Source organism: Pedobacter folensis (genome assembly GCF_056490665.1).
Genome location: NZ_JBWJIF010000002.1, coordinates 115,343 through 173,013, shown reverse-complemented (window position 1 = coordinate 173,013; position 57,671 = coordinate 115,343). Strand labels below are relative to the sequence as shown.

Here is a 57,671-nt window from a genome sequence, read left to right as displayed (position 1 = left end):
TTGTCATGCAAATGTTTATCTTGGGAAACCAAATATTCTTAATTTCTTATGAGCGACACTTTACCCAGGAACAATATCTTTAAAGTAATCGGTGCATCATCCCTAGGCACGCTGATTGAATGGTATGATTTTTACATTTTTGGTAGCCTTGCCGTTATCATTGGTCATCAGTTGTTTCCGGAAGATGCAGGTGCATCGGCCTTAATTAACACCCTGGCTATTTTCGCAGCAGGTTTTATTGTGCGTCCGTTTGGTGCATTGGTTTTTGGCAGGCTTGGCGATTTAATCGGCCGAAAATATACTTTCCTGCTCACTTTGGTGTTGATGGGTGGATCGACATTTTTTATTGGTTTAATCCCCTCGTATAAAAGTATTGGTTATGCCGCACCAATTTTGGTATTAATATTAAGGTTAATCCAGGGGCTGGCATTGGGTGGAGAATATGGTGGTGCGGCAACTTATGTAGCAGAACATGCACCAAAAAACAAACGCGGTTTTTTTACCAGCTGGATTCAAACTACTGCAACATTGGGTTTATTCCTTTCGCTGGGCATTATCGTCATCACGAAGAATATTTTAGGTGCTGAAACTTTTGGCGATTGGGGCTGGAGAATCCCTTTCTTGTTATCGATAGTACTGGTTGTTGTTTCGATCTATATCCGCATGAAAATGCATGAGTCGCCTATGTTTTCTAAACTGAAGGCAGAGGGAAATGTCTCAAAAAACCCACTCAAGGAGAGCTTTAACAATAAAGCGAATTTTAAAATGGTGCTTCTGGCCCTATTTGGGGCAACGATGGGGCAAGGGGTAATCTGGTATACAGGTCAGTTTTATGCACAATCGTTTTTAGAGAATACCTGTAAGCTGGATTTTAATGACTCGAGATATATTCTGCTTTGGGGGATTGCCTTTGCCACTCCGTTTTTTGTGGTGTTTGGTGCCTGGAGCGATAAGGTTGGCCGGAAATGGATTATGTTGAGCGGCATGCTTTTGGGGATTCTTTTTTATCGCCCTATCTATCAAATATTTTTGGATGATACCGATTATACAAAAATTGAACAGACGGATATTTTATCTGCCACACCCGCTCCGGTAACTTCTGTTTTGATTGCAAACTCAACTGACAGTTTACGCACCGTTTCTACTAAAGTAATGTTAAAAAATGGTGCATCTTTTAACAAGGTGCAAACCGATACGGTTTCTGCAACCAAAGGGATTCTCCTGGGTAAAGAAGTAGTAAAAGATAAAATTTTGCCTACGCCGATATTCTGGAAATTTGTTGGCTTAATTTTCTTCCAGATTTTATTGGTAACCATGGTTTATGGGCCAATTGCAGCTTTCCTGGTTGAATTATTCCCCACTAAAATCAGGTACACCTCTATGTCGCTGCCTTATCATATCGGTAACGGTGTTTTTGGTGGACTTGTACCCTTTATTGCAACCTTGATTGCAAGTTTTTCAGGCTCTACGCCGCTATCGGGCCTTTGGTATCCGATAGGTATAGCAGCATTGAGCCTGGTTATTGGTGCCATTTATTTATCTAATAAAAGAGACGAAAATATTAACGACTAGATACGAAGAAGATGAATACGTTAAAGAAATTTTTAGGTTTAGTCTGGATGGTTTTGGGACCATTAACCATGACTTTTTTGTTTATGCAGGCGATAGATAAAGTAGGCCTGACCCATACGGATATCGAGCGAACCAATACCATGCTGCAATGGGCAATTATCCTGTTTATTTTCCTTCCAATTAGTTTGGGATTGATGATATTTGGCTTTTATGCCTGGAAGGGCGAGTATGATCGCTTGCCCGAAAGTTCAAAAGAGTTATGATTTAAGTCTTATTGTTAATTCGTTTTGTGGCTGATGTTTTTTAATTCATTATAAACCAGCTGTGCAACTGCTTTGGCTCCTTCTGGCTGGAAGTGGGTATTATCTTTTTGTCCTTTTGGATACGCCTCATATTTTGCCGAGTCTAAATTCATAAAGTAATGTTTACTTACAAATTCATTTCCCTTTGTGGTAAAAAATGCTGCTGAAAGTGAGGTTAGATCGATAATGGATACGTTTAATTCCTGAGCGACATCTTTCACTGCTTGTGGATATTCGCCATGTGCACTGCCCAGTTTGCCATCTTTCCAGGGGTAATTACGGGTAACTGGCGTAATCAGAACCGGTAAAGCACCTTTTGCCCTGGTTTCTTTCACATACATCCTTAAAAAATCTTTATAACCCGGAATATCAACATAACGTTCGGGTTTATCTTTCGCTGCATCGTTGTGCCCAAACTGGATCAATACCAGATCATTCTTTTCTAAGGTTGATAAAACTTCTTTCCACCTTCCCTCTTCAAAAAAAGTTCTGGTGCTTCTTCCCCCTTTTGCTTTATCAATAACCAAAGCGCTGTCGCTTTTAATCAACCTGTTTAATTTTTTTAAACTGTCTTTTTTTAGGAATTGCTGAAACACCTGCCCCCAGCCTGTAATCGGATATTTTTTCTGCAGATAACCTTCATCCAAGCTATAATCTGCCACGGTAGAATCGCCGATTAAATAAATCTTAACGAGTTTGGGTTTAATAAGGAAAGACATTAGTAAAACGAGGCTTACGGCTGCGATAAGGATTTTATATTTTTTCATTGCTCTATTTTAATGCTTGTATACGGAACCAATCAAATTCGGCAATTCCTGAATCATTCGTTTGGCTATCCCGAATGGCAAAGATGCCCATTTTTGCGCCGATCCATTGCCCCGCTGTAGCCTGAAACTCATCGCCAACATCCGTAAAACGAATTTCGTCTTCACTGTAACTAAACTGGCATTTTGCACCAGGGCTAACTTTAACCCTAAAATACACTGACCCCGATTTCAACCTGGTAATTTCTTTTTCGTTTTCCGTTTTGCCTTTGTCGGCACTCTGGCAAACACCATACATCAGATATATGCCATCTTTTTTGCTCTTCATACTAATCTGCGCATAACTTCTGCCCATTATCACCAAACCGGTTTTTTCGTTCTCCAGTTTTGGATTAGGTTTAAATAAGAGTTTGCTTGTGACCATAAATTCATCAGCAGGAAATTTCTGCATCAACAGATTCGGGACATCCCAAAGGTTTTTAGCATCATCAGGAATTTTAGCCGTGTACAACTTTAACAAACCCTTGTCTGCATCGGTAAATAACCAGGTAGGTTGCGGATTGGCCTGCCATTGCCATTGCAAACCTAATTTCGAAGTATCAAATTCATCACTTTCCACTGGGGTTTCAATCGGATAAACCTTACCTACGTTTGGTTTTTTATAGGTGGTTACGGGCTCGCCTTTACCGTCGCCATCTGCATCAAGGCCGATAATGGGCCAGTTGTTGATCCATTTCATCGGCTGCAGATGAACCACGCGACCATAAGCGTCTTTATCCTGAAAATGCAGGAACCAATCTTCACCCGTTTGCGTATTTACCCAGGCACCCTGATGCGGACCATTTACCAAAGATTTCCCTTGATCCATCGCGACTTTTCTTTCATATGGGCCGTAGATATTTTTACTTCTTAAAATTAATTGCCAGCCTGTAGAAACACCCCCAGCTGGTGCAAATAAATAGTAATAGCCGTTACGTTTATAAAATTTTGGTCCTTCAATGGTTGGGTCGAGTTCATGGCCATCGTACACAATTCTGCCCGTTTCTGTTGCTTGCGCTCCGTCGTTTGTCAATGGCATAATCGCCAACACACTTTTTATGCCCGCGCGGCTTCCTGCATAGGCATAGGCCAGATAAGCTTTGCCATCTTCATCCCAAAACGGGCAGGGATCAATCAATCCTTTACCAGCGGCAACCAATTTTGGCGCAGACCACATTCCTGTTATGGTTTTAGCTTTTGTTAAATAAATCCCAAAGTCAGGGTCTGGATAATAGATATAAAATTCGCCATTGCGGTAACGGATAGAAGGCGCCCAAACACCATTACCATGTTGAGTTTTTTCAAAATGGTCGAAGGGAGGCTGGCGTTTTAAAGCATGACCGATTATTTTCCAGTTAACGAGATCTTTCGAATGCAGAATCGGCAACCCCGGGATGGCATCGAAACTGGAGGCGATCATATAAAAATCATCTCCCACCCGGATGGCATCAGGATCAGAATAATCGGCATTGATCACCGGGTTTTTATAAGTTCCGTTCCCTAAGTCAGCAACCCAAACTTTAGAGATATACTCGCTTTTTGGCCTGAGTTGGGCAAAGGTTTTGATGCCAAGACTTAATACAAGGATTGAACTAAATAGATATTTCATTTTACAATGATATTTTTAATAATATTTGGTCAGTAATTTACGAACAAGATGCTGAAACAAGTTCAGCATGACGCCGCGGGGGTATAAACAAGGTTAAGTCTTTTTTTATTTTTAGGCAAGTTGTTATTGTGCAATCGTTCCCGACATCGTTTGCAATGTTTAATCCCTGAAAAACTTCTTTCTGATGGATATTAATGTTTAAAATTGTTCATCATATATTTTAAAAACACGGCTGCGTTACAAAGTTTATACTTTTACGTGGCCGATTTTAATTTATACCTAACCAAATTGATATGAAAGCAATCATCCTGTTTTTTCTTGTGGCGATTTCATTGACCGCAAATGCCCTTGAAACCAAAGCAGACTTTGTCGTAGCCGCCGATGGAAGCGGAAACTTTAAAACGGTGCAGGAAGCCATCAATGCCGTACCCGATTTCAGGAACAAAATCACTGTCATCTTGATCAAAAAAGGCATTTATAAGGAAAAACTGATATTGGCCGCTTCTAAAAAGAATGTGCGGTTTATCGGCGAAAGTGTAAACGAAACCATTTTAACTTATGATGACTATGCACAGAAGAAGAATGTTTTTGGCGAAGAGAAAGGCACTTCGGGTTCTTCCAGCTTTTATATCTACGGCGAAGGCTTTTCTGCGGAGAACATCACTTTCGAAAATTCATCAGGTCCGGTAGGGCAAGCCGTTGCGGTTTGGGCAGGAGGTGATAAATTAATTTTCACCAACTGCAGGTTTCTAGGCTTTCAGGATACACTTTACACCTATGGAGGCAACAACCGCCAATACTATAAAAACTGTTACATCGAAGGAACAGTCGATTTTATTTTCGGGGCTTCAACGGCCTGGTTCGAAAGCTGCACCATTTTCTGCAAAAAGGCGGGTTATATCACAGCGGCATCAACTGCCGATACTACAAAATTTGGTTATGTATTAAACAAATGCAAAATCAAAGGAGATGCACCAGCCAATAGTTTCTACCTGGGCAGGCCATGGAGACCTTATGCAAAAGTTGCCTACCTCAACTGCGAACTGCCAGATTTAATCCGTCCTGAAGGCTGGAACAACTGGGGTAAAGAAAGCAATGAGAAAACGGCCTATTATGCTGAATATAAAAGCACTGGAAAAGGAGCCGATCGGGAAAAAAGGGCAAATTGGTCGCACCAATTAACCGATAATGAATATAAGACCTACATTTTGGAAAACGTTTTCCGTGGATGGAATCCAGAGGTGAAATAAGTGTGTTAAATAATTGATATACAGTCGTTAAGTATCTGTTTTCTGGCGCCTTTTTGCCTTGTTTTCCGGTAACGATTGCATAGATTTCTCTTCTATTTTAAGCGCAAACAACGTACACTTGTTATTACAATAACCAAGTATAATTTAACAGCGCAAATAATGAAACATATTTCAGGTCGTTTATGCCGTATTAAGGTAGCTCTGGCATGCTTAATTCTATCTTCTACAAGTGCTGCTATCGCGCAACAAAAGCAAACCTTACCCGTTATTCAGCAGGTTAAATTTAAAAAAGATACCACGAGCATTGTTCGCTTTGGGGCAAAAGGCGATGGGATCACCTTAAATACACAAAGCATTAATAAAACCATAGCCAGCGTGAGTCAGAAAGGTGGTGGTGTGGTTTTAATTCCCTCTGGTTTATGGTTAACCGGTCCTATCGAGTTAAAAAGTAATGTCAACCTACACTTAAAACGCGACGCTATTCTTCAGTTTACCGACGATTTTAATGAATACAAACTGGTACAGGGCAATTGGGAAGGTCAGCCAGCCTGGAGAAACCAGAGTCCGATTTCAGGTGTTAACCTCGAAAATATAGCCATTACCGGAACCGGGATTATCGACGGGAACGGAGGTGCCTGGCGCATGGTTAAAAAAGATAAACTCACCGAAACACAGTGGAAAACTTTGGTGGCCTCGGGTGGCATCGTTAAGGCTGATGGAAAAATGTGGTACCCATCTGAGAAAACCCTTAAAGGTTCGAATACCAAAAATGCAGGTGTAATTGAGGCTGGTAAAACAGCCGCAGATTATGAAGATATCAAAGATTTCCTTCGTCCGAATTTGCTGGTGTTAACGGGCTGCAAAAAAATTCTTTTAGAAGGCGTTACTTTTCAAAATTCACCAGCATGGAATTTACACCCTTTACTTTGTGAGGATTTGACCTTAAGAAACTTACAGGTAAAAAATCCTTGGTTTGCACAAAATGGAGATGGCGTTGATGTAGAATCGTGCAAAAACGTATTAATTGAAGGCAGCACTTTTGATGTGGGTGATGACGGGATTTGCATTAAATCGGGAAGGGACGAAGCGGGCCGCAAACGTGGTGTGCCTACAGAAAATGTAATTATTCGCAATAATGTGGTTTACCATGCCCATGGTGGTTTTGTAATCGGCAGCGAAATGAGTGGTGGTGCGAAAAACATCTGGGTGTACGATTGCTCTTTTATTGGTACTGATATCGGCCTGCGTTTTAAAACTACCCGTGGCCGTGGTGGTGTGGTCGAAAATATTTACATCAACAACATCAACATGATCGATATTCCTGGTGAAGCCATTCTGTTCGACATGTATTACGCTGCGGTTGATCCGGTTCCTTTGGCAGGCGAAAAACGTGAAGCCATTAAAACGGTAATGGTTCCGGTAACCGAAGCTACGCCTCAGTTCAGAAACTTTTATATCAAAGATGTGGTAGCCAATGGTGCTGAAAAGGCCATATTTTTTAGGGGCTTACCAGAAATGAACATCAAAGATATCCACCTGGAAAATGTAACCATAAAAGCAAAAAAAGGCATTGAAATTATTGAGGCTGCTGGGATTTTCCTTAAAAACATAAACGTAATTACCGAAAATACCAGTCCGGTTGTCATGATCCAGAACGGATCGAACATCAATATCAGCATCTTAAAATACCCTGATAACAGCAAGGTTTTGTTTGATGTAAGCGGCGAAAAAACAAAAGGTGTAAAAATTAGTGGAACAGATGTTTCTAAAGCGAAAATGGCTACACTTTTAGGTACTGAAGTAGATAAAAAAGCACTGGAAATTTCAAAATAACCAACATGAAGAGATCAATTCTATATACAGCAGCTGCCCTCATCGGTTTTTCTATTTTATCACAAAGTGGATTTGCCCAAAAGAAATTATCAGAACAGTTAACCTTAACTGCGATGGAAAAACTTTGGCAGGATACTACGGTTTTAAAAGGACCAAAAGGACCGAGATGGTCTTACGATATGGGCGTGGTACTGGAAGGTGCTGCAGCGGTTTGGCGCAATACAGGCGATGGGAAATATTTCAAATACATTCAAAGTTCGATGGATGCCTATTTGGATAAAGAAGGAAATATCACCACCTACAAATCAGACGATTTTAATATCGATAACATTAAAAATGGCCGTTCGTTATTATTGTTGTACAAAGTTACCGGGCAGCAGAAATACCTGCTAGCGGCAACTAAATTGTACGATCAGCTACAAAAGCAGCCACGCACCCAGGAAGGCGGCTTTTGGCACAAGAAAATTTATCCAAACCAGATGTGGCTGGATGGTTTGTATATGGGCGAGCCGTTTTATGCGGAGTATGCCAGGCTGATGAAAAAAGATGCCGCTTTCGATGATATTGCTAAACAGTTTATCCTGATGGAGAAAAATTCCCGCGATGTTAAAACGGGATTACTTTATCACGGTTACGATGAAAGCAGGACAGAGCAATGGGCGGATAAAAAAACAGGCCGCTCACCAAATTTTTGGGCCAGGGCAATGGGTTGGTACATCATGGCTTTGGTAGATGTGCTGGATAATTTTCCGGCTAATCATCCTCAGCGGAAAGAATTAATCGCCATTTTAAACCGTACGGCAACCGCTGCTGTGAAATATCAGGATCAAAAATCAGGTGTCTGGTTTGATATTTTAGATATGCCAACCAGAAAAGGAAACTACCTGGAAAGTTCGGCTTCGAGCATGTTTGTATATGGCCTGGCCAAAGGTGTGCGTAAGGGTTGGCTGGCGCCATCGTTTATGGCAGCTGCAAATAAAGGTTATGCCGGTTTAAAGAAAGAATTTGTTGAACAAGCGGGAGCAGAAAGAATAAACCTGACCAAAACAGTATCCGTATCGGGATTGGGCGGAAAACCTAAATATCGCGATGGAAGTTTCGACTATTACATCAGCGAAAAGGTAATCACCAACGATCCGAAGGGTGTAGGCTCATTTATCTGTGCAGCTTCAGAAATGGAAATCGATCAGTCACCAAAACCAGGCAAAGGGTTAACCGTTACTGTTGATAATTTCTTCAATAACGAGTACATGACTGGTCCTACCGGAGATAAAATCCCTTATCATTATGTATGGGAAGAAGATGATAACAATGGCTTTTCCTTATTCGGTAAAGTATTTAATGATGCCGGGGTTAAAACCGCTACGCTTAAAACGGCACCAACAACAGCAAATTTAAAAGGCAGCAACATTTATATTATTGTAGATCCCGATACCGAAAAAGAAACGGCAAATCCAAATTTCATGAATGCTGCACATGCCAAACAGGTTAGCGAATGGGTTAGGGCCGGAGGGGTATTGGTGCTCTTGTTAAACGATGTTGGCAATTGTGAAATTTCTAAATTCAATGTACTGCCAGAAACTTTCGGAATCCATTTTAATGAGGATAGCCGCAACAAGGTTCAAGGTTCGAACTTTGAGCAAGGTGCTGTAAAAATCCCGGCCGGAAATTCAATTTTTAAAACCGCCAAAAAAGTTTACATCAAAGAAATCTCGACTATCGCAGCCAAAAGCCCTGCGGTTTCGGCCTTAACAGATAATGGAGATGTGCTTATTGCAACAGCTAAATATGGTAAGGGAACTGTTTTCGCTGTGGGTGATCCATGGTTCTATAATGAGTATATCGATGGCAGGAAATTGCCCGCAGATTTTGAAAACTTTAAGGCAACGGACGATCTGGTAAACTGGTTGATTAAACAGGTTCCAGGTAAAAAGTAACCATAGGTGAATAAATATTAGCCACGGAAATACAGACAAACGGAAAAATTAATTAATGGTCTGTGGGGACACAGACCATGGCTTTGGTGCTAATCTGTGCCTCCGTGGCAAACAACTAAGAAATAAAAGTGATGAAAATAAAAATATGGTTAACCCTGGTCTGTAGTAGCTTAATGCTATCGTGTTATGCGCAGCAGCCTACCGATTCTACAGCAGATAAAATGCTTGTATATCAATTAGGCAATGGTGGCTGGCCGAAGCAGCTGGAAGATAAAAGTGTGGTTAATTACGGAGCAACCATAACACCTGAGCTTTTGGCCAGGATAAAAGCAACGAAAGATTTACATGCTACGTTCGATAACAAAGCCACCAGCAGAGAAGTGCTATACCTCGTTCAAGCGTATAAAAAAACACAGAATAAGGCTTATTTAACGGCAGCTGAAAAAGGATTGGATTATATTTTAGTCGCGCAATACGCGAATGGCGGCTGGCCACAGTATTATCCTGATAAAGCTTTGTACCGCTCAGAAATTACCTACAATGACGATGCAATGATTAATGTGCTTAATATCTTACAGGATATTGTCACACAGAAAAATGATTTTGAGGTTGTAAATCCAGCTTACATCAAAAAAGCAGAAACGGCCATTGCAAAAGGCATCGACTGCATCATCAAAACACAGGTAAAACAGCATGGAACTTTAACTATCTGGGCTGCGCAATACGATAAAGACTCGATGTTGCCTGCAAAAGCAAGAGCATTTGAGCCGGCTTCATTAAGCACGAGTGAATCGGCAGGTATTGTCCGTTTTCTGATGAGGCTTAAAAATCCATCGCCGGAAGTCAAAAATGCAATTGCTGCTGCAGTGAAATGGTTCGATACCTATAAAATAGCGGGTTATCGTTTCGATCGGAATAAAAATACTTCAGCTTTGGTTGCCGATAACACGAGTATGACCTGGGCGCGATTTTACGATATAGAGAAAAACACCCCGATTTTCGGCGACCGTGATAATACCATTAAAACAAAATTAGAAGAGTTAAGTCCGGAGCGGCGAAACGGCTATGCCTGGTATGGCAACTGGGGCCAAAAATTAATCGAAAAGGAATACCCGAAGTGGTTAAGCTCAAGTGGAAAATAAATAATTATAACCCGTCATTACCGGTAGCGCGCAATGACAGAAAATAGCAAGGCAATGATTTTAAACAAAGAAAATTTAAAAAATATTAACGGCGACAAGGTGATCAAACCAAGCGCCGAAATCCTGGCTTTACCAGAAAAAGTAATCCAGTTTGGAACAGGGGTTTTACTACGTGGTTTACCTGATTATTTTATTGATAAAGCCAACCAGAAAGGGATTTTTAATGGTCGTGTGTTAGTGGTTAAGTCTACTTCAAAAGGTGGTGCTGATGCATTTTCGAAACAGGATAATTTATACACGCTTTGTGTAAAAGGGATTGAAGATGGTGTTCATGTTGAAGAAAATTCAATCAACGCTTCAATCAGCCGTGTTTTATCAGCTTCACAAGACTGGGCAGAGATTTTAAAGGCCGCGCACCAGCCCGAAATGCAGGTTGTTATTTCGAATACAACTGAAGTTGGGATTGTTAAAAGCGAAGATAAAATCACTGATAACCCGCCACAGTCGTATCCAGGAAAATTATTGGCTTTTCTGCACGAAAGATATACGGCATTTAATGGTTCGGCAGAAAGCGGGATGGTTATTGTGCCAACAGAATTAATCAGTGACAATGCGGATAAACTGAAAGAAATTTTGCTTGATCTTGCCATTCAGAACAAACTGGGCTGGGATTTCGAAAACTGGTTAAAAACAGCCAATCATTTTTGCAAGACTTTGGTGGATAGGATTGTTCCGGGAAAACTTCCGGAAGCAGAGCAAAAAGCCATCGAAAGCGAATTGGGTTATGAAGATGAATTGATGATTATGGCCGAACCTTTCAGGCTTTGGGCTATTGAATCATCAAGCGAAAAAGTGAAAGAAATTTTATCTTTTGCAAAGGCCGATAAGGGTGTTTTCATTGTTCCGTCAATTGATAAATTTAAAGAACTAAAACTCCGCTTACTTAACGGTACACATACCATTAGCTGTGGATTAGCAATCCTGGCAGGTTTCAATACGGTAAAAGAGGCGATGGCGAATGAAGATTTCTCCGCCAATGTGTTAAAACTGATGAAAGATGAAATTGCGCCTGTTGTGGTAAATGAAGATATCACTTATGATGAAGCAATTGCTTTTGCGAAAAGTGTAGTCGACCGTTTCAGTAACCCTTCGCTAGAGCATCAGTGGCAGGCCATTACGCTAAACTTCACCTCAAAAATGCAAATGCGTAATATGCCTTTGATCAGAAGATATTATGCTTTAAAAAATGAAGTTCCTCAACTTACCGCTTTAGGGGTTGCCGCTTATATCCTTTTCATGAATGTAAACCAGGATGGCGATACTTACACCGCCAGCGCAAACGGAAAAACTTATCCGGTACAGGATGAATTTGCAGAAATTTTATACGAATACTGGAAGAATCCGGAAACGGTTGTAGATAATACCCTTGGCGACAGGCGTCTTTGGGATAAAAACCTGAACAATTACCCCGGCTTTAACGCGGCCGTAAAATCTTACGTTGACTTATTACAGAACAAGGGTGCAAAAGAAACTTTAAGTAACTTGCATTCAGAAAGGACAATTTAAAATGGTTACTAGAATTTTAAAAATCCATCCTAACGATAATGTACTTGTTGCCTTACAAAATCTGGCAAAAGGCGAAACCGTTATTTACGATGGGCACGAATATATTTTACAGGATGATATCCAGGCTAAGCATAAGTTTTTTATGCAGGATATGAATGCAGGCGATCACATCATTATGTATGGTGTACTGGTGGGTAAAGCGCAGCATTTCATCCTAAAAGGTGGTTTAATGGATACCGAAAACACGAAACATGCTTCTGATCCATATGAGTTCAGGCCATACCGTTACGAATGGCATGCTCCGGATGTTTCTAAATTTGAAGGCCGGACCTTTAATGGATACATTCGTAGTGATGGACGTGTAGGAACCGCAAATTATTGGTTGTTTATTCCGACTGTATTTTGCGAAAACCGCAACCTGGATGTGATCCGTGAGGCTTTGCACAATGAATTGGGTTATGCGGTAACCGATAAATACAAGTCTTACGCCCACCAACTGGTTGAAGCGTATAAAAATGGCGAAATCTTAGCAGAGGCTGATCCAAGTTCTATCGGACTGGCGAATCCATCGGCCAACCGTGTTTTTAAAAATGTTGATGGTATTAAATTCTTAAATCATCAGGGTGGCTGCGGTGGTACCCGTCAGGATGCCGCTGTGTTGAGTAAATTATTGGCTGCCTATGCCGATCACCCTAACGTTGCTGGTGTAACTGTTTTAAGCTTAGGCTGCCAGAACCTGCAGGTTAAAGATTTTATGGACGATTTAAAACACCGCAGTCCGAATTTTGATAAACCTTTATTCGTTTTTGAGCAGCAACAATCGCAGAGCGAAGAACAATTGGTGAAAGAAGCCATCAGGAAAACCTTTATTGGTTTAACCGAAATTAATAAAATCGAACGGCAGCCAGCACCTTTGAGCAAACTGGTTTTGGGTGTTAAATGTGGCGGTAGTGATGGGTTTAGTGGAATTAGTGCTAATCCGGCAGTAGGTTATACTTCTGATTTATTGGTGGCTTTAGGCGGAACTGTACTTCTTGCTGAGTTCCCTGAACTTTGCGGCGCAGAACAACAGTTAATCGACCGTACCAAAGATGAAACTGCGGCACGTAAATTCATCCAGTTGATGACCGCTTACAATCAATCGGCAGAAAATGTGGGCTCTGGATTTTTCATGAATCCATCGCCTGGAAATATAAAAGATGGTTTGATTACCGATGCCATTAAGAGTACTGGTGCAGCCAAAAAAGGGGGAACATCGCCAGTTGAAGATGTTTTGGATTATACTGAGCCCGCTACAAAACCAGGATTGAACTTGGTTTGTACTCCTGGAAACGATGTGGAGGCCACTACCGGAAAAGCAGCGTCTGGTGCAACCTTAATTTTGTTTACCACAGGTCTGGGCACACCTACCGGAAACCCGGTTTGTCCGACCATCAAAGTTTCAACCAATAATGCTTTAACCAAACGCATGGGCGATATCATCGATATCAACTGCGGACCGGTAATTGAAGGCGAAAAAACCATCGAGCAAATGGGAGAAGACATCCTGGAATATTGTATTAAAGCAGCCAGTGGCGAAGTAATTCCTAAAGCGGTGTTGCTTAATCAGGATGATTTTATTCCATGGAAACGGGGAGTGAGCCTTTAGTGAGTCTGGAGTCGTAAGTCCCAAGTCGTGAGCCTTGGAACCCAATTCCGTGGTCTGTGTCCTCACAGGCCACTAATACATAAATTGAGTTCCGGTCTGTGAGAACACAGACCGGGGATAATACATAAATAAAAATTTAATAGATAAGCGTTTTGATCAGCTCAAACCGATTATCTAATGTCTCAAATCATATAGAATGAAACCTTTTTTAGACGAAAATTTTCTTTTGCAAAGCAAAACTGCCGAAAAGCTTTACCACAATTTTGCAAAGTCATTGCCGATTATCGATTACCATAATCACCTTATTCCGGAGCAGATTGCCAATAACACACAGTTTGCCAATATCAGTCAGGTTTGGCTTGCCGGCGATCATTATAAATGGAGAGCGATGCGTGCCAATGGTGTTGATGAAAAATACATCACTGGTGTAGGATCTGATTATGAGAAATTTGAGAAATGGGCAGAAACTGTTCCATATACCCTGCGTAACCCATTATACCACTGGACACATTTAGAACTTCAACGCTATTTTGGTATAACCGATTTACTTTCTGGCAAAACGGCACAGAAAATTTTCGATGAATGTTCTGCAAAACTCCAAACACCTGAATATTCCGTACGCGGTTTATTAGCCAAAATGAATGTTGAAGCCGTTTGTACTACCGATGATCCGCTGGATAGTTTAAACTTCCACCAGCAACTGGCAAGAGAAGGCGCCAACCTTAAAATGTTGCCGGCCTTCCGTCCGGATAAAGCGATGAACAGCGATGATATTGAAGGTTTAAACGAATACATCGACAAATTAGAAAGTGTTGCTGATAAAACCATCAGTAACTTTCAGGAGTATATCGACGCTTTAAAAAGCCGCCACGATTATTTTGCGGCAAATGGCTGTTCGGTTTCTGACCATGGTTTAGAACAGATTTACGCTGAAGATTATACTGAAGCTGAAATTGCATCAATCTTCGATAAAATTCGTGGTAAGCAAAATATTTCTTACGAGGAAAACCTGAAATTTAAATCAGCTATGCTGGTTTATTTTGCAGAGTGGGATCATGAAAAAGGCTGGGTACAACAATATCACCTGGGTGCCTTACGTAACAACAATGCTCGGATGTTAAGGCAATTGGGGCCGGATACGGGCTGGGATTCGATCGGTGATTTTAGTCAGGCCAGAATGCTTTCTAAATTCTTAAACCGCTTAGATAATCAGGATAAACTGGCTAAAACCATTATCTATAACCTTAATCCTGCCGATAACGAGTTAATTGCAACCATGATAGGGAACTTTAACGATGGTTCGGTTGCAGGTAAAGTACAGTTTGGTTCGGCCTGGTGGTTTTTAGATCAAAAAGATGGTATGATTAAACAGTTAAATGCACTATCGAACATGGGGCTTGTAAGTCGACTGGTAGGTATGCTTACCGATTCGCGCAGTTTCCTTTCTTTTCCCCGTCACGAATATTTCAGAAGGATTGTTTGTAACCTCTTTGGAGAAGACATTGAGAATGGCGAATTACCTAACGACTTGGAGTGGGTTGGCAAAATTGTGCAGGATATTTCGTACTTTAACGCAAAAAATTACTTTAAATTTTAACCAAAATCAGGCTTTAGGGAGGTATTTCGTTGGAAATAAATCATTTCAATCGTTTTCCTTCCATTTTCATACCGTTGCAGAGAACAGCATGAAACACGCCGATGATACACAAAAATGAGCACCCAAATATTCGCTTCATCAAAAAAAGGAGAAAAAGTTTTAAGCTTTGGTGAAATACTTTTACGCATCTGTCCGGATATGGACGGGCAATGGTTAAAAGAAAATAAACTACCATTTTATGTTGGCGGGGCCGAGCTGAATGTAGCAACGGCACTGGCACTTTGGAATGTTCCTTCAACTTACCTATCGGCTGTGCCTGATAATTCGGTAACACGTGAAATTGTTGATTATCTGGATGCGAGGAACATCGATACCACGCCAATGGTTTATCACGGCGAGCGTTTGGGTTTATATTATCTTCCGAAAGGGAAAGACCTAAAAAATGCAGGTGTAATTTACGACAGGGCAAATTCGGCCTATGCTGATTTAAAGGTTGGACAGATTAACTGGGATGAAGTTTTTGAAGGTGTGAGCTGGTTTCATTTTAGTGCCATATGCCCGGCAATTAATCAATCTATTGCCGATGTTTGTTTAGAGGCATTAAAAGTAGCCAGTGCGAAAAATATTACCATTTCGCTGGATTTAAACTATCGTGCCAAGCTTTGGAAATATGGTAAAGACCCGATTGATGTTTTACCAGAACTCGCTCAATATTGTACGCTGATTATGGGTAATGTGTGGGCGGCGAACAAAATGTTGGGTACTGCACTTCACGAAGATTTAATACCAACCGAGGGTTATGCAAAGGAAACGTTACTGCAACAGGCAACCGATACTTCTAAAGAAATATTAAGTTTGTTTCCGGCATGTAAAGCGGTTGCAAATACCTTCAGGTTCGATCATGGCAAAGGTATCAGGTATTATACTGCTATTTATACCGCTGATGAATTAACGGTTTCAGAAGAATATGTTTCAGAAGAAATTTTAGATAAAGTGGGCAGTGGCGATTGTTTTATGGCCGGTCTGATATACGGTTTTTATAACCAGTTATCGGCCAGAGAAACTTTAAATTTTGCCACCGCAGCAGCATACGATAAATTATATATTCCAAGCGATGCGACAACCAGTACGGTAGCCGATATAGAAAAAAGAATTATACGCAATGATTAGCAACAAGCACAAAATTTTAGATGCCATTTTAGAGCAGGGCATGTTACCCCTTTTTTACCAGGATAGCGAATCGGGTAGTGTAGAAATATTACGCACTTTGTATAAAGCCGGTGTTCGGGTTTTCGAATACACCAACCGCGGTAAATCAGCACTGCCGAACTTTAAAAAGTTAAAAGAAATCCGCGATGCAGAAATGCCTGATCTTTATTTAGGTATTGGAACCATTAAAACGCCTGCAGATGCAAATGCTTTTATTGAGGCTGGAACAGATTTCATCGTGGCACCAATCGTAAATCCGGCAGTTGCCGAAATTGCCAACAAAATCGGTATGCTTTGGATCCCGGGCTGTATGACGCCGACTGAAATTAGCGTTGCGCAAGAGCACAAAGCCATGCTGATCAAAATTTTCCCTGCTAATATTTTAGGCCCTGAATTTATTTCATCCATTAAAGATCTTTTCGCCGGACAGCTGTTTATGCCAACCGGTGGTGTAGAAATTAATGCCGATAATTTAAAAACCTGGTTTAAATCTGGTGTTTGTGCCGTTGGTATGGGCAGCAAATTAATCAGTAAAGACGTGATGAGCAAAGGTCTTTACGAAGAGTTATTCGACAATACAAAATTAGCGCTTGACCTGATTCAGCAAAGCAAATAAAAATTTAACACACCCTAACCAAATGAACCAACCCAAAACAAGCAAATACAGATGGACCATATGTTTGCTGTTATTTCTAGCTACGACCATAAATTATTTAGATAGACAGGTACTTTCTTTAACCTGGACAGATTTTATTAAACCAGAATTTCATTGGGATAATAATGATTATGGAAATATTACAGCCTTGTTCTCTATTTTCTACGCCATCTCGATGCTTTTTGCAGGTCGTTTTGTTGATAAAATGGATACCAAAAAAGGATTTTTATGGGCGATAGGCGTTTGGTCTGTTGGAGCCTGTTTACATGCTTTTTGTGGGATTGCAACTGCCGGGATCATCAATGGAAACTGGTTTGTAGGATTTGAGGGTGCTAAAGATGTAATTGCCCGCGTGAACGATACCGGATTAATTGTTTCGGTAAGTGTTACCTTATTTATTTTTGCCCGTTTTGTATTGGCTGTTGGAGAGGCAGGAAATTTTCCGGCTGCGATTAAAGCTACTGCCGAATACTTCCCTAAAAAGGACAGGGCATTTGCAACCAGTATTTTCAATGCAGGCGCTACTGTTGGCGCACTAGCTGCACCAATTACCATTCCTTTTATTGCAAAAGCTTATGGATGGGAAATGGCATTCATTATTATCGGTGCACTGGGTTTTGTGTGGATGGGCCTATGGATTTTTGTGTACAACAAGCCTGAATTACATAAAAGGGTTAGCCCTGAGGAATTGGCTTATATTCAGCAGGATGTGATCAACGATCGTAAACTGGCTGATTACGTAGAAGAAACCAAAGAAAAAGTTTCGTTTATCGACTGTTTTAAATACAAACAAACCTGGGCTTTTGCTTTTGGTAAATTTATGACTGATGGCGTGTGGTGGTTCTTTTTATTCTGGACCCCGGCTTACCTAAAATCGGTTTATGGCATGGATTCTACGCAAAGTGCGCTTCCTTTATTTGTGCTTTACATGATTACCCTACTATCTATTATTGGGGGATGGTTACCAACCTATTTCGTTGATAAAAAAGGTATGAACCCATACGAAGGCAGAATGAAAGCGATGTTGATCTTTGCATTTTTTCCGCTTTTAGCCTTGGCAGCACAACCTTTGGGACACATTACCTATTGGATCCCGGTAATCATTATCGGAATTGCAGGTGCGGCGCACCAGGCATGGTCGGCCAATATATTTTCAACAGTAGGCGATATGTTCCCTAAAAAGGCGATTGCTACTATTACCGGTATTGGCGGTATGGCAGGTGGATTAGGCTCTTTCATTATCAATAAAGGATCAGGTTTATTGTTTGATTATACGGGCAAAAACGAGATTGTTTTTATGGGCTTTAAAGGTGAAGAAGCAGGTTATTTTATTATTTTCTCCATCTGTGCGGTATGTTACCTTATCGGCTGGACAGTAATGAAAACCTTAGTACCAAAATATAAAGTTATCGAACTAAAATAATTTGAAAAGCTGAGGCTTAGGGATAAACCAATCCTGATCTTCAGCTTTTTTACAACAATAAATCTATACTTAAACTATAGACTTAACATTAATTTAACCCTAACAAACAAACTAAATTGAGTACATCGCTAAACCTCGAAAGTATTTTCGTTGAAGAGAGCCAGATTCCAGATGAATTTAGGCTCACGGAAGAAATCAATCAAAAGGAGTTTCTTTCCAATGGAGAAATGAAACCATGGAATGGACCATTTAATGAAGTGTTTTCTCCGGTATGCGTAAAAACCCCTGAAGGCTTAAAACGAAAGCGTATCGGTAGTTTCCCTGTTTGCACAGAGAAAGAGTCGACAGAAGCTTTAGATGCAGCCGTAGCCGCTTATGATAATGGTCGCGGGCAATGGCCAACCATGAGTGTTGCCGACCGGATTACCTGCGTAGAAAACTTCACCCGTAAAATGATTGAGCAAAAGGAAATTGTTGCGAAATTAATTATGTGGGAGATCGGTAAATCGTATGCCGATTCGGTTAAAGAATTCGACCGTACAGTAGAATATATCTATGCAACTATCGATGCGCTGAAAGATATTGACAGACAGTCATCACGTTTCGAAATAGAGCAGGGTATTGTGGCTCAGGTACGCCGTTCTCCGCTAGGTGTGGTGCTTTGTATGGGGCCGTTCAATTATCCATTAAACGAGACTTTTACAACACTCATCCCGGCTTTGATTATGGGCAATACGCTTTTATTCAAACCACCTAAACATGGTACTTTATTGCACTACCCTTTATTAGAGGCTTTCCGTTCCAGTTTCCCTAAGGGCGTTGTAAATACGATTTATGGTCGTGGCAATACCATCGTTCCCGGCTTAATGAAATCAGGAAAAATTAATGTGCTTACCTTAATCGGCTCTAGTAAAGTAGCCAACGAACTGAAAAAACTCCACCCTAAAGTAAACCGTTTAAGGGCAATTTTAGGTTTAGATGCCAAAAATGCGGCGATCATCACTAAAGATGCAGATCTTGATCTGGCGGTTTCTGAAACCGTATTGGGCTCACTTTCTTTTAACGGTCAACGTTGTACCGCGATTAAAATCGTTTATGTTCACCGCAGTTTAGCGCAGGAATTTTTAAAACGTTTATCTGCCGAAGTAGAAAAACTGAAATTTGGTATGCCTTGGGAAAAAGGCGTTAACCTGACACCGCTGCCTGAGCTGAATAAACCTGAATATTTAAAGGAATGTATTGATGATGCGGTTTCACACGGCGCTAAAGTGATCAACAAAAATGGCGGACAAACCTTAGAAACTTTCGTTTATCCGGCCATTATGTATCCGGTAAACAGCAATATGAAACTATACCGCGAAGAGCAGTTTGGTCCGATTGTTCCTGTTGTTCCGTTTGATGATCTGGAAGAGCCTATCGAATATTTAATCGGTTCGCCACACGGCCAGCAGGTGAGTATTTTTAGTAATAATGCAGCGGTAATTTCTTCATTGATTGATCCTTTGGTTAACCAGGTGAGTCGTGTTAACATCAACTGCCAATGCCAACGCGGACCAGATGCTTTCCCTTTTACGGGCCGTAAAGACAGTGCGGAAGGAACACTTTCTGTAGTGGATGCCTTGCGTTCGTTCTCGATCCGTTCTTTGGTGGCCACCAAATTTACTGACGATAATAAAAAGTTATTGAATGAAATTGTTAAAGGAGATGATTCGAACTTCTTAAGTACGAAGTATATTTTCTAATTAAATTATAGAAACTAAGCCGCAGATTCGCAGATTAAAATCTCTGAATTTGCGGCTTTTTATCATGTGTTATAGTCCTCGTTTGTAACGAGGATTACTGTGGGCCGCATTTGTAATGCCGGGTATTGTAGGCGATATAATCGCTATTCTCATACATCCTCGTTGCAAACGAGGACGATACCCACCGTATTTTACTTCAAACTCTTCACCAAACTCAACTTTAATTCCTTTATCCCCTTCACCACCAAACCTGCTACCTGTTTGGCTCCCTCCGGACTTAAATGTGTATTGTCTTTTTTGCCATTTGGGTAATTTACATTGCCCGAATCAACATGGTTAAATAACTTAATAGAGGGCTCCTCGCCCAGGCGGTTTAACAAACTTTCCGTTTTTACCAGCATATCAATTAAAGGAACATTTAACGAATCGGCTACCTGACGGGTAATCCGTGGATAATCGCCATGCGAATCGATTAATACGCCATTTTTAAAACTCCTGCGCGAAATTGGTGTAAGTAAAACCGGGAAGGCTTTTTTGCTTCTGGTCTCATTGACATAATTAACCAGATTGATTTTGAAATCAGCTAAAGATACACCAACTATTGGTTTGTCAACTTTCTCATCGTTGTGACCAAATTCGATAAAAACATAGTCACCAGGATTTAACTGGGCCAATATCGGGTCCCAACGTTTTTCTGCCCTGAACGATTTTGTACTCCTGCCGTTTAAGGCCCGGTTATCAACCGCAACATCGGTTTTAAAATAAGATTGTAGTGCCATCCCCCAGCCCGTTTCGGGATAGGCCTTTTCTTCCTTGTTGGCGGCAGTAGAATCGCCAATAATGTAGAGTTTAGTTTTCTTTTGGATGAGGGTAAAAGACAGTAAAACAACTAATGTTCCGGCAGCTAAAATTTTAAAGAAATTCGTTTTCATGTTTTATATTGATCTATTACTGCAGGGGATTCCATTGATCCGCTCCGCCAAGTATATTTTTTAAAGTGTAGGTTTTTGCTTCTTTATCTGTTAGCTGTTTTGTCCAGGGCAATCTCGTTTTGGGCGAGGCGCCATCTCCCTTATTTTTATATTCTGCATAAAAAACGGTCAGTTCTTTATTTGGGAACATGAGATCGCCTTTCCATGGATTCCAGCCTTCGCGTAAAATATGTTTCCCCAGATCGCAGGTCATGAATACCGTTTTTGCATAAGGTCGCCAGGGCCTGCCGAGATAAGCTTTGGTTACGGCCGGATCTGCAATGAGCTTACAATTTATAAAAACAAATCCGAATTTTTGCTGCGCTGAAGTGGAGGCTGCGGTAACATAAGAATCGCTTAAACTTTTGATGGTACAATTTTGAAACACGACTGTTGCTTTACCGAAAATAAAATCGGTTGTGCCTTCGATATAACAGCCCTGATAGTATTGGCGGCTATTTTCGATTCCGGCATAAAGGGTATCCTGATTGCCCAGAAATCTACAGTTTTTGGCTACAAAACGATCACCTTCTACATGTAAGGCAACAGCTTGTCCAACACGCCCAGCTGAATTGATAATGGTTAAGTTTTCGAGATGGATATCGTTGCCCTGAACCAATACGGTAAATGAAGTATAGGTGCTGAATTTGGGAAGGCCAAAAATATCTTTACCCATCGGGTTTGGTTTCCCCGAATAATCATCAAAGGTTATGATGGTATTTTCGGCCTTTTCTCCGATAATGGAGATCTTAATTTTCCATGATGGAATAATCAGCTTCTCTTTGTATGTGCCGTTTTTAACCTGAATTCTAACTTCTTTTTCACCTAAATCCCTCACCGAATTGATGGCCTCCTGGATGGTTTTGTAATTCCCGCTGCCATCTTGCGCCACAGTTATAAGCGATGGGTATTTAGGATCCTGGGCAAAAACTTTTGAGCAAATGCCAAGATATAAAAGCAAGGTAGCGGCTATACAGACTATGGTTGATTTCACCATTTGATTACAATAATTCTTTCGTATAAATTTCAACAAAAAAAGGCAGAAACGAGTTCTGCCTTAAAAATCAATTCATAAAATTACAATCTCCATCTAGGATCGCCGATCCCATTGGTTCTTAAATCTGACTGGCTAATGGTAAAATTGCCAGTTGCAGGTGAAGTAAAACCTGGATTTAATGTCGTAGCGGTTCCTGTATCGTATTTGGCACCAGCAGTTACGCTACCTGAAATGAAGGTAGGTGCAGCAAAGTAGTTATTCGCCGTAAAATTGGCTGCTACAATATTTGTTAAAGCCTGATTGGTTAAAATACCGCCAGAATTGGCCACAATGTTTTTCGAAAAGTAAATTTCATGTTTAGCCAGGCGAACATAAAACAATCTATTGCCCGCGCCATTGCTAATCCCATTGAGGGTATTGGTAGCAACGGTTATAACTGATGTTATGGTAGGGAAATTGGTAGAGCCTGTAGGGTCCATTCTAAAAAAGTCTCTAGCCAAAGCAGATGCATACACCGTATTGTTAGTAAAACTTAATGTTTTGGCTAAACCCGATCTAAAATCGATAAAATCACCACCATTACATTCTATGTTGCTAATCACATTTCCTTTAAAGGTTACCGATTCGATAAGGGTTTTTAGGTTTACGTAGAAAAGCCCTTTAGTATAGTTTTTGACAACAGAGTTTTCGAGCACGAAATTACCATAAGCATTATCAGAAGCTTCATCATAGATAAAAGTTTGATTTCCATTTAGCGATCCGGTACCATCTAATACCACATCTTTAATTGTTAAACCTGCATTAGCCTTTATTCTAAGAACCATACCATTAATAATCGGTCTGTCAGTTGGTTTTGTTCCCCTTATTGTAATAGATTTTGATGCGATAACATCAGCGTTAACGGTATAAGTACCGGGAGCAAGACCGAAAACAGTTCCGGCGGCGGCATTTGCAATCAGTGTTGCCAGATTATCGGATGGACTTACTAATGTTGCGCCTGTAAAATTATAAAGGGTGGTAAAAGTTGCGGTTCCCCTAACTTTTGTTCCGGCAAGCAATTTAGCTGTGTAATCCGTTTCTCCGGTTAAGCCTGTTATGGTTGCTTCTCCGGCAGCAATTTCTGCTGCAGTAACTGCACGCGTAATATTTCCAGGTGTTAACGTAATTGATGTTGCGGTTTCGCCAGGAGTCCAGTTTAATACAACACCAGTAGCTGTTATTTTGGTTTGGTTTACCGTTTGGAAAATCTGTTCGGTATCTGTTTTTGCAGAAGTACTAACCCATTTGGAATCGGCAACACCCTGTGCAACACCTTTTACCCTAATGGCATATTGCGTATCACCAATTAATCCGGTTACGGTATAGGGTAATTGTGCAGCCGTAATGCTGGTAATCGATTTTACCGGGGTGCCGGTAAAATCCGCATTATCATATACTTCGATGGTATAAGAGGTGGCATTAGGTACAGCGTTCCAGGTTAATTTAACTCCGGTTTTATTTACTATGGTTGCCGTTAAACCCGGGCTCGAAAAAACCCTGTCGACCTCTAACTTAGTAATTTCTTCTAAGTTATTTTCTTTACATGCCGATAAACAAACTGTTGCCATCAGTAAGAAGGTGTATGCATATTTATTAATCTTTTTCATAACCTCGGGTTTACAAGTTTAAAGGCTTATTGTTTAACATTCCATTAGATGAATCTAAAAATACCTGCCATATTGGCCAATATTGCTGCAGGTTGGGGTCTTTGGTGTAAAGGGCATTCCAGTAAGAAACAGCTTCTCCAGCGGTAACCATTGTCCAGGCTTTATTTGAAGTATATCCTAAAGCAAGGCCCTGTGCATCGGTATCACCGAATTTTAATCCATAAATTTCTACAGTTTCGCCATTGGCCGCGGTTCTGTAATAAATTTTAGCCGGTAAAGCCGCGTACTTACCCTGCCTGTTTTCCAGTTGCTGTAATTTAGTTTTGGCTTCAGCCAGTTTTGTGCCCAGTAAATTCCAGCGGATTAGGTCACCTTTTCTAAGCATTTCTCCTGTAAATTCCAATGCTCTTTCGTTTACAACAGCATCGAAAAACGCAGCTTTGGATGCAGTAGCTGTAGCCATAAAAGCCGTAACCTTTGCAGGGGCTGTAGGGTAGGCCCTATCGCGGATCATTTTTAAATATGGGGCTGCAGCAGCTGGACCGTCGATATCGTTAACCGCCTCTGCAGCCATTAAAACTACATCAGCATAACGCATATACATCCAGTTTAATCCATCATCGTTAGTAGCGGTTACCCTTCTTTTCATCCACTCGTAACGGTATTTGCCAAAGTATAAACGGCCTAAAGCCGATGGTACCTGCGCTGCACCTTTAGTGCCATCGCCGCCATCCCATTCGTAAGGTACAACTGTTACATCTCTGCGTACATCCTCATTTTCATATTCATACAACATAATCGGGTTTGGTCCATCTGTTCCACCCTTGTTCTGACCCGTGTACTGATCTGTTTTGATGTGACGTACACCAAGGTCAAAAATTACACGGCCACGGCCATCGCTAAACGGAATTTCCCACATCGATTCTAAACCTGCCGCACCGGTTTCCTCATTTAGTTTTCTAAAAACTTCTTCAAAGCCCAGCAATCTTAATTTACCGCTTGCAATAATTTCCAGACATTCTTTTTTGGCAATGGCATACATTTTATCGTGTGATAATTCCGGATCGGAACTTAATTTTACAGTTCCATCCAGGCGCTGTGCATAACCACCTGCGGCTAATGCCAAACGCGCCCTTAAGCCTTTTGCAAAAGCTTTGTTTACGCGCTCTACCTTAGCGGTTGTGCTATTATCGCCAGGCCATGGCAGGTAACCTGCTGCTTCATTTAAATCGGCTAACAGTTGTTTATAAATTACATCCCTGTCGCTTCTTGGCAAATAAGATGTTGCGGTAGTAATGGGCTCAAAACGTGCCGGCACATCACCCCAGCCTTTTATCAGGTCGTTATATAAAACAGCCCTTAAGGTTAAAATTTCGCCTAGGATCTGCGCCATTGCCGGGTTGCTCTCTATATTGCCATAGGTTCTGATTCCCCTGATGGCCAGGTTGGCTCTTTCAATGCCTTCGTAAAATTTAGCCCATGCATTATCTGTAGTGTTCATTTGGCCATTGTTCACATTACAGTTGTAGTTAGACAGTTTTGCCTTGTCATCATCAACCGACTTTAAGGTGTTGTATACTTCGGTATCATTGTTAAGTCCGTAAAACACCAAAAAACGGCCCCTGTACGAATTGGTTTCTCCAAATGATTGTAGTACGCCCGCTACCGAACCCTCGGCTAAGCTAGGGGTAGAAAAAATAACAGACTCATCTAACGAGGATTTTGATGGCGCATCTAATGTTTTTTTACAGCTACTTACAAATGTTATTCCTGTAATGATGAATAGCGCATATATAATTCTTTTCATTGTCTTAAAATTAAATGGTCTCTAAAAATTAACGTTTAACCCGAACACGAAAGATTTACTTCTTGGGTATGCAGAGTAGTCAACACCAGGTGTAAGCGGTGTATTCCGTCTCGTCGAAACCTCTGGATCGAAACCACTGTAATTGGTCCATAACCATAGGTTATAAGCAGAAGCATAAAACCTTAATTTTTTCATTTTCAGTTTATTTGATATTTGTGCAGGCAGGGTATATCCAAGCGTTAGTGTAGATAACCTCAAAAACGAACCATCTTCTACAGCCCAATCACTTAATACGAAAGTTTTGGTATATGGCGACCATAAAGTGGTGTTTGCATTCATAGCTGTTAATTCGGCCGGATCGTTACTGATTGTTCCGTCAGCTCTTAAATTCGTCCAGCGCTGTCCGCTTTCCATAGCCGAAATTAGATTTCTGGAAGCATATTTACTGGTAGAGGTGTATTCAATCTTATTTGCATTGTAAACGTCATTTCCATAGCTCCAGTTAAAATACGCACCAAGGTCAAAATCGTAAATTCTCGAATTAAGCGAGAAACCACCGGTATTTAATGGGTTGGTATTACCGATAATCGACCGGTCGGATAGATCAATCTTTCCATCGCCAGAAATATCTTCTATTTTCATGGTACCGGGACGTACTGTACCTACAAATGAAGTCGCATCAACAATACCTGGCTTTAATGTCCATTTGCCGGTTGTGGCGTTGTAGCCAGTAAAATCAGATACTTCATATCTGCCAGCACTCTTATATCCGTAAATACGACCAATAGATGCACCTTCTTCTACGAGATAATCTACACCAATTTCTGTTGATGCCCATCCCGAAGTACCGTTAATGTTTTTAACCGAACCCAATGAGATTACCTTGTTGCGGTTAAAGCTGATGTTTGCATTTACCGATAGATCGAAATTCTTTTCTTTTATCGCGTTCCAGTTTACAGAGAATTCTAAACCTTTGTTTTGCGTTTGACCCAGGTTACGGTATTGCGAATCATAACCAGTGCCCCCAACCGGGAATAAGATCAGGAGGTCTTTGGTTTTATTTAAGTAGGCATCAATTGTACCGGTCACTTTCGAATTAAATAAAGCAAAATCGAGTCCGATGTTCCTGGTCACCGTTGTTTCCCATTTTAAATCAGGGTTTGCCATGATTTTAGATGCCGCCCAATAGTTATTGAAGCCATTTATCCAGGTGGTGGTAGAATTCTGGAACGATTGTGTAATCTGCCCTGGAGGAATATTGTTGTTACCTGCAGCACCATAACTTCCCCTTAGTTTTAAATCTGTTAACCAGGATTTTGTCCCATTCATAAAATCTTCCTGAGAGATTCTCCAACCTGCTGAAACTGAAGGGAAATAACCCCAGTGGTTTTCGCTTGAAAATTTAGAAGAACCATCTGCCCTGAATGTAGCACTTAACAAATATTTGCCTTTATAATCGTAATTGGCCCTGCCGAAAAACGAAAATAATTTATCATCCGGCGAGAAATTGTTGTCTATTATAGAAGCCTTACCTTGTGTGGTTAATACCCTGGTTTGATCGAATGTGAATGTTTTTGGAAAACCATGAACCTCATTAGTTAAAATATTCTGTTCAGTTTTGATAAATTCCTGTCCCAATAGAACATTTAGGTTGTGGTTTTTACTTAGGATTTTACTGAAGCTATAATTAAGCGTATTCGTGTTCCTAAAACTATTCCTGGTGGTGTTCATCGAACTAAGTGTAGGCAGGTTAGGATAATCGGCAAGGTTTTTTACATAGTAAGTTGTAATGCCGTAAAAGCGGTCCTGATCATTTCTAAGTCCATCGTAACCCACTTCTGAACGTAGTTTTAAGTTATCGATGATTTCGTAAGTTGCTGCTCCGTTGATGTTATAGGCTTTACGGTGCACGTACTGATCGTTGTCCGAAATGGCCACCAATGGGTTATATAAGTTAAATTCATCATTGGTATCTGTTGATGCTGTCAGGCCTGGAACCGGAAAGGATGGGTACAGGATAGCGTATTTTAAACGCGAATCGGCTGATGATTTTTCATTCTGTTCGTTCGCACCACCGCCGTTGGTTTTGGTATCGGAATAGCGGAAACCAAAATCTAAAGCCAGCGCATTGTATAGTTTATGGGTTAACTTAAAGTTGATGTTCTGTCTTTTAAAATCAGACATCTGCATGATGGCCTTGTCGTTTACCAAACTGTGGCTCAGGCTGTATTTGGTTTTGTCGCTTCCGCCGGTAATGCTTAAATTCTGGTTAAAGGTTGTTCCGGTCCGGCCAAAAACAAGGTCCTGCCAGTTGTTTTCTGCCACATTATTGTACAGGTCTATATCCTGATAATTTCCAAAATATTGAGTGTAATCTGTTAGTGAGCCATCTAAAAGTGCACGCTCATATTGCCAGTGCACATAATCAGAAGCCGACAACACGCCCAGTTTCTTCGCTATTTTTCTGGTGCCACCAAAAACGTTATAACTAATATTCGTTTTGCCATCTTTACTGTTTTTTGTGGTAACCAATATTACACCGTTAGCGCCCCTTGCCCCGTAAATGGCTGTTGATGATGCATCTTTTAAGAGATCTATTGATTCGATATCCTGTGGCGCAATATCGGAAATCGAGGCTACTGGGAAACCATCAACAATATACAGTGGCGAGTTATCTCCGGTAATGGAACTACCTCCCCTAACGCGCACATTAATCTGTGCATCTGGTGAACCTTCTGATGATGAAATGTTAATCCCGGCTACGCGACCCTGAATGGCCTCCAATGCAGAAGAAACCGGCGCTGCAGCAATTACATCAGCACTTACTGAACCCACTGCACCAGTTAAATCTTTCTTGCGTACAATGCCGTAGCCAACATTTACGGTTACCTCTTCAAGGTTGTTAGCATCTTCATCCAGGGTAACTGAAAGTTTCGTTTCGTTTGTTACCGTAACATTTTTGGTTTTATAACCGATATAGGTAAAAGTTAAAACCGAACCATTTGTAGGAATGCTGATCTTGAAAACTCCATTAGCATCGGTACTGGTTCCATTTTTAGTGCCGGAAAGAGAAACACTCACGCCAACCAGGACCTGTCCGTCTTTTTTATCTTTCACGGTTCCAGTAAGCTGCCTGTTTTGTGCTTGAGCCACTGATAATCCAATAAAAGAGAGAAATGTAAATAAGAGTAAAACTCTGCTCATAATGATTAATTTAGTTGATACGATTTGGTTTTTTACGATGCTGCAATCGCTTGCATATAGAATATAATTCTATTTCGGGATGTTATAGTTAGTTTATATTTGGTTACGTTGGTGTAACAATTTTACAAACTAAAAAGCAATTGAAACCAGATTTAACTAAAAAAGTGTGCAAACGTTCCCAAAAACGTTACTTTGACGTTTATTAATATTGGTGATTGAATCCCCTTAAAGAGATATTTTTTGTAACTTGTACGCAATACGAAACATGAGATTTGAAACATCTACCATAAAAGATATTGCTAAAGCATTAGGACTGTCTACCTCTACAGTTTCCAGGGCTTTAAGAGACCGTTACGAAATTAGTGAGGAAACAAAAAAGCTTGTTTTGGCCTATGCCGAAAAGGTAAATTACCGTGCCAATCCAATTGCCAGAAGTTTAAAGGAACGTCGCAGTTATTCTATCGGCATTATTGTAAGTGAAATTGCCAATAACTTTTTTTCTCAGGTGATAAATGGCATTGAATCAATTGCTTATGACAGAGATTATCATGTTATTATTTCTCAAAGTCACGAATCGTATAAGCAGGAAAAATTAAACGTAGAACACCTGGCATCGCGTTCTATCGACGGTTTATTAATTGCACTTTCTTCAGAAACGCAGGATATCGATTATTTAAGAGATTTATATGCAAAGGGTTTACCCATTGTATTTTTTGATCGCGTGCCCAAAGATTTTGAAACCCATAAGGTCATTGCTAATAACTTTAAAGGTTCTTTTGATGCCACAGAACATCTTATTTTATCCGGAAAAAGAACCATTGCCCACTTAACAAATTCCGAAAACCTTTCGATAACGAAAGAAAGGTTAGAAGGTTATAAAGCCGCTTTGGCTAAATATCATATCGAATTTAGACCCGAACTGGTTAAATATTGCCAGCATGGCGGCATGCACAGCGCAGAACTGGAGCAGGCGGTTAAAGAACTTTTGCCCTTACAACCAGACGGGATTTTTATTTCGAGCGATCGGTTAACCACAGGCTGTATTATGGCGCTGAAGAAAACCAATCCTGAGGTGGCAGATAAAATTGCAATTGCAGGTTTTACCAATTCCAATCTGGTTGAATTATTTTCGCCATCCTTAACTTCAGTTAAGCAACCCGCATTCGAAATGGGGCAGGTGGCCACCGAGCTGTTAATCTCGATGATCGAAGCTAAAAGACCTATCACCGAATTTGAAACCAAGGTTTTAGATACCGAACTGGTGAAGATGACGAAGCGCTAAGCGGGTGGCGCAGGGCGTTTAACGTTTTAAGCACTTATCGCTAGGCGCCGAACGCTACGCTCTGACATCTTCCATATTACATTTAACATTATCCCTCTTTTAATTACCTTTGCAGCATGGTAGAAATCACACTAAAGAAAGGCAAAGAAAAAGCGGCATTACAAAGACATCCATGGGTATTTTCCGGTGCATTGGAAAAAGTTAAGGGAAAACCTGAAGATGGAGATGTTGTAAAAGTTTTTGCTTTCGATCATGAGTTTCTAGCCTATGGTTACTACAATAGCAATTCGCGTGTTGCCGTTCGTCTTTTAGAATGGGATGAAACCCAAACCATTGATAACAGCTGGTACCAGAACCGCTTAAAACAGGCTATCGCTTCGCGTCAGTTTATTTTAAGCGAGCAGACCAATACCTGCCGGCTGGTTTTTAGTGAAGCCGATTTCCTGCCGGGATTAATTGTTGATCAATATGCTGATTTTCTTTCTCTTCAAATTTTAAGTTCAGGAATCGAAAAAGTTAAAACGGAGATTGTAGAAATTTTAAAAGCAGAACTAAAACCGAAAGGGATCTTCGATAAAAGTGATGCAACCGCACGTACCCATGAAGGTTTACCTATTGAGAACGGATTACTTTGGGGCGAAAATCCACCAGAATTTTTAGCCGTAAAAGAGAATGGAATTACCTATAACATCAATATTGCCGAAGGACAAAAATCGGGATTCTACTGCGATCAGCGCGATAACAGACATATTCTGGCCAGTTATACAAAAGGTAAAAAAGTTTTAGACTGTTTTAGTTACAGTGGTGGTTTTAGCCTGAACAGCCTGGCGAAAGGTGCTGCAAGCATTACCAGTGTTGATAGTTCGGGTTTGGCTGTTGAAACATTAAAACAGAACGTAGCCCTAAACAAATTCGATGTGGATAAAGTAACGGCCATTCAATCAGATGTAAATAAACAACTCAGGGCTTTTAAAGAATCAGGAGAATTATTTGACGTGATCGTACTCGATCCACCCAAATATGCACCCTCGCGTTCGGCATTAGACCGCGCTGCAAGAGCCTATAAAGATTTAAACCGTTTAGGCATGTTGTTGCTTGAAAAAGGGGGCTTATTGGCTACTTTCTCTTGCTCGGGAGCAGTTGATATTGAAACCTTTAAACAGATTATTGCCTGGGCAGCTCTTGATGCAGGCAAAGAAGTTCAGATTATTAAACAATTCTGCCAGCCAGAAGATCATCCGGTTCGGATTTCCTTTCCCGAAGGAGAATACTTAAAGGGATTGTTGTTAAGGGTACTATAAACGAACGCCTGACCAATCGATTTTAAACCACAAAGACACCAAGCACTAGGTTTTTTGAATATTAACCAGGTGGTGTGATGTCTTTGTGGTCAGCTGAAATAATAATCTTTTATCCAACCATTACTTTAGCGGTAATGGCTAGCCTGTTCCAGGCATTAATGGTTACGATTGCCATAATAATCTGCGCTAATTCCTGCTCATTAAAAAAGCCTGCCGCTTTTTGATAAGTTGCATCAGAAACATGGTGACTAATTAAGGTTACTTCTTCCGTTAAGGCTAAAACAGCTTCTTCTTGTGGTGTAAATAAGGTTGTTTCTCTCCAGGCATTTAATAAGTATAAACGTTGTTCGGTTTCTCCTATTTTACGGGCATCAGTGGAGTGCATATTTAAACAAAATGCACAGCCGTTAATTTGCGATGCACGCATTTTAATCAGTTCTAAAAGAATTGGGTCTAGTTTGCTGGTTGATAAATATTTCTCTAAACCGTACATGGCCTGGTAAGCTGCAGGTTCTACTTTTGGGATATCAATTCTACTTTCCATTTTATTTGTTTTTTGATTACGATGTAAAGATCTGCATCTTAGCGATCAAAAAACTTAATGTAGTTTAAGAAATGATTAGCCAACATCAAAAGACCTGTTTTTTGCCACGGAGGCACGGATTAACGCCGAGTGTTTCCGTAGGACATGTTAAATGAGTCTAACGCTGTGTTTGCTGCAGTTAACGAAGTTCTATTTCTTCGCTCTGATTTTGCTTAAAAATTCTGGGGTAAAGCCGAGATAAGAAGCCAGCATGTACTGTGGCACACGTTGTACAAATTCGGGAAATAAACTATTAAAATGGCGGTATCTTTCTTCAGCGGTTTGGCTGTAGAGGAATTTTATCCTTCTTTGCGATGCCTGATGGTTTTTTTGCAGGATCAATCTAAAATAACGCTCCAGCTTGGGTAATTTGTGGAACATTTCATCATAGTGGTGATTTTCAATGGCAATCACTTCAGTGCTTTCTGCTGCCTGGATATAAAATTCAGATTGCTCCTGAAACAGAAAGCTGGTTAAATCGGTAATCCACCAGTTTTCTATCGCAAATTGGGTGGTTTGCTCAGCGCCCTTGATATCAATGAAATAAAGCCTTAAGCAGCCTTTTACCACAAAATAATTCGCCCTGCAGGTTTGTCCTTCCTCTAATAAAAAAGCCTTCTTTTTAACGGAAAAAGATTTGAGAAACGAGGCAAGAATGTCCTGCTCATCGTTACTCAAATCTATAAATCTATTGATGTGGTTATAAAGTGCACTATACATAGCTATACTAATGATGAGCTAAAATAGGTATAATTATAAAACTAAATCAATCGCTTAAAGTGAAAATGCCTTATATATGGGATGTGCATATTCACCCCAATTTTTCATCGCGCCAAGTAATATGGCTTTTAAGCCTTTGTTATCAGTTGGTTTCCCTTTTACTGGTGCAGTTAAGTCCTTTTCGGGAACGGTAACTTCTGTTACTTTAGTTGCAAACCAGGTAATATTTTCGTGGGGAAGGGCTAAACCTAAAATCATACCGGGTAATCCCGTAAAAGATTCCGGGCCGCCTGAAACCGCAATCTGGTTTGAATAATAAGCCACAACATAAACGGAGTCCATAATGATGGCATTTGCCCTACGGCATTCGTAACCTGCTATTTCTCTTGTTTCATCGGTAATTTTCCAATTGATCTTCCGTAGACTATCCTTAACTAAATAAGTATCCTCATACACACTTTTTTGTGTGGTACTGGTTTGCTGGTTAAAATTTGTAGCAATTGTATTTTTTAAATCAGCCAGCACATCTGTTGATAACCAGTTGTTATTTGCCGTTTCTTCTACAGTGGCCCATTTATACAAACTTTTATCACTGTTAAAGCTAAGTGTGCTCCTGGCAACTTTAAACTGAGGATTATTCTTCTTGTATTGATCAAAAGCGGGTGCCAGGTAAGTCTCATTATCCTTATTGATCCTTTTTTTAATCAAGGCATACATGTTTGATCTTTTCTCAAATTCTATCACACCATTTTTTACGAAGTGTATATTTTGAGCCATTAAACTCTTGCTGATGAAAATAACAGCAAATAAGATGATATATTTTAGTGTAGTTTTCATGTTTGTTATTTTTGTGTTTTAAGACCGCCACCCATTTTGTTAAAATCCCACGATACAGAGAACATTAAGTATCTCCTGATGGTCGTATAACTGCTTTGGCTAATCGAGGTATTAGATGCATAACGATTAAAACCAATATTCTGGTTAAGAATATCATTTACAGTTGCCGAGAATCTTAAGTTTTCTGATTTGAAGAATTTTTTGCTTACTGATGCATTCCAGATAAGACGCTCAAAGCTTTCGGTTAACACTTGTGTTTTTCCATTGTACTGGTATTCCGCATCTGTTGATATTTCAAACTTTCCTGGTAATTGCACATTGCCCGAAGCGTAGCCCCGCCAACCCCAACCATCACTATTCCTGCCAATACTTGCTCTTGCCATATTATACGAGGGGCCAAAATTGGTGTAAAAACTATAACTTTTATCTTTGTATTTTGAGATGTTGACACCCCCGCCGTAGCTGTAGTTTTTAGTGTTATTTAAGGTTCTTCCTAAATCAGTGGTAATAAAGTTATAAGAGGAATTTCCATTTGCGTTAACATTTAAACCGACGTTTATTTCGCCAAGCGCGTTTATTTTCCGGCTTATCTGTGCATACAAATAAAAGTTTGTCTGCATTTTATCATTGTAGTTAATGTAACGGTAGGTACTTTTACCAACACCATCAGTGGTTACATCGCTAATAATGGGATTGGTTGTAAAGCTATAAGAACCGTTTAACCAAATCGATTGGTTGGTTAAAACTTTGTAAGAGTTATAACTCGCATTAACATTGCTTCTGAATGATGGCCTTAAGTCTTGATTTCCTTCTACAACATTAAATGGGTCATTATTTACCCTAACTGGCTGAAGTTGATCAAGTGTAGGCTGGTTGGTATTCCCGTTATAACTAATCCGTAGTGATTTTTGCTGTGAAAAACGATATTGGTAAGTTGCCTGCGGCATATAATTAATAAAGTTTCTTACATAGGATTTATTATGGTAAATATCATCCTGCTTAAAATTTACACCACTAAACTTCGACCCAAAATTGATAACCGTTTTGCCTTTTTTATAGTTGAAGATGGCACCAGCCTGATTAATGGTCTGGTTCAGTTCAAAGTTGTTACTGTAAAGGGTATCTAAAATATCGTATCGGCCACTGCCAGATTGATTAAAGGATAGCCGATCCGATTTTCCATTCATTAAAGTCAAGCCATAGTTGATAATTACGGTTAAAGTTTTTGAAAGTGGTTCAGTGTATACTGCATTTAACTTAAAGGCACTATTGGTAATATCGTTGGTTTTTAACTGATTGGTAAGACTGTCTATATTTCCTGTTTGGGTTGCCCGTGTGTTTAGGGAATTTAAATAGCCTTCACTATTACTTTTGTTGATCGATTGATTTAAGTTTAATGATAAGGTACGTCCTTTTTTCTTTAATTTTTTGGTGAACAAAACGTTCATGTTAAAGCTCTGATCGTCTACCTCATTGGTTAGTGTCCTGTTTGATGAATTTAGAAATTTCTCATTTTCACCGGTAGTTAAAGTTTTAAAAATGTTTGAGGTATTGCTTTTTTTCAATGCCCCGTCAACATTAACTTTCATGGTTAAAGTCGTATCGATTTTTAGCTCATACATGGCGTCCAGCTTTTGTCTGAACATGTCATTATCGAAAACTTCATCTGAGGTATTGTTTTGCACACCAGATGCTAAATTATTCTGACTGATTGAGTTTCGATCACCCTGAACCCTGATTGACCCGATCTTATAATTCGTATTTAACGATTCTTTATCCTTGTTCCATTTGTTGTCGAAATGCAAACCTCCCGTTCGGGCTATCGGTAAACCCTGGCCATTATACTGTCCGTCATAACTATCAAAATCATCGCCTCCGCTGCTAAAATACATTCCACCATCATCAGTCATGGTCATCCCGCCAGAGGCTCCATATTTATCCCGGTCGTCCCAGCCTAAACCTACCGTACCATTATTGCCTAAAATGCCATAGGCCGAAAATTTCTTTTTGCCCCAAAATTTATTAAACATGGCCTGTCCCTGATAAAAATCTTTGGTACCATAACTGCCTTGTAGTTTACCGAAATAACCATTCTTTTTATCTTCTTTAAGTTTAATATTAAGTGTTTTGGTTTTTTCGCCATCATCAATGCCTGTAAAACTAGCCTGATCACTGGCTTTATCGTAAAGCTGAACAGATTCTACCATATCTGCCCGAAGATTTTTAGTTACCAGTGTTGGATCGTCGCCAAAAAACTCTTCCCCATCTACCAATACCTTCGGAACAGTTTTACCTTGAGCCGTAATTTTCCCATCCTTATCTATCTGAAAGCCAGGGAACTGTTTAAGTAGATCTTCAACTTTAGAGTTGGGTTCGATATTGAAGGCCTTGGGGTCAAACTCGGTGGTATCGCCTTTAATTTTTATAGCGGTTCTGTTTCCTTTAATAATTACGTCGGCAAGGATTTTAGCCATCCCGGTAAGATTAATCTTTCCGTAATCTTTGACCTGGGTGGTAGAATCGAGCGTAAAATGATCTACAAAATCTGCATATTTCGGATAAGAAACCAATAAAATAAACTTCCCGTTTTTAATTCCGCTAAGTTCGAATGAGCCATTTTCTGCTGCCCGCGTAAATTTTACCAGTGTAGAATCTTTTGCATTTAAAACGGCAACAGATGTTCCTGATAAAAGCGTTGTGGATGCAGTATCAATCGTTCGGCCTTTAATGGTATGAAGGTTCTGTGCTTTTGCATAAGTCGTGATAAAAACAAAAAGGCACAACGAGAGGAATAAACGTTTCATAGATAGATTTGGTTTGATCCGACGAATATAAAACTAATATGTTAGTTGTATGTAATGTTTTAACCTTTTTTAACAATTTCAAACTGATGCTTAGCCATTAAACACAAAACATGATATCTTTAGTAAAAAAAATCAGATGAAATTACCCTCTCTTCAACAGCTATACCTGGGATTCGTAAATGTAATTAAGCGTTTCCCCTTACAAATTATTTTTGCGGTTGCAGCTACATTGTGCTGGTGTTATTATATACATATTTCTGATTATCGAAACTATTCAGAACAGAATGAGAATTTAAAAGATCATTTAATAAAGGCCGTTGCTATTTTAAATCTGGCGCTTACACTCGTATTAGCACTGGATTTAATTTCAGAACGAAATCAATACTCATTAAAGAAAAAGTGGCTGCTACGTTTAGGCGGCTTATTGACCGGTGTATTGCTTTACTTCAGTCTCGATCCTTCAAACTATTCAGCAGATCTTTACCGCATTTTCTTATTTGCTTTTGCATTTCATTTGCTGGTAGCATTTGCACCGTTTATCGGTCAAGAAAAAGTAAATGGCTTCTGGCAGTTTAATAAAGCGCTTTTCCTTCGGTTTCTTACCTCAGCACTTTACTCAGCTGTACTATTTGCAGGATTGGCAATTGCGTTGGTTGCCATTGATGAATTGTTTAATGCCGACATAAAATGGCAAACATACATGACTTTATTTGCCATTATTAGTGCCGGGTTTAATACTACTTTCTTTTTAGCAGGAATCCCAACTGATTATAAATTACTGGAAGAAGATCATAGTTATCCGAAAGGCTTAAAAATATTTGCTCAATTTGTGCTTATTCCGCTGGTAACGATATATTTAGCGATTTTGCTGGTCTATGAGATCAAAATTGCTGCGTTGTGGGAGCTGCCAAAAGGTTTGGTATCAAGCTTGATTTTAGGCTATGCCGTTTTTGGAATTTTATCGTTGCTACTGGTTTATCCGGTTAAAGAAACGGACGGCAATAGTTGGATTAAATTATTTTCCAGGTTCTTTTATGTCATGATGATACCACTGGTAGTACTTTTATTACTTGCCGTTTGGAAAAGGGTTGGTCATTATGGTATAACAGAAAGCCGCTACGTTTTAACGGCACTTGCACTATGGCTGGCGGGTATAACCATCTATTTTCTTTTTAGTAAAAAACAGAACATTAAGGTAATCCCAATAAGTTTGTGTATCATTTCGCTGTTGGCTACATATGGTCCGCAAAGTGCTTTTTCTGTATCTAAATATTCGCAGCTAAGCCGTTTAAAGCGGATAATGAACAGCAAGAAAAAAGACGATATTAGAGAAAAGCCGGCGGTAATCAGGTATCTTGTGTATACACATGGATTAAAAACGCTACAGCCTTTTACTAAAAAAGACCTTAGTAAAATAGAGGAAAGGATAGATGGTACCAATAACTATCGCTATAGCATGCGGATGAACAAGGTAGATACAGCATTAGCAATTTTTAAGGTTAAAGGTGTTTTGGAATATGATCCAGGTGTGAGCATTACCCTTCAAAATGATGAAAACCAGGTTTTAAGCGTTAAGGGCTATGATTATCTGATTGAATTAAACGGATACCCAGAGAAAAAAGTAACACGGTTTTACGGTACAGATTTAACCACAAATAAAATCAGTTCAAAAATTTCGCTATTGGTTAATAATCAAGAAGCACTATACATCGATTTAAAAGAAGTGTTCGGCCAGGCTAGAAAAGCATATGAAAACGGGGCTTTAAAAGCCTCTGGTAAGAAACAGGAATACTTGTATCCAGCGAAGCTGATGAGTGTTTCTAAAAACATTAATGGGTATAACTATACCATTGTGGTGACTTCATTGCAGGGTACGTATTATGAAAATGATCATGATGCCAATTTATGGTTTGAGGCAAAAAGTTATCTGCTGATTAAAAAGCTTTAAACTATCTAAACCTAATTTCCAATAAATGGCTGGTCGCTAAATAGACTGGCCATTTTTTTTTGTTGGATTTAAAAAATCAACCCCTTTTCGTATAGGTTAATTTGGCGTTCGTCTATAAATACAAGCTCATGGTATAATAGCGAAAAACGGGCTGAAACGTTTTTGATCGTTAGCAGTCTTAATTACAAAACCACCTAATAACTAGGGATTTAAAACAAAATATTATACAATATAAAATATTAAAGTCATGAGAACTTCTATTAAAAATTTATTCGCAGCTGCATTGGTAATGGTTACTTTAAGTAGCGCAACAGGAGTAGCAAACGCTACAGAAAATAATGCACATTATACCGCGATTACACAGGTTAAAAATGTTGCAAAAATTGTAGTAACTGGAAATGTTAAATTGATCCTGGTTCAGGATGTTAAAGAAAGCGTTGAAGTTTACGATCAGTATTATACCAAAAATGCCCTGGTGCAGCAACAAGGAGAAGAACTTAGAATCAGTTCTTTCGATAAAAATACCTTAACTGTAATTGCCCACGTCAATAATTTAACTGCTATTGAAGCATCGAACACCGCAACAGTAAGTACTGCAGGCAATTTTAATCTGTTAAACTTAAATGTGGTTTTAAACGATAAAGCATCTGCAGATATAACAGCCAATGCTGTTAACTTGTCAACTGAGCTTAAAGATACTGCATCATTGAAGTTAACCGGTTCTTCAGAAACACATTCGGCATTAATCGGATCAGGTTCTGAAATTAAAATGGGTAATTTTACCGCTCAGGAAAGCACAATTAAAGTAACCGATAAATCAGTTTTAGCCAACAATAATAAATCACGCTACGATGATTTGCAAGTAGATCTATTAGAAAAACTATTCTAATCCTCCATCATATATTTTACCCTAAAGGCACTAAATTTTAAATTTAGTGCCTTTTTTATGCAGCTGTCGTCATTGGAAGAAGGCTTTTTCAGCCGACAGCTTGTCCCGACCTTTCGGGGAAGCAATCTTGCAACGATTGCTCATAATCAAAAACATTGCTTCTCCCAAAAGTCCGGACGGGCAGTCGTACTTCCTTGCAATAACGATTGTTTACAAATCAAATTTTATACCCTGTGCCAATGGCAAAGTATTCGAATAATTGATGGTATTGGTTTGCCTGCGCATATAAGCTCTCCAGGCATCCGATCCACTTTCCCGGCCACCACCTGTTTCTTTTTCGCCGCCAAAAGCACCACCAATTTCTGCGCCTGAAGTACCAATATTTACATTGGCGATACCACAGTCAGATCCTTTAGCCGATAAGAACTGCTCAGCCTCCCTTAAATTCAAGGTCATGATGGCCGATGATAATCCCTGTGGTACGCCATTTTGTAAAGCAATGGCCTCATCTAATGTTTTGTACTTAATCAGGTATAAAATCGGCGCAAATGTTTCGTGCTGAACAATTTTGAAATCATTCTGAACTTCCGCAATACACGGTTTTACATAACACCCGCTGGTATAGGCATCGCCCGATAAAACGCCGCCTTCTACCACAAAATTACCGCCTTCAGCCTTACATTTTGCTATCGAATCGAGGTAGGCCGCAACCGCATCGGTATCAATCAATGGGCCCACATGGTTATTTTGATCTAAAGGATCGCCAATGCGCAATTGTCCGTAAGCTTTAACCAGTTTTGCGGTAAAAGCATCATATACGCTTTCGTGGATAATTAGTCTTCTGGTAGAAGTGCAACGCTGACCTGCGGTACCAACGGCACCAAAAACAGCACCAATTAAACTCATGTCTAAATCGGCATGTTCTGAAATGATAATGGCATTATTGCCGCCAAGCTCCAGCAAGCTTTTTCCTAATCGTGCACCAACGGCGGCGCCAACCGCCTTACCCATTCGCGTCGATCCGGTGGCAGAAATTAATGGGATACGGCCATCATTTGTCATGCGTTCGCCAACTTCCCTATCGCCTAAAATGAGATTACAAACCCCTTCGGCTATGTCGTTATCTTTAAAAACCTTTGCAATAATATGTTGACAGGCAATGGCGGTTAGCGGAGTTTTTTCAGATGGTTTCCAGATGCAAACATTACCACAAACCAAGGCCAGGGCAGTATTCCAGCTCCAAACGGCTACAGGAAAATTAAAGGCAGAAATGATTCCTACAATACCCAATGGATGCCATTGTTCGTACATGCGGTGGCTTGGGCGTTCGCTGTGCATGGTTAAGCCATAAAGCTGTCGGGATAAACCCACTGCAAAATCGCAGATATCAATCATTTCCTGTACTTCACCAAAACCTTCCTGTAAACTTTTCCCCATTTCGTAAGAAACCAAAGTACCTAGGGCATCTTTATTTTCACGCAATGCATCACCAAACTGCCGCACAATTTCACCTCTTTTTGGAGCCGGAACGGAGCGCCAGGCTGTAAATGCTTCCTGTGCTTTAAGTACAACAGCATCATAATCATCAGCAGTTGCAACCTTAGCCGAAGCAATCAGTTTGCCATCAACGGGAGAAAAACTTTCTAATGTGTTTACATTAAGTTCACCACCCCAATTGCTGCCGGTACTATAGGCGGCATTACTGGCATTAATGCCCAATTTGTTTAAAATGGATTGAATATCTGTTGTCATATAGCTAACGATTTATACAAAAAAACGAAAAAATAAGAGAAAGCGGGTTAATTCAGGGCCTTAAATTGCTACAATCTTTAATACCTTGCTTTAAAGATAACAGGGTAAATAAAAGAGGATGTCAAATTAGTATTTTTTGTTTTGCGGTGTAAATTAATGTAGTTTTCCAAAATAATGCCGATAAAATAAAACAACTACCTAATAGAAATAGAATGAAAAATATAAAAGTATTACTGATCATTTTGCTGGGGTTCAGCACTGTGCTCTGTGCGCAAACTACGAAGGGTTCGAACTCACTGTTGTGGGAAATTTCAGGCAACGGATTAAAAAAACCGTCTTATTTATTTGGAACACATCACCTGATACCTGCAAAATTTGCGGATACCATGAAGGTTTTGCAAGAGAAATTGAAATCGGCCGATGCAGTAGTAGGTGAAATTGTAATGGACAGTACCATACAAAAGAGGATGGCGCCATTTTTAATGATGAAAAACAATACACTCGATAGTTTATTGACAAAAGCAGAATTTAAAGAGGTAGAAGACTACTTTAAAACCAGGCAACCCGGGTTTGAATTAAAGGAACTCAATAACTTTAAACCGGCAATGGTATCGCTAATGATCATGCTTTTTGACAATCCGGATATGCTAAAAGATGTTGGAGAAGGACTGGATAATAGTTTTCAGAATTATGCCAAAAAAAATGCGAAATCGCTGATCGGATTAGAAACTGCCGAATACCAGGCAGCACTTTTATTTGACGGCGATTTACAGAAGCAAAAAAAAGCGCTCTTAAAATCGGTGAGAGAAATTGCTAAAAGCAAACAGAAAATGCAGGAGTTAAAAACCTATTATCTTACCCAGAACATCGATAAATTAACCGATTTCTTTAAAATTCAAGATGAAGAGACTAAAGAGTTTATGACAGAACTCTTAAAAAACCGGAATAAAAGATGGTTGGATCAATTACCAACCCTGATGCAAAACCAGTCACTATTTATAGCCGTTGGGGCAGGTCATTTGGTGGGTACCGAAGGCTTGATAAAAGGGCTGCAGCTTAAAGGTTACGTGTTGAAACCTGTACCAACCAATTAGGTTTATTAAATATTGGTCATCAATAACCATTGAGAAATTAAGGTAGTTAAGGTTTTAATCAACGGCTGACAGGAAAAATCACCCATTGTTAATGCTTCAATTTTTCAGGTGTAAAAAAAATAGCAAGTGTGTGCATGAACTAAATATTTCAATGAATTTGTAAAAACAAACTAAAGGCGACTACATTTGCGTCTTTACTTAGCACAAACAGCCGTGTTTAAAGTAAAGCTAATTTGTAACAACATAAAAATGAATAAAAGAATTATTGCCTGTGGCGTGCTGCTGGCTTCGGCCTTTATGGCTAATCCACTTTTTGCGCAGGAACAGCCTGTAGAAAAATCGAACAACCTAAATATTTACCGGGTAACTGCAACTAAAGTTAACGATCTGGTGCATACCAAACTCGATGTATCTTTTGATTATGCTAAACGATATCTTCATGGTAAAGAATGGCTTACTTTAAAACCTCATTTTTACGCTACAGACTCTTTAACCCTGGATGCGCAGGGTATGGATATTAAAACTGTTGCATTGGTTGGCGCAAAAGGAAATACCCCGCTTAAGTATGTTTACAATGATAATAAGCTGTATATCACTTTAAATAAAAAATATACCAATACGGAAAAGTATACCGTGTATATCGCTTATACTGCTAAACCTGATGAATTAAAAGTAAAGGGAAGTGCAGCCATAACCGATGCTAAAGGGTTATATTTTATTAACCCGGATGGTACAGATAAAAATAAGCCAACACAGATCTGGACACAGGGCGAAACAGAATCGTCTTCGGCATGGTTTCCGACGATCGATAAGCCTGATCAGAAAACTACTGAAGAGATTTCGATCACGGTAAAATCGAAATACACCACACTTTCTAACGGAAAACTGGTGAGCCAGAAAGCCAATGCAGATGGAACCCGGACTGATACCTGGAAAATGGATCTTCCCCACTCACCATATTTGTTTATGATGGCTGTGGGTGAATTCAAAGTAACAAAAGATACCTATAAAGGCAAGGAAGTCAGTTATTACCTGGAACCAAAATTTGCACCTTATGCGAAGCAAATTTTTGGTAAAACGCCGGATATGATCCAGTTTTACAGCAATTTGTTAGGGGTAGATTATCCATGGAACAAATATGCACAGGTGGTCGCCAGAGATTACGTTTCGGGCGCAATGGAAAATACTACGGCTACTTTACACGGCGAGCAGGTACAAAAAACCGATCGGGAGTTATTGGATGAAAATGAAGAAGGAACTATTGCACATGAACTTTTTCACCAATGGTTTGGCGATTACGTAACCGCAGAGTCGTGGTCTAACTTAACCATGAACGAATCTTTTGCCACCTTTGGCGAAGTGATCTGGCATGGGCATGATGAAGGGCAGGATGCGGAAGATAAATCGCGTTACAGTAAATTGCAGTCTTATTTAGGATCGACAAAAAATGGAGAAAGCCCAGTATTGGCACGTTTTCATTATGGCGATAAAGAAGATATGTTCGATAATGTGAGTTACTCGAAAGGATCGATTATTTTGTATGCTTTAAAAAATCAGATGGGCGATGCCGCCTTCTACAAATCGCTTAACCGTTACCTCACTACCAATGCACTTAAAAATGGCGAAACACACCAGTTGCGTTTAGCCATGGAAGAGGTTACCGGAAAAGATTGGAGCCCTTATTTTAATCAGTGGTATTACAATGGAGGTCACCCGGTTTTAAGCATCGATTACGGTTACGAAAACGGTAAAGCCACAATTAAGGTTAAACAAACACAAGATGCGAGCGTACAGACCTTTACCCTGCCGATCAAAGTTGATATTTATGCCGGCGGAAAAAAAATCAGAAAAGAAATCCTGATCAATAGCCGTGAGCAGAATTTTAGTTTTGAGGTGAGTGCTAAACCCGATTTAATCGATTTTGATGCAGATAAAATTTTAGTGGGCGAAACCAACGACAATAAAACTGCTGAAAACTATTATTTCCAATACAAAAATGCCCCTAGTTATGCCAATAGAATTGAAGCCCTGCAATTTATCATGCAGAGCAAAGCTAAAAGCGGTCAGCTGGTGTTGTTGGAAGGTTTAAAAGATAAATCTGCTGATTTACGCGCTTTAAGTATTGATGGCATTAACTTAGCAGATGCTCAGATTAAAGCAGCAGCTTTGCCTATTTTACTTCAGATTGCTAAAACGGATAAAAACACCGAAGTAAGAGCAGCTGCCATTGTGAAATTGGCTGAAACCGGCGATCAGGCTTATAAAACTTTAGTGTTGGCAAGTCTAAAAGACAGATCGTACAAAGTAATTGCTGCAGGTGTTGATGGTTTGGCCAAACTGGCACCACAAGAGAGCATCGCTGCTGTAGCGTTGTTAGATGAAGATACGAAAGCACACATTGCACCGTCTATTGCATTGTTATACATTAACGAACCAAAGGATGAATATCAGGCATTTTATGATAATATAATGCTAACAGGCGATAAGAATAAAGTTTTCGCTGTAGTTGGTCAGTATTTTCAGTATCTGAGGGCCAACAATAACCCTGCGGTTACCGAAAAGGGCATAATGAACATTAGCAGCGCCATCGAAAGGTTAAAATTACAAACCTATTTAAATAAACAACTTGCCGGTGCCTATGCTGCAGCTGCGCAGGCTAAAACACAACAAGCTGCTGCGGTAAGCGGTGATGCTAAAGCAAACCTGAGCAAGCAGGCCGAATTATTTAAAAAAGGCGCAGCAGATCTGGAAAAAGAATAAATAGTAAATCTCATATAGAAAAGAGCTGGCATGGAATCATGGCCGGCTCTTTCTATTTCCAATCCTTCCTGCTAAACGGTTTGTGCACTAGCAACCCTGAACAGTAGCAGAAAAAGGTGTTTTATAAACGGGATTGCAGTGGCAGCTTCCGATTTTCCTTTAAAGTCGGGACTATAACGAAAAGCCCTACTAACATTAAATGTGTTCCAGGTTTTGCTTTCCAAAAAACACCAATAACTTAGCTATAAAAATTATTGGTTGCAATTATCTTTTCTCCTGGTATCGATAATATAAACAATCTGCCAGCCCTGATCTCCTTTTACCAGCTGAAAGGAATTTACCCCGCAATGACTAAATTTTTCGCCGAGATAAAATTTATAGTCTGTCCAAACCGCGGCCAAGGGGCCATCGATTAATATTTTCGTAAAAACAATACGCTCATCGTACTTTTCCTGGTGCGGAGTGGCAATAAATTTGATAAAGTCGTTAACAGATTCTGTGCGGACACTTACTTTACCGGCTTTGTTGGCGATGGTTTGCATGATCGCTGCTGGTGCAAATGCGCTTCGGGTTAATGTGCTGTCTCCACCTTTCATCCCGGTAAAAAGGTTGTTTATCGTTTTTTTGATGGCGTTTTCCTCATCGCTTTGTGCAAAGCCATTTGTAGCAAAACAGCATAAAAACAGGGCAAAAATGACTAATCCTTTCATGACTTCTTCATTACGTATATACCATAAATTTATAGTATTTTTGTCAAAGAAGGGAAAAGGAACCGCGATGTTGCACAAAATCTATCGATTATCCACACATCTTAATCACAGTCAATACGCTTTATAGTCAGCTATTTACGCTGTTTTAGCCGATTGATGTTAATAATTATTTTAAAAACGGATAATTAAAACTTGTAAACTTATAATGTGTTTTTCTGCTAATTGGCACGGTTCTTTAATAGTATAATATATGGAAGAAGAATTCTTTTTTGAATCCAACGAAGATGCACAACGCTCGGTAGAACGTTACGAAGAAATGCTCCGCAACCAGGATCAGTATTTCTTCGATGCAGGGGCATTCGAATACATTGTAGATTTCTACATTGAGAAAAATGATCCGGTCAAAGCTTTGCAGGTAGTTGATTTTGCAATCAGTCAACACCCTTATGCTACTGTGTTTTTAATCAAACAGGCTCACCTTTACATTTTAACCAACAACCACGAAAAGGCTTTTATTGCTTTGCAGAAAGCCGAGCTTTTAGAACCGTCTGAACCAGATATTTATTTGCTTCGCGGTAATATTTTTCAAAATACCGAACGTTTTGACGAGGCTTTGGAAAATTATGAAAAAGCTTTGGGACTGGCCGAAAGTACCGATGAGATTTTATTGCAAATGGCTTATGTTTACCAGAGCATGAGCGATTATGAAAGCGCCATTACCTATATTAAACTCAGTTTAGAGCAGAATATGGAAAACCAGGATGGTTTGTATGAGCTGGCTTTCTGTTACGATGTGTTAGATAAACAAGAAGAAAGTATCAAGTTTTATCAGCAATACATCGATACCGATCCGTATTCTTATGCGGCCTGGTATAATTTAGGCAACAGTTTCCACAAGTTGAACCTTTTCGAAAAAGCGATTGACGCATATGATTATGCGATTCTCATTAAAGAGGATTTTAGCTCGGCGTATTTTAATAAAGGTAATGCTTTGGTTCAACTCGATAAATATGACGAGGCGATAGAGGTTTACAAACAGACTTTCGAATACGAACAACCCAATGCCGATACCTATTGTGCCATTGGTGAGTGTTACGAAAAACTGGAGAAAATGGACGAAGCCCGTTCATACTACAAAAAATCGGTAAAAATGGATCCTAAAATGGCAGATGCCTGGTTTGGGATTGGTGTTACACTGAATTTTGAAGAACGTTATTTCGAATCCTTGCATTTTTATAAAAAAGCAATCGATTTAGAAGCCGAAAATCCAGATTTCTGGTTTGCCATGGCCGATGCTTATTACAAATTAGGCCAGATTGATGAATCGATTGAAGCTTATGAAAAAGTATTGGAGTTTAATCCTTTAGATATTGAAGCCTGGTTAGATTTTAGTACCGTACTTTACGAGCAGGGCAAATTGCTGGAGGCATCGGAAACGATGGCAGAGGCGATTAAGAATAACCCCGAAGCAGCAGAACTGTATTACCGGATGGTAGCCTATCTTTTTGCCTTAGGGAACTATAGCGATGCGCTGGGATATTTAGAAACGGCTTTAACAACTGACCCTGATAAACACTATATTTTATTTGAATATTTGCCACAATTGCAGGATAATAGTGCCATTTTGAACGTTATAAACAGATATATAAGGTAACGACCTTGTGAGAAAAATTTAACAAATAAATCTCAAAATTTTTTTCACTTTTGTACGCATATGAATTATCCATTATTAAACGTTCCCGAACGTCCAGCTAAACCACGCCAAAAAGGCTTAACAATGGTTATGGATAAGGGATTGAGCCTACGCCAGGTTGAAGATTTTATTGAAGTTGCCGGCGTACATACAGATATCGTAAAATTAGGTTGGGCCACATCACACGTAACACCAAACCTTAAAGAAAAATTAGCTTTATATAAAAGTGCAGGCATTCCTACCTATTTCGGTGGAACATTATTTGAAGCCTTTATCATCCGTAACCAGTTTTCAGATTATCAACGTGTATTAGATCAATACGGGATGGAATATGCAGAAGTTTCTGATGGTTCTATCGAAATTGAGCACGATAAAAAATGTGAGTTTATCCGTGAACTGGCTAAACAGGTAACCGTTATTTCTGAAGTGGGCAGTAAAGATGCTGCTAAAATATTTGCCCCATACAAGTGGATTAAATTAATGCAGGCCGAAATTGAAGCGGGATCGTGGAAGGTAATTGCCGAAGCCCGCGAAGGCGGTAATGTAGGTATTTACCGGGGTAGCGGCGAAGTGCGTGAAGGACTGGTTGATGAAATTCTAACGCAGATTCCTGAAGAAACCATTATCTGGGAGGCCCCTCAAAAAGAACAACAAGTTTGGTTTATTAAATTAATCGGTAGCAATGTAAACCTTGGTAATATTGCCCCGGCAGAAGTGATTCCTTTAGAAACTATTCGTTTAGGACTACGTGGAGATACTTTTGACTATTTTCTGAACCAAGTAAAATAAAAGACAAAAATCGTCATTGCGAGGCACGAAGCAATCTGTTGGTAGTATTTCTATCACATTAAGATGGCTTCGTGCCTCGCAATGACGTAAATACGCTTATGAAAACATACGGCTTAATCGGATATCCCCTTTCTCATTCTTTCTCGAAAAAATATTTCACAGAAAAATTTCAAAATGAGGGCATAGCCGGACATCAATATGAGCTTTTCCCTATTGCCGATATTAAATCGCTGCCCGATCTGCTGAATGAAAATCCTTTGCTGTGTGGCCTTAATGTAACTATTCCGCATAAAGTTAACGTGCTTTGCTATTTAAATGAAGTAGACGAAGCTGCAGAAAAAATTGGTGCTGTAAATTGTATTTCGATCAAAAGTTTTGAAGGAAAAAACTATCTAAAAGGTTATAATACCGATGCATATGGCTTTGAAGAATCGCTAAAGCCATTATTAGGACCTCAACATACAAAAGCGCTTGTTTTTGGCGATGGCGGTGCGGCGAAAGCGGTTAAGTATGTTTTAGAAAAATTAAATATCCAATATCAGGTGGTGGTGCGAACGGCTGTTCCAGGTGCTATTCTATATTCGGAAGTTAGCCCGGAGATTTTGGCCTCACACCAGTTACTAATCAATACCACGCCTTTGGGGATGTCGCCAAATGTAGATACCTTTCCCGAAATTGATTACAGCTTGCTTGGGCCAGGATATTTAGCTTACGATTTAGTGTATAATCCGCTGGAGACCGCATTTTTGGCTAAAGCCGCCGAACGTGGTGCAGTCATTAAAAACGGTTTGGAAATGCTGTACAAGCAAGCAGAAAAAGCCTGGGCAATCTGGAATAAATAATCTAACTTATCGCCATTGCGTGGAGGAACGACAAAGCCCGCTGCAGCAGGCAGGCAATCTTTGATAGAATGTTATGAAATTAAAACAATTGATTATTCTTTTACCTTTTGTCCTGCTTTTGTTCCTAACAGCTTGTCAGAACCACGATTATAGTCCAAAGCCAAAAGCATATTTCAGGATTGTATTCCCTAAAAAAGACTACACCACATTTACCAAGCCAGTTCCTTTTACTTTCGAATATCCAACTTATGCAGTGGTAGAGCAGGATCAAAGTCGCGATGCCCAAAAAAACTGGTACAATTTGCACTTTAAGCAGTTTAATGGCTTTTTGCATTTAACTTATTACGATGTTTCGGGTAAAGGCGAATATGATGAAATGGTAGAAGATGCCCGAAAACTGGCCTTTAAACACACGATAAAAGCAAGTGCAATTGATCAGAAGCTCATCAATTACCCTGAACACCAGGTTTATGGTATTTATTATGCCATTGAAGGAAACACAGCTTCTTCTGTCCAGTTTTTTTTAACCGATAGCGCTAAACATTATTTTAGAGGGGCTTTATATTTTAATGAACGTCCGCAATACGATTCCATTGAACCCGTTGTTAAGTTTATTAAAAAGGATATCGATACCCTGATTTCTACCTTCAGGTGGAAAAATTAATTTATTATTTGTTATCCTGGAAGCAGGATTTTTTCTAAAACTTATGATTACCATAAAAACCTTCACCTTTAACGCTTACAGCGAAAATACCTATGTGCTTTACGATGAAACCAAAGAATGTGTTATTATCGATCCGGGTATGTACGAGGGTTTTGAGCAAAATGAATTAGCCGCTTTCATTAAAAATGAAGATTTAAAACCGGTTTTGCTGCTCAATACACATTGCCATCTCGATCATGTTTTCGGCAATAAATTTGTGTTCGAAACCTATGGTTTAAAACCACAGTTTCATCAGGGCGAACTACCCATTTTAAATGCCGTTCCCGGTTATGCACCATCAATGGGTTTTACCCGTTATGCTATATCTCCCTTGCCGGATACCTTTTTGCCCGAAACAGGAACTGTTTCTTTTGGCAATAGCACACTTACCCTAATTTTTGCTCCGGGGCATTCACCAGCGCACCTTTGTTTTTACAGTGCGGCCGATCATATTTTAATAGGTGGTGATGTGCTTTTTTACGGTAGCATTGGGCGTACCGATTTGCCGGGAGGTAATCATCAGCAATTAATCCAAAACATTTCCGATAAACTGTTTGTCTTACCTGATGAAACCAAAGTTTATCCTGGCCACGGACCAGCCACAAGCATTGGTTTTGAAAAACAACATAACCCATTTTTTTGATGTAAAATGTAAGATTGAATATGTAAAATGGTTTTACATACAGCTTCCGTCTTACCTCATCCATCTTACATTTTAACTATCTTTGCCGCTGTGAATACATCGTTTTATATTGCCAAAAGGTATCTTTTTGCCAAAAAATCAACCAATGCCATTAACCTGATATCGGGTATATCAATGGTAGGTGTAATGGTTGGTAGTGCTGCATTAATTATTATCCTTTCGGTATTTAACGGTTTAGAAACTGTGGTATTAAACATGTTTGATACCATTACCCCCCAAATAGCCATTACCCCGGTTAAAGGGAAAACTTTTGATCCAAATACAACTTATTTTAATGCGCTCAGAAAAAATAAAGACGTGGCCGCTTTTACCGAGGTGCTGCAGGAAAATGCATTACTAAAATACAACAACAAACAGGCCGTTGGAATGGTTAAAGGAGTAAGTTTGGATTATTTGAAAAATGCCAAATTAGACAGCACCATTAAAGAAGGCCACTTTATATTGCATAACAGAAGCGGCGATAATGCGGTAATTGGGTCTGCCCTGCAGAGTTATTTAGCGGTAAATACGGTTGATCCCTTTACGGAATTAGAGATTTATTCGCCAAAGAAAGATATCGCAGCCAATACCTTAAACCCGGCCGACGATTTTGTGGTGAAGAACATTCGGGTAAGCGGTGTTTTCGAAGTACAGCAAGATTTCGACAATGGCATTATTGTACCCTTAAATTTTGCGCGTGAACTTTTGGGCGAAGATAAAAAAGTGTCTGCAATAGAGATCAATCTCCAGCCTGGCGTTGATGTAGATGATTTTCAAAAAGAGGTAATCGAAAAAGCAGGTAAAGATTATGAGGTCAGAAATCAGGCCGAGCAAAATAAATCGCTCTACCACATTTTAAATACCGAAAAATGGGCCGTTTATATTATTCTTACTTTTATCCTGATTATTGCTATATTTAATATCATAGGGTCGTTAACCATGTTAGTAATCGATAAGGTAAAGGATGTAGCCATTCTGAGCAGTTTGGGCGCAGGTAAGAAATTAATCAAACGTATATTTTTATTTGAGGGCATGATGATCACCATGTCTGGCTGTGTGCTGGGCTTAATTATTGGCCTCATATTTTATTATTTTCAGCACACCTATGGTTTTATCAAAATGGGCGATGAAGTAAACAAAACGCTGGTAAGTTCTTATCCAATCGGATTAAAATGGAAAGATTTTGTTTTAGTTTTTGTTACAGTAGGCATCTTCTCATTTTTGGCATCTGCTTTGTCATCCAATTTAAGTGTTAAAAAGATAGATCAAATTAATCAAACTATATAAAATGAAGTTATTTAAACAAGCAATTGTACTCGTTGTGCTCCTTGGCGTAGCCGCTACAGCTTGTAGAAACGATAAAGCCGAGGGAGAAAAAAGTAATCTGAAAACGGTTAAAGGTTTATATAGTTTTGGCCCTGAAATGAAGTCGTTTACCTTATGCGAAGACGGACGTGAATATTGGGTTACCGACAGTGTAAAAAACTTAGAACTGGCTTATAGCAACCTGGGCTTCGAAAAGCCTTACGAGCCTGTATATGTGGAATTAGAAGGTTATTTTGCTAAATCTGATACCGCTACGGTTTCTCCTGATTTCGATTCTACTTTAGTGGTGATGAAAGTGCTTAAAATCAGTAAAGAAATCCCTGACGGACCTTGTTCGCAATAATTCATTCAAACCTATAGGAGTCGTCATGCTGTCCCGAAGATTCCTATCGTGTGGTCAGCATCCCTTTTGCTATTAAAAACACTCGCAAACACCTTGGTTCGTGTCTCCACGAATCAAGGTGTTGCGATTAAATATTTTTTTGTTGAAGCGCAATCGTAGTGCTTATCGGTTGCTATAGTCCTGCTTTCCGCTCCTGCCGATGAAAAATCGGCATCCCCTTCAATAAGGGCTAATTAACGCGTTTTTCTACAGCTATTAATGGTTTGGGTCTCATCGCGTAATTCGCTACGCCCTGCAGCCACAAATAGTTGCACCTTCTTAGCCACCTAAACCTGATCGGAGTGGTTCTGATCCTATACCGATAAATCGGCACTACATTAACATCAGAAAGAATGGAGAGCAGGACTGTCATTGCCTAATGCTACTGTACCTGCTTTCCAAAAGACAGCAAATTTCTATTTTTATGCGCCGTCTAACAAAACTTACCTAAACAAAAAAAGCTTTCCTGTTTCCAGAAAAGCTTTAGAAATTATAATAAAAAGATATTTCCTACCAGTATACACTGTAAAGGGCAACCAATAAACCGATAATAATTAACGAGCCAACAGCAAAACCTGTGGTGGTTTTGAACATTTTCGAATCGATTTCCAGACCTTTTGGATTAACACCATTTCTGTTTTCGAACAAACTGATAATGACCATACCAATCACACAGAATACGAATACAAAACCCATTCTATCTAAGAAAGGAATTTCGTAAACACCAACTCCGTTTTTAACTGAGAAGCCCATTCCTGATAGCCAGGAAAGATCGGTCCATGTAGGTAGAACCTTTAATAATAAGGATAATCCGAAACCACCAACAGTGGCGAAAAGCGCCGCGTTTGAGGTAGCTCTTTTCCAGAAGAAACCAAGAATAAACATGGCAAATATACCTGGAGACACAAAACCTGTATACTCCTGGATATACTGGAATCCGCCTTTTTTATCGATACCTAAGTATGGTGCAATAACAACACCCAATACCATGGCTACAACTACGGCAATTTTACCTGTAAAAACGAGGTTCTTTTCAGAAGCATCAGTTTTTAATACTTTTTTATAAATATCTAATGTAAAAATGGTTGCAATACTGTTTGCTTTACCCGCTAATGAGGCTACAACCGCTGCAGTTAATGCCGCAAACGATAAACCTTTTAATCCGGCAGGTAATAAGTTTAACAAAACCGGGTAAGCACGATCCGGATTAACAGATCCATCCTGCAACATCTCCGATTGGAAAGCGCCGTCTTTATACAATACATAAGCAGCAATACCTGGTAATACCACAATAATCGGCATTAATAACTTTAAGAACGCCGCAAACAAAATACCACCACGGGCCGTTTTTAAATCTGCACCTAAAGCACGTTGCGTGATGTACTGGTTACAACCCCAATAGTTAAGGTTTACAATCCACATACCACCTACTAATACGCTTAGTCCTGGTAAATCAATGTAATTCTCATTGTCAGGTTTTAAGATCATGTGAAAATGTTCTGATGCTTTTGAGGTCATCAGGCTATAGCCTTCGAAAATACCTGAGGTACCATAATGCGTAGAAACCAGGTTTAAGGCCAGGTATGTTGTGGCCAAACCGCCCAGAATTAAGAAAAATACCTGAATCACATCGGTATAACCAATTACTTTCATTCCACCTAGTGTAATTACAATGGCAAAAGCTGCAATGGCATACATACAAAAGGTTAAATCGAATCCAGAGATACTGCTAACAGCTAAAGCACCTAAGTAAAGGATTGAAGTTAAGTTTACCACTACGTATAACAATAACCAGAATACAGCCATAATCATGGCCACCGTTCCGTTGTAACGTTGGTGTAAGAACTGAGGCATTGTGGCAATTTTGTTCTTCAGGTAAACCGGAATAAAAAAAACAGCAACAATAACCAGTGTAAGGGCAGCCATCCACTCGTAAGTTGCAATTGCCAATCCCATCTTAAAGCCCGATCCGCTCATGCCGATAAACTGCTCTGCAGAAATATTAGAGGCGATTAAAGATGCTCCGATTGCCCACCATGTAAGTGAACCTTCAGCTAAGAAATAATCTTTTGAGCCTGTGGATGCGGATTTTTTCTTGTTGTAGATGTACAGACCGTAAGCAGCCACAATAACGAAGTAGATTGCAAATACAATGTAATCCTTCGTGTCCAATAAATTGTTTTTCATTAATATAATAGCGGTTATTTGGTTTCGAAATCTAAATGTAGTAAAATCATAAATTAATCTCCGCTTTTTTTTAAATTAAAAAATGTTAAAATGACGTTTATTAATTTGAATATTCACTTCTTGCTGTCATTCTGAATGCAAAGAAGAACCCGAAGGTGCTGAGAAATAAATTTTTTACCGATGTGAGTCTGTGTCTCTACAGATCGTTCTAAATTAAAGCCTGGTGGCCTGTGCGGACACAGACCAGAGCAGGATTTTTAATTTTAAATATACCTGTTGATCAGGTTTTCCAGGTATTCCTGCTTTCCGCTAAGTACCGCTGGTTCGCCGTTTTCTGCAGCGTAATTTCTCAGGTCCTCTAAACTTAGTTTGCCTTGTTCAAATTCGGCGCCCTTTCCGCTATCAAATGAAGCGTAACGCTCGGTCCTTATTTTTTTGTAGTCAGATTTTTGAAGAATGGCATCTGCAGTGATTAATGCCCTTGCGAAGATGTCCATGCCACCTATATGTGCATAGAATAGGTCTTTCGGATCAGTAGAGTTACGGCGGATTTTCGCATCGAAGTTTACACCTCCGCCCTGTAAGCCGCCACCTTCTAAGATGATTAACATGGTTTCCGTTAGTTCGTTAATATCGTTCGGGAACTGATCGGTATCCCAGCCGTTCTGGTAATCGCCACGGTTAGCGTCGATAGAACCTAATAAGCCATTATCTACGGCAACCTGTAATTCATGCTGGAAAGTATGACCGGCCAGGGTAGCGTGGTTCACTTCTAAATTTAGTTTGAAATCGGCTAACAGATCGTATTGTTGTAAAAAGCCTTTTACCGTTGCTGCATCGTAATCATATTGGTGTTTAGAGGGCTCGCATGGTTTCGGTTCAATGAAGAATGTTCCCTTGAAACCCTGTTTGCGTGCATAATCTTTGGCGGTATGTAAAAATTTTGCCAAATGTTCCTGCTCACGTTTCATGTTGGTGTTCAATAAGCTCATATAACCTTCTCTTCCTCCCCAGAAAACATAATTTTCGCCACCAAGGGCAATGGTAGCATCTAAAGCTGCTTTAACCTGTGCTGCCCCGTGTGCCAGTACATGGAAATCGGGATTGGTCGACGCACCATTCATGTAACGCCTATGGCTGAATAAATTGGCGGTTCCCCATAACAGTTTTACGCCGCTATCAGCCTGTTTTTGTTTGGCATATTCAACAAGGGCCTGTAACCTGCGTTCGTTTTCGGCAATATCATCGCTATAATCTACCACATCCACATCATGGAAACAATAATAAGGGATCTGCATTTTAGTGATAAACTCAAAGGCTGCATCCATTTTATCTTTTGCCCTTTCTACTGCATCCTTCTTTTCATCCCAGGGAAAAATGTGCGTTGCACCACCAAAAGGATCAGCACCGTTTCCATTGAACGAATGCCAATAGGCACAGGCAAATTTAAAATGTTCGTTCATGGTTTTGCCTGCTACTACTTTGTTGGCATCATACCATCTAAATGCTAATGGATTATCGCTTGCCAGACCTTCAAATTTGATCTGTTCAATGCCTTTGAAAAATTCCGTTGCTCCTGTTACTACTTTTGTCATGTGTTTTTGTTTTTTGGTTGATGGTTGCTTGGTCAATAGTTCATAGCCGATCTGGCTATGGACGATCAGCCACTAACCCATTGCTAACTGTTTCTCTAATATTTCTTTCCAATCCTGGTAGATTGGTTCATATACTGCCGAATGTTGAGGCATTAAAGTTTTAATTACTTCGTGGTGGCTGAAAGCCTCTTCTGCACTTTTAAAAATCCCCGCACCTATACCTGCACCTATGCCTGCGCCTACGCTACCGTCGTTTTCGTAAAGTTCTACCGGAATGCCGGTCACATCTACAAAAGTTTGTGCAAATACATCACTTAAAAAAAGGTTGGCCCTTCCGGCCCTGATTACTTTAGGTTTCATGCTGTTTTCGCGCATAATATCCAGCCCATAACGGAAAGAGAAGGCAATCCCTTCCTGTACTGCCCTGAAAATATCTGATGGATTGTGGCGGTTTAAATCAATACCCAATAACTGGCCCCCGGTATATTTATTATTTAACATTCGTTCGGCACCGTTTCCGAATGGAAGTACTTTTAAACCGTTACTACCTATTGGTGCTTTAGATGCCAGGTTATTCAGTTCTGCGTAAGTAGATTGTGGTGCGAAATTATGTTTTGCCCAACGGTACATGCTGCCGGTGCCATTAATGCAAAGTAAAACACCGGTGTGTTTTTGCTCCTCCGTATAGGTTACATGGGCAAAGGTATTCACCCTCGATTGTTTATCGTAAGTAAGACCGTCGCTTACCCCATAAATTACACCAGATGTGCCGGCTGTAGCGGCAACTTCGCCTGGTTTTAATACATTTAGCGAAAGCGCATTGTTGGGCTGATCGCCGGATTTATAAGCAACCGGAATCCCAGTTTGTAAACCCAAGGAATTGGCAATGTCGGCTTTTAAATGGCCATGTTCCGAAAATAAAGGTTTTACGGTTGGAATAAGATCGACCGAAATGCCATAATAATTCATTACATCTTTAGAAATTTCGTGGTTTTCAAAATCCCAAAAAATGCCTTCCGATAATGCAGAAATACTGGTTGTAATTTCTCCGGTTAATTTCATCGCGATAAAATCGCCGGGTAACATTATTTTATCGATACGGCTGTAGATGTCTGGTTCGTTTGTTTTTACCCAGGCCAGTTTTGATGCCGTAAAGTTGCCGGGAGAGTTTAATAAATGTTTTAACGATTTTTCGTGTCCAATCGCCTCAAAAGCACCATTACCTAGCTCCACTGCCCTGCTGTCACACCAGATAATACTATCGCGGAGTACCTCCTGGTTTTTATCTACAACAACCAGCCCGTGCATTTGGTACGCAATACCAATGGCTTTAATTTCTTTCGGATCAAATAAGCCTGTCGAATTTAATTTGAAGATGGCCTGCTGCACATTTTGCCACCAATCGTTAGGCGATTGTTCTGCCCAGCCCGATTGTAAAGATTTGATGGCCGTTTCCTCTTCCGGATACTGAGCGGTGGCTACATTTCTTTGTGTAGCTGCATCAACAACGGCAACCTTTATAGATGAGGTACCTAAATCAATCCCTAATAAATACATGCTTTAATGTTCTTTTAATATCTGGTTATGCAAACGGTTGCATAAAGATAGCCTGAAAAATATCAATCGCAAATTTTTTATCAAATCTGTTGAATTGAATGCAGTCATTTGAAATGTAACCTGCCTTATTTTGGAACGAAGACGAATTATCTAATAATTTATATTTTTGCCATTAATACATTAATTATTTATGGAACAGATTACGTGGGGCGATTTCGAAAAGGTAGAATTAAGAGTGGGCACCATTTTAGAAGCCTTCGAATTTCCTGAAGCCCGAAGGCCAGCCTACAAAGTAAAGGTAGACTTTGGTGAATTCGGCATT

The 57,671-nt window shown here is 39.8% G+C and carries 43 protein-coding genes (1 of these 43 cut by a window edge); 27 read left to right on the top strand and 16 right to left on the bottom strand.

The features are described 5' to 3' along the window. Positions 1 to 48 precede the first annotated feature (48 nt). Positions 49 to 1,572 carry an MFS transporter gene (locus tag AC04QZ_RS09290; RefSeq protein ID WP_478357538.1) on the top strand — a complete coding sequence of 508 codons (1,524 nt, stop codon included), beginning with the start codon at positions 49 to 51 and terminating at the stop codon, positions 1,570 to 1,572. 11 nt (positions 1,573 to 1,583) lie between these two features. Continuing rightward, positions 1,584 to 1,835 (top strand): DUF6814 family protein, encoded by a 252-nt coding sequence (locus AC04QZ_RS09285; protein ID WP_086548247.1) that lies wholly within the window; start codon positions 1,584 to 1,586, stop codon positions 1,833 to 1,835. Between the two features lie 14 nt (positions 1,836 to 1,849). Here the strand turns inward: AC04QZ_RS09285 and AC04QZ_RS09280 are convergent, their stop codons facing one another. Both AC04QZ_RS09280 and AC04QZ_RS09275 read right to left on the bottom strand, forming a co-directional pair. Continuing rightward, positions 1,850 to 2,641: a rhamnogalacturonan acetylesterase gene (locus AC04QZ_RS09280; RefSeq protein WP_478357537.1), complete on the bottom strand. Its 792-nt coding sequence runs from the start codon at positions 2,639 to 2,641 to the stop codon at positions 1,850 to 1,852. 4 nt (positions 2,642 to 2,645) lie between these two features. Beyond that, complete coding sequence (locus AC04QZ_RS09275) at positions 2,646 to 4,286, bottom strand: glycoside hydrolase family 43 protein (protein ID WP_478357536.1); 1,641 nt, start codon at positions 4,284 to 4,286, stop codon at positions 2,646 to 2,648. Positions 4,287 to 4,579: 293 nt separating this feature from the next. On the opposite strand from AC04QZ_RS09275, the gene AC04QZ_RS09270 reads away from it, so the two are divergent. The 11 genes from AC04QZ_RS09270 (at position 4,580) to AC04QZ_RS09220 (ending at position 20,288) form a co-directional block, all read left to right on the top strand. After that, positions 4,580 to 5,536, top strand: coding sequence for a pectinesterase family protein (locus tag AC04QZ_RS09270; protein WP_478357535.1), 957 nt, complete (start codon positions 4,580 to 4,582; stop codon positions 5,534 to 5,536). A 159-nt stretch (positions 5,537 to 5,695) separates the two neighbouring features. After that, the gene (locus AC04QZ_RS09265; RefSeq protein ID WP_478357534.1) at positions 5,696 to 7,369 is read left to right on the top strand and encodes a glycoside hydrolase family 28 protein; all 1,674 of its coding nucleotides are present in this window, start codon (positions 5,696 to 5,698) and stop codon (positions 7,367 to 7,369) included. Between the two features lie 5 nt (positions 7,370 to 7,374). Next, positions 7,375 to 9,306, top strand: coding sequence for a glycoside hydrolase family 88 protein (locus AC04QZ_RS09260; protein WP_478357533.1), 1,932 nt, complete (start codon positions 7,375 to 7,377; stop codon positions 9,304 to 9,306). Positions 9,307 to 9,437: 131 nt separating this feature from the next. Beyond that, entirely contained in the window at positions 9,438 to 10,448 is a 1,011-nt protein-coding gene (pelA, locus tag AC04QZ_RS09255) for a pectate lyase (protein WP_478357532.1), read from the top strand. 54 nt (positions 10,449 to 10,502) lie between these two features. After that, positions 10,503 to 12,014, top strand: a complete 1,512-nt coding sequence (locus AC04QZ_RS09250) for a tagaturonate reductase (RefSeq protein ID WP_478357531.1) — start codon at positions 10,503 to 10,505, stop codon at positions 12,012 to 12,014. Position 12,015: 1 nt separating this feature from the next. Then, positions 12,016 to 13,662 (top strand): UxaA family hydrolase, encoded by a 1,647-nt coding sequence (locus tag AC04QZ_RS09245; RefSeq protein WP_478357530.1) that lies wholly within the window; start codon positions 12,016 to 12,018, stop codon positions 13,660 to 13,662. A gap of 196 nt (positions 13,663 to 13,858) precedes the next feature. Further along, positions 13,859 to 15,259 carry a glucuronate isomerase gene (uxaC, locus tag AC04QZ_RS09240; protein ID WP_478357529.1) on the top strand — a complete coding sequence of 467 codons (1,401 nt, stop codon included), beginning with the start codon at positions 13,859 to 13,861 and terminating at the stop codon, positions 15,257 to 15,259. Between the two features lie 114 nt (positions 15,260 to 15,373). Continuing rightward, positions 15,374 to 16,429 (top strand): PfkB family carbohydrate kinase, encoded by a 1,056-nt coding sequence (locus tag AC04QZ_RS09235; protein ID WP_478357528.1) that lies wholly within the window; start codon positions 15,374 to 15,376, stop codon positions 16,427 to 16,429. Continuing rightward, positions 16,422 to 17,084 carry a bifunctional 4-hydroxy-2-oxoglutarate aldolase/2-dehydro-3-deoxy-phosphogluconate aldolase gene (locus AC04QZ_RS09230; RefSeq protein WP_193419254.1) on the top strand — a complete coding sequence of 221 codons (663 nt, stop codon included), beginning with the start codon at positions 16,422 to 16,424 and terminating at the stop codon, positions 17,082 to 17,084. Before AC04QZ_RS09235 ends, AC04QZ_RS09230 begins: the two co-directional genes overlap by 8 nt. 22 nt (positions 17,085 to 17,106) lie before the next feature. After that, complete coding sequence (locus AC04QZ_RS09225) at positions 17,107 to 18,546, top strand: MFS transporter (RefSeq protein WP_086548237.1); 1,440 nt, start codon at positions 17,107 to 17,109, stop codon at positions 18,544 to 18,546. 116 nt (positions 18,547 to 18,662) lie between these two features. Further along, the gene (locus tag AC04QZ_RS09220) at positions 18,663 to 20,288 is read left to right on the top strand and encodes an NADP-dependent glyceraldehyde-3-phosphate dehydrogenase (protein WP_478357527.1); all 1,626 of its coding nucleotides are present in this window, start codon (positions 18,663 to 18,665) and stop codon (positions 20,286 to 20,288) included. A gap of 191 nt (positions 20,289 to 20,479) precedes the next feature. Here AC04QZ_RS09220 and AC04QZ_RS09215 read toward each other — a convergent pair whose 3' ends face one another. The 5 genes from AC04QZ_RS09215 to AC04QZ_RS09195 all read right to left on the bottom strand — a co-directional run bounded on the left by AC04QZ_RS09215 (position 20,480) and on the right by AC04QZ_RS09195 (position 28,913). After that, a complete protein-coding gene (locus AC04QZ_RS09215; protein ID WP_478357526.1) occupies positions 20,480 to 21,220 on the bottom strand; it encodes a rhamnogalacturonan acetylesterase in 741 nt (246 codons plus the stop codon). Between the two features lie 16 nt (positions 21,221 to 21,236). Beyond that, the gene (locus AC04QZ_RS09210; RefSeq protein WP_478357525.1) at positions 21,237 to 22,256 is read right to left on the bottom strand and encodes a pectinesterase family protein; all 1,020 of its coding nucleotides are present in this window, start codon (positions 22,254 to 22,256) and stop codon (positions 21,237 to 21,239) included. A gap of 80 nt (positions 22,257 to 22,336) precedes the next feature. Next, complete coding sequence (locus AC04QZ_RS09205; RefSeq protein ID WP_478357524.1) at positions 22,337 to 23,902, bottom strand: DUF4957 domain-containing protein; 1,566 nt, start codon at positions 23,900 to 23,902, stop codon at positions 22,337 to 22,339. A 10-nt stretch (positions 23,903 to 23,912) separates the two neighbouring features. After that, positions 23,913 to 25,709, bottom strand: coding sequence for a RagB/SusD family nutrient uptake outer membrane protein (locus tag AC04QZ_RS09200; protein ID WP_478357523.1), 1,797 nt, complete (start codon positions 25,707 to 25,709; stop codon positions 23,913 to 23,915). A 21-nt stretch (positions 25,710 to 25,730) separates the two neighbouring features. Continuing rightward, a complete protein-coding gene (locus AC04QZ_RS09195; protein ID WP_478357522.1) occupies positions 25,731 to 28,913 on the bottom strand; it encodes a SusC/RagA family TonB-linked outer membrane protein in 3,183 nt (1,060 codons plus the stop codon). A gap of 265 nt (positions 28,914 to 29,178) precedes the next feature. Between AC04QZ_RS09195 and AC04QZ_RS09190 the strand changes: the two genes are divergently transcribed. Beyond that, the gene (locus tag AC04QZ_RS09190) at positions 29,179 to 30,195 is read left to right on the top strand and encodes a LacI family DNA-binding transcriptional regulator (protein WP_478357521.1); all 1,017 of its coding nucleotides are present in this window, start codon (positions 29,179 to 29,181) and stop codon (positions 30,193 to 30,195) included. 116 nt (positions 30,196 to 30,311) lie between these two features. Then, positions 30,312 to 31,496: a class I SAM-dependent rRNA methyltransferase gene (locus AC04QZ_RS09185; RefSeq protein WP_478357520.1), complete on the top strand. Its 1,185-nt coding sequence runs from the start codon at positions 30,312 to 30,314 to the stop codon at positions 31,494 to 31,496. Positions 31,497 to 31,605: 109 nt separating this feature from the next. Here the strand turns inward: AC04QZ_RS09185 and AC04QZ_RS09180 are convergent, their stop codons facing one another. From AC04QZ_RS09180 to AC04QZ_RS09165, 4 genes are all read right to left on the bottom strand, one after another. Beyond that, the gene (locus tag AC04QZ_RS09180; RefSeq protein WP_478357519.1) at positions 31,606 to 32,040 is read right to left on the bottom strand and encodes a carboxymuconolactone decarboxylase family protein; all 435 of its coding nucleotides are present in this window, start codon (positions 32,038 to 32,040) and stop codon (positions 31,606 to 31,608) included. Positions 32,041 to 32,229: 189 nt separating this feature from the next. Next, entirely contained in the window at positions 32,230 to 32,799 is a 570-nt protein-coding gene (locus AC04QZ_RS09175; RefSeq protein WP_478357518.1) for a Crp/Fnr family transcriptional regulator, read from the bottom strand. 54 nt (positions 32,800 to 32,853) lie between these two features. Then, positions 32,854 to 33,636 carry a GLPGLI family protein gene (locus AC04QZ_RS09170; protein ID WP_478357517.1) on the bottom strand — a complete coding sequence of 261 codons (783 nt, stop codon included), beginning with the start codon at positions 33,634 to 33,636 and terminating at the stop codon, positions 32,854 to 32,856. 5 nt (positions 33,637 to 33,641) lie between these two features. Beyond that, entirely contained in the window at positions 33,642 to 36,440 is a 2,799-nt protein-coding gene (locus tag AC04QZ_RS09165; protein WP_478357516.1) for an outer membrane beta-barrel protein, read from the bottom strand. A gap of 136 nt (positions 36,441 to 36,576) precedes the next feature. Between AC04QZ_RS09165 and AC04QZ_RS09160 the strand changes: the two genes are divergently transcribed. Further along, the gene (locus AC04QZ_RS09160) at positions 36,577 to 38,388 is read left to right on the top strand and encodes a DUF4153 domain-containing protein (protein ID WP_478357515.1); all 1,812 of its coding nucleotides are present in this window, start codon (positions 36,577 to 36,579) and stop codon (positions 38,386 to 38,388) included. 247 nt (positions 38,389 to 38,635) lie between these two features. Next, positions 38,636 to 39,277 carry a GIN domain-containing protein gene (locus tag AC04QZ_RS09155; RefSeq protein WP_478357514.1) on the top strand — a complete coding sequence of 214 codons (642 nt, stop codon included), beginning with the start codon at positions 38,636 to 38,638 and terminating at the stop codon, positions 39,275 to 39,277. 210 nt (positions 39,278 to 39,487) lie between these two features. On the opposite strand, the gene amaB is transcribed toward AC04QZ_RS09155, so the two are convergent. Next, positions 39,488 to 41,029 carry an L-piperidine-6-carboxylate dehydrogenase gene (amaB, locus tag AC04QZ_RS09150; RefSeq protein WP_478357513.1) on the bottom strand — a complete coding sequence of 514 codons (1,542 nt, stop codon included), beginning with the start codon at positions 41,027 to 41,029 and terminating at the stop codon, positions 39,488 to 39,490. 212 nt (positions 41,030 to 41,241) lie between these two features. On the opposite strand from amaB, the gene AC04QZ_RS09145 reads away from it, so the two are divergent. Beyond that, positions 41,242 to 42,123, top strand: a complete 882-nt coding sequence (locus tag AC04QZ_RS09145) for a TraB/GumN family protein (protein WP_478357512.1) — start codon at positions 41,242 to 41,244, stop codon at positions 42,121 to 42,123. A gap of 249 nt (positions 42,124 to 42,372) precedes the next feature. Beyond that, positions 42,373 to 44,883 carry a M1 family aminopeptidase gene (locus AC04QZ_RS09140; RefSeq protein WP_478357511.1) on the top strand — a complete coding sequence of 837 codons (2,511 nt, stop codon included), beginning with the start codon at positions 42,373 to 42,375 and terminating at the stop codon, positions 44,881 to 44,883. Positions 44,884 to 45,134: 251 nt separating this feature from the next. Here AC04QZ_RS09140 and AC04QZ_RS09135 read toward each other — a convergent pair whose 3' ends face one another. After that, positions 45,135 to 45,593 (bottom strand): nuclear transport factor 2 family protein, encoded by a 459-nt coding sequence (locus AC04QZ_RS09135; protein ID WP_478357510.1) that lies wholly within the window; start codon positions 45,591 to 45,593, stop codon positions 45,135 to 45,137. Between the two features lie 250 nt (positions 45,594 to 45,843). On the opposite strand from AC04QZ_RS09135, the gene AC04QZ_RS09130 reads away from it, so the two are divergent. The 7 genes from AC04QZ_RS09130 to AC04QZ_RS09100 all read left to right on the top strand — a co-directional run bounded on the left by AC04QZ_RS09130 (position 45,844) and on the right by AC04QZ_RS09100 (position 51,971). Continuing rightward, positions 45,844 to 47,247 (top strand): tetratricopeptide repeat protein, encoded by a 1,404-nt coding sequence (locus AC04QZ_RS09130; RefSeq protein ID WP_086548217.1) that lies wholly within the window; start codon positions 45,844 to 45,846, stop codon positions 47,245 to 47,247. Positions 47,248 to 47,307: 60 nt separating this feature from the next. Further along, positions 47,308 to 48,075 carry a phosphosulfolactate synthase gene (locus AC04QZ_RS09125; protein ID WP_086548216.1) on the top strand — a complete coding sequence of 256 codons (768 nt, stop codon included), beginning with the start codon at positions 47,308 to 47,310 and terminating at the stop codon, positions 48,073 to 48,075. Between the two features lie 98 nt (positions 48,076 to 48,173). Continuing rightward, positions 48,174 to 48,917 (top strand): shikimate dehydrogenase family protein, encoded by a 744-nt coding sequence (locus AC04QZ_RS09120; protein WP_478357509.1) that lies wholly within the window; start codon positions 48,174 to 48,176, stop codon positions 48,915 to 48,917. A gap of 73 nt (positions 48,918 to 48,990) precedes the next feature. Beyond that, entirely contained in the window at positions 48,991 to 49,581 is a 591-nt protein-coding gene (gene gldD, locus AC04QZ_RS09115; protein WP_478357508.1) for a gliding motility lipoprotein GldD, read from the top strand. A 43-nt stretch (positions 49,582 to 49,624) separates the two neighbouring features. Continuing rightward, the gene (locus tag AC04QZ_RS09110; RefSeq protein WP_478357507.1) at positions 49,625 to 50,263 is read left to right on the top strand and encodes an MBL fold metallo-hydrolase; all 639 of its coding nucleotides are present in this window, start codon (positions 49,625 to 49,627) and stop codon (positions 50,261 to 50,263) included. Positions 50,264 to 50,353: 90 nt separating this feature from the next. Then, positions 50,354 to 51,589: an ABC transporter permease gene (locus AC04QZ_RS09105; protein ID WP_478357506.1), complete on the top strand. Its 1,236-nt coding sequence runs from the start codon at positions 50,354 to 50,356 to the stop codon at positions 51,587 to 51,589. A 1-nt stretch (position 51,590) separates the two neighbouring features. Next, complete coding sequence (locus tag AC04QZ_RS09100; RefSeq protein WP_086548211.1) at positions 51,591 to 51,971, top strand: hypothetical protein; 381 nt, start codon at positions 51,591 to 51,593, stop codon at positions 51,969 to 51,971. 549 nt (positions 51,972 to 52,520) lie between these two features. Here AC04QZ_RS09100 and AC04QZ_RS09095 read toward each other — a convergent pair. The 3 genes from AC04QZ_RS09095 to AC04QZ_RS09085 all read right to left on the bottom strand — a co-directional run bounded on the left by AC04QZ_RS09095 (position 52,521) and on the right by AC04QZ_RS09085 (position 57,349). Then, positions 52,521 to 54,197 carry a sodium/sugar symporter gene (locus tag AC04QZ_RS09095; RefSeq protein WP_086548210.1) on the bottom strand — a complete coding sequence of 559 codons (1,677 nt, stop codon included), beginning with the start codon at positions 54,195 to 54,197 and terminating at the stop codon, positions 52,521 to 52,523. 263 nt (positions 54,198 to 54,460) lie between these two features. Continuing rightward, a complete protein-coding gene (xylA, locus tag AC04QZ_RS09090; protein WP_478357505.1) occupies positions 54,461 to 55,792 on the bottom strand; it encodes a xylose isomerase in 1,332 nt (443 codons plus the stop codon). A gap of 72 nt (positions 55,793 to 55,864) precedes the next feature. Further along, a complete protein-coding gene (locus AC04QZ_RS09085) occupies positions 55,865 to 57,349 on the bottom strand; it encodes a xylulokinase (protein ID WP_478357504.1) in 1,485 nt (494 codons plus the stop codon). 190 nt (positions 57,350 to 57,539) lie between these two features. Between AC04QZ_RS09085 and AC04QZ_RS09080 the strand changes: the two genes are divergently transcribed. Then, positions 57,540 to 57,671 carry the 5' end (the start) of a tRNA-binding protein gene (locus AC04QZ_RS09080; RefSeq protein ID WP_086548207.1) on the top strand. Its footprint extends 204 nt past the window's final position, so only the first 132 of its 336 coding nucleotides appear in the window; the start codon lies at positions 57,540 to 57,542; its stop codon lies beyond the right edge, outside the window.

Excerpts from the sequence above, each read along its gene's own strand:
- AC04QZ_RS09225 (WP_086548237.1), top strand. The coding sequence starts at position 17,107 with ATGAACCAACCCAAAACAAGCAAATACAGATGGACCATATGTTTGCTG.
- AC04QZ_RS09100 (WP_086548211.1), top strand. The coding sequence starts at position 51,591 with ATGAAGTTATTTAAACAAGCAATTGTACTCGTTGTGCTCCTTGGCGTA.
- AC04QZ_RS09085 (WP_478357504.1), bottom strand. The coding sequence starts at position 57,349 with ATGTATTTATTAGGGATTGATTTAGGTACCTCATCTATAAAGGTTGCC.
- AC04QZ_RS09280 (WP_478357537.1), bottom strand. The coding sequence starts at position 2,641 with ATGAAAAAATATAAAATCCTTATCGCAGCCGTAAGCCTCGTTTTACTA.
- AC04QZ_RS09165 (WP_478357516.1), bottom strand. The coding sequence starts at position 36,440 with ATGAAACGTTTATTCCTCTCGTTGTGCCTTTTTGTTTTTATCACGACT.
- xylA (WP_478357505.1), bottom strand. The coding sequence starts at position 55,792 with ATGACAAAAGTAGTAACAGGAGCAACGGAATTTTTCAAAGGCATTGAA.
- AC04QZ_RS09130 (WP_086548217.1), top strand. The coding sequence starts at position 45,844 with ATGGAAGAAGAATTCTTTTTTGAATCCAACGAAGATGCACAACGCTCG.
- AC04QZ_RS09110 (WP_478357507.1), top strand. The coding sequence starts at position 49,625 with ATGATTACCATAAAAACCTTCACCTTTAACGCTTACAGCGAAAATACC.
- AC04QZ_RS09145 (WP_478357512.1), top strand. The coding sequence starts at position 41,242 with ATGAAAAATATAAAAGTATTACTGATCATTTTGCTGGGGTTCAGCACT.
- AC04QZ_RS09120 (WP_478357509.1), top strand. The coding sequence starts at position 48,174 with ATGAAAACATACGGCTTAATCGGATATCCCCTTTCTCATTCTTTCTCG.
- AC04QZ_RS09180 (WP_478357519.1), bottom strand. The coding sequence starts at position 32,040 with ATGGAAAGTAGAATTGATATCCCAAAAGTAGAACCTGCAGCTTACCAG.
- AC04QZ_RS09185 (WP_478357520.1), top strand. The coding sequence starts at position 30,312 with ATGGTAGAAATCACACTAAAGAAAGGCAAAGAAAAAGCGGCATTACAA.
- AC04QZ_RS09200 (WP_478357523.1), bottom strand. The coding sequence starts at position 25,709 with ATGAAAAGAATTATATATGCGCTATTCATCATTACAGGAATAACATTT.
- AC04QZ_RS09215 (WP_478357526.1), bottom strand. The coding sequence starts at position 21,220 with ATGAAAACGAATTTCTTTAAAATTTTAGCTGCCGGAACATTAGTTGTT.
- amaB (WP_478357513.1), bottom strand. The coding sequence starts at position 41,029 with ATGACAACAGATATTCAATCCATTTTAAACAAATTGGGCATTAATGCC.
- AC04QZ_RS09175 (WP_478357518.1), bottom strand. The coding sequence starts at position 32,799 with ATGTATAGTGCACTTTATAACCACATCAATAGATTTATAGATTTGAGT.
- AC04QZ_RS09275 (WP_478357536.1), bottom strand. The coding sequence starts at position 4,286 with ATGAAATATCTATTTAGTTCAATCCTTGTATTAAGTCTTGGCATCAAA.
- AC04QZ_RS09190 (WP_478357521.1), top strand. The coding sequence starts at position 29,179 with ATGAGATTTGAAACATCTACCATAAAAGATATTGCTAAAGCATTAGGA.
- AC04QZ_RS09245 (WP_478357530.1), top strand. The coding sequence starts at position 12,016 with ATGGTTACTAGAATTTTAAAAATCCATCCTAACGATAATGTACTTGTT.
- AC04QZ_RS09210 (WP_478357525.1), bottom strand. The coding sequence starts at position 22,256 with ATGGTGAAATCAACCATAGTCTGTATAGCCGCTACCTTGCTTTTATAT.
- AC04QZ_RS09140 (WP_478357511.1), top strand. The coding sequence starts at position 42,373 with ATGAATAAAAGAATTATTGCCTGTGGCGTGCTGCTGGCTTCGGCCTTT.
- gldD (WP_478357508.1), top strand. The coding sequence starts at position 48,991 with ATGAAATTAAAACAATTGATTATTCTTTTACCTTTTGTCCTGCTTTTG.
- uxaC (WP_478357529.1), top strand. The coding sequence starts at position 13,859 with ATGAAACCTTTTTTAGACGAAAATTTTCTTTTGCAAAGCAAAACTGCC.
- AC04QZ_RS09230 (WP_193419254.1), top strand. The coding sequence starts at position 16,422 with ATGATTAGCAACAAGCACAAAATTTTAGATGCCATTTTAGAGCAGGGC.
- AC04QZ_RS09250 (WP_478357531.1), top strand. The coding sequence starts at position 10,503 with ATGATTTTAAACAAAGAAAATTTAAAAAATATTAACGGCGACAAGGTG.
- AC04QZ_RS09285 (WP_086548247.1), top strand. The coding sequence starts at position 1,584 with ATGAATACGTTAAAGAAATTTTTAGGTTTAGTCTGGATGGTTTTGGGA.
- AC04QZ_RS09235 (WP_478357528.1), top strand. The coding sequence starts at position 15,374 with ATGAGCACCCAAATATTCGCTTCATCAAAAAAAGGAGAAAAAGTTTTA.
- AC04QZ_RS09125 (WP_086548216.1), top strand. The coding sequence starts at position 47,308 with ATGAATTATCCATTATTAAACGTTCCCGAACGTCCAGCTAAACCACGC.
- AC04QZ_RS09095 (WP_086548210.1), bottom strand. The coding sequence starts at position 54,197 with ATGAAAAACAATTTATTGGACACGAAGGATTACATTGTATTTGCAATC.
- AC04QZ_RS09265 (WP_478357534.1), top strand. The coding sequence starts at position 5,696 with ATGAAACATATTTCAGGTCGTTTATGCCGTATTAAGGTAGCTCTGGCA.
- AC04QZ_RS09260 (WP_478357533.1), top strand. The coding sequence starts at position 7,375 with ATGAAGAGATCAATTCTATATACAGCAGCTGCCCTCATCGGTTTTTCT.
- AC04QZ_RS09170 (WP_478357517.1), bottom strand. The coding sequence starts at position 33,636 with ATGAAAACTACACTAAAATATATCATCTTATTTGCTGTTATTTTCATC.
- AC04QZ_RS09205 (WP_478357524.1), bottom strand. The coding sequence starts at position 23,902 with ATGAAAAAGATTAATAAATATGCATACACCTTCTTACTGATGGCAACA.
- AC04QZ_RS09135 (WP_478357510.1), bottom strand. The coding sequence starts at position 45,593 with ATGAAAGGATTAGTCATTTTTGCCCTGTTTTTATGCTGTTTTGCTACA.
- AC04QZ_RS09160 (WP_478357515.1), top strand. The coding sequence starts at position 36,577 with ATGAAATTACCCTCTCTTCAACAGCTATACCTGGGATTCGTAAATGTA.
- AC04QZ_RS09195 (WP_478357522.1), bottom strand. The coding sequence starts at position 28,913 with ATGAGCAGAGTTTTACTCTTATTTACATTTCTCTCTTTTATTGGATTA.
- AC04QZ_RS09290 (WP_478357538.1), top strand. The coding sequence starts at position 49 with ATGAGCGACACTTTACCCAGGAACAATATCTTTAAAGTAATCGGTGCA.
- AC04QZ_RS09270 (WP_478357535.1), top strand. The coding sequence starts at position 4,580 with ATGAAAGCAATCATCCTGTTTTTTCTTGTGGCGATTTCATTGACCGCA.
- pelA (WP_478357532.1), top strand. The coding sequence starts at position 9,438 with ATGAAAATAAAAATATGGTTAACCCTGGTCTGTAGTAGCTTAATGCTA.
- AC04QZ_RS09155 (WP_478357514.1), top strand. The coding sequence starts at position 38,636 with ATGAGAACTTCTATTAAAAATTTATTCGCAGCTGCATTGGTAATGGTT.